Annotated in this window: 54 protein-coding genes (1 of these 54 running past the window's edge); 4 read left to right on the plus strand and 50 right to left on the minus strand. The window is 39.0% G+C overall.

Annotation, left to right across the window (positions count from 1 at the left end):
• Positions 1 to 566: 566 nt before the first annotated feature.
• A complete protein-coding gene (locus tag EO112_RS02275) occupies positions 567 to 1,307 on the minus strand; it encodes an NADPH-dependent oxidoreductase (protein ID WP_126940691.1) in 741 nt (246 codons plus the stop codon).
• A gap of 140 nt (positions 1,308 to 1,447) precedes the next feature.
• Between EO112_RS02275 and EO112_RS02280 the strand changes: the two genes are divergently transcribed.
• Entirely contained in the window at positions 1,448 to 2,179 is a 732-nt protein-coding gene (locus EO112_RS02280; RefSeq protein ID WP_126940692.1) for an SIMPL domain-containing protein, read from the plus strand.
• Positions 2,180 to 2,373: 194 nt separating this feature from the next.
• Here EO112_RS02280 and EO112_RS08260 read toward each other — a convergent pair whose 3' ends face one another.
• From EO112_RS08260 to EO112_RS02390, 23 genes are all read right to left on the minus strand, one after another.
• Positions 2,374 to 2,532: a hypothetical protein gene (locus tag EO112_RS08260; protein ID WP_009353813.1), complete on the minus strand. Its 159-nt coding sequence runs from the start codon at positions 2,530 to 2,532 to the stop codon at positions 2,374 to 2,376.
• A 196-nt stretch (positions 2,533 to 2,728) separates the two neighbouring features.
• Complete coding sequence (gene thrS, locus EO112_RS02285; RefSeq protein WP_127162748.1) at positions 2,729 to 4,639, minus strand: threonine--tRNA ligase; 1,911 nt, start codon at positions 4,637 to 4,639, stop codon at positions 2,729 to 2,731.
• A gap of 465 nt (positions 4,640 to 5,104) precedes the next feature.
• A complete protein-coding gene (locus EO112_RS02290; protein ID WP_009353815.1) occupies positions 5,105 to 5,740 on the minus strand; it encodes a sigma-70 family RNA polymerase sigma factor in 636 nt (211 codons plus the stop codon).
• 13 nt (positions 5,741 to 5,753) lie between these two features.
• Positions 5,754 to 10,028, minus strand: a complete 4,275-nt coding sequence (locus tag EO112_RS02295; protein ID WP_127162750.1) for a translocation/assembly module TamB domain-containing protein — start codon at positions 10,026 to 10,028, stop codon at positions 5,754 to 5,756.
• A 25-nt stretch (positions 10,029 to 10,053) separates the two neighbouring features.
• Positions 10,054 to 11,469: a TolC family protein gene (locus EO112_RS02300; RefSeq protein ID WP_127010155.1), complete on the minus strand. Its 1,416-nt coding sequence runs from the start codon at positions 11,467 to 11,469 to the stop codon at positions 10,054 to 10,056.
• Positions 11,470 to 11,478: 9 nt separating this feature from the next.
• Positions 11,479 to 12,783 carry an MlaD family protein gene (locus tag EO112_RS02305; protein ID WP_127135551.1) on the minus strand — a complete coding sequence of 435 codons (1,305 nt, stop codon included), beginning with the start codon at positions 12,781 to 12,783 and terminating at the stop codon, positions 11,479 to 11,481.
• Positions 12,780 to 13,544: an ABC transporter ATP-binding protein gene (locus EO112_RS02310; RefSeq protein WP_009353808.1), complete on the minus strand. Its 765-nt coding sequence runs from the start codon at positions 13,542 to 13,544 to the stop codon at positions 12,780 to 12,782. Before EO112_RS02310 ends, EO112_RS02305 begins: the two co-directional genes overlap by 4 nt.
• Before the next feature lie 8 nt (positions 13,545 to 13,552).
• Positions 13,553 to 14,314 carry an ABC transporter permease gene (locus EO112_RS02315; protein WP_009353821.1) on the minus strand — a complete coding sequence of 254 codons (762 nt, stop codon included), beginning with the start codon at positions 14,312 to 14,314 and terminating at the stop codon, positions 13,553 to 13,555.
• Positions 14,315 to 14,446: 132 nt separating this feature from the next.
• Positions 14,447 to 16,336 (minus strand): SpoIVB peptidase S55 domain-containing protein, encoded by a 1,890-nt coding sequence (locus tag EO112_RS02320; RefSeq protein ID WP_009353807.1) that lies wholly within the window; start codon positions 16,334 to 16,336, stop codon positions 14,447 to 14,449.
• A 32-nt stretch (positions 16,337 to 16,368) separates the two neighbouring features.
• Positions 16,369 to 16,659, minus strand: a complete 291-nt coding sequence (locus tag EO112_RS02325; RefSeq protein WP_009353801.1) for a biotin/lipoyl-containing protein — start codon at positions 16,657 to 16,659, stop codon at positions 16,369 to 16,371.
• Positions 16,660 to 16,818: 159 nt separating this feature from the next.
• Positions 16,819 to 17,991, minus strand: a complete 1,173-nt coding sequence (locus EO112_RS02330) for a rod shape-determining protein (RefSeq protein WP_127010157.1) — start codon at positions 17,989 to 17,991, stop codon at positions 16,819 to 16,821.
• Positions 17,963 to 19,219 (minus strand): UDP-N-acetylglucosamine 1-carboxyvinyltransferase, encoded by a 1,257-nt coding sequence (gene murA, locus EO112_RS02335; RefSeq protein WP_062401434.1) that lies wholly within the window; start codon positions 19,217 to 19,219, stop codon positions 17,963 to 17,965. Before murA ends, EO112_RS02330 begins: the two co-directional genes overlap by 29 nt.
• Positions 19,220 to 19,393: 174 nt before the next feature.
• Positions 19,394 to 20,356 carry a class II fructose-bisphosphatase gene (gene glpX / locus EO112_RS02340; RefSeq protein WP_062401433.1) on the minus strand — a complete coding sequence of 321 codons (963 nt, stop codon included), beginning with the start codon at positions 20,354 to 20,356 and terminating at the stop codon, positions 19,394 to 19,396.
• A 23-nt stretch (positions 20,357 to 20,379) separates the two neighbouring features.
• A complete protein-coding gene (gene fsa / locus EO112_RS02345; RefSeq protein ID WP_127162752.1) occupies positions 20,380 to 21,024 on the minus strand; it encodes a fructose-6-phosphate aldolase in 645 nt (214 codons plus the stop codon).
• A 13-nt stretch (positions 21,025 to 21,037) separates the two neighbouring features.
• Positions 21,038 to 22,315, minus strand: coding sequence for a serine--tRNA ligase (gene serS, locus EO112_RS02350; protein ID WP_009353820.1), 1,278 nt, complete (start codon positions 22,313 to 22,315; stop codon positions 21,038 to 21,040).
• Between the two features lie 217 nt (positions 22,316 to 22,532).
• On the minus strand, positions 22,533 to 24,053 hold the full coding sequence (gene lysS / locus EO112_RS02355) for a lysine--tRNA ligase (protein ID WP_009353797.1): 1,521 nt from the start codon (positions 24,051 to 24,053) through the stop codon (positions 22,533 to 22,535).
• A gap of 27 nt (positions 24,054 to 24,080) precedes the next feature.
• Positions 24,081 to 24,554, minus strand: coding sequence for a transcription elongation factor GreA (gene greA / locus EO112_RS02360; RefSeq protein ID WP_009353798.1), 474 nt, complete (start codon positions 24,552 to 24,554; stop codon positions 24,081 to 24,083).
• Positions 24,555 to 24,726: 172 nt separating this feature from the next.
• Entirely contained in the window at positions 24,727 to 25,902 is a 1,176-nt protein-coding gene (locus EO112_RS02365; RefSeq protein ID WP_009353818.1) for an iron-containing alcohol dehydrogenase, read from the minus strand.
• 31 nt (positions 25,903 to 25,933) lie between these two features.
• Positions 25,934 to 26,956 carry an aldose epimerase family protein gene (locus EO112_RS02370; RefSeq protein WP_164723935.1) on the minus strand — a complete coding sequence of 341 codons (1,023 nt, stop codon included), beginning with the start codon at positions 26,954 to 26,956 and terminating at the stop codon, positions 25,934 to 25,936.
• A gap of 8 nt (positions 26,957 to 26,964) precedes the next feature.
• Positions 26,965 to 27,927: a GTP 3',8-cyclase MoaA gene (locus tag EO112_RS02375; RefSeq protein ID WP_126940703.1), complete on the minus strand. Its 963-nt coding sequence runs from the start codon at positions 27,925 to 27,927 to the stop codon at positions 26,965 to 26,967.
• Positions 27,920 to 28,372, minus strand: coding sequence for an MOSC domain-containing protein (locus EO112_RS02380; RefSeq protein ID WP_038144922.1), 453 nt, complete (start codon positions 28,370 to 28,372; stop codon positions 27,920 to 27,922). The genes EO112_RS02375 and EO112_RS02380 overlap by 8 nt, the downstream gene beginning before the upstream one ends.
• A gap of 156 nt (positions 28,373 to 28,528) precedes the next feature.
• A complete protein-coding gene (locus EO112_RS02385; RefSeq protein WP_127162757.1) occupies positions 28,529 to 29,848 on the minus strand; it encodes a nucleobase:cation symporter-2 family protein in 1,320 nt (439 codons plus the stop codon).
• 124 nt (positions 29,849 to 29,972) lie between these two features.
• The gene (locus tag EO112_RS02390) at positions 29,973 to 30,563 is read right to left on the minus strand and encodes a hypothetical protein (protein WP_009354067.1); all 591 of its coding nucleotides are present in this window, start codon (positions 30,561 to 30,563) and stop codon (positions 29,973 to 29,975) included.
• A 200-nt stretch (positions 30,564 to 30,763) separates the two neighbouring features.
• Here EO112_RS02390 and EO112_RS02395 point away from each other — a divergent pair, with 200 nt between their 5' ends.
• A complete protein-coding gene (locus tag EO112_RS02395; RefSeq protein WP_127162759.1) occupies positions 30,764 to 31,396 on the plus strand; it encodes a superoxide dismutase in 633 nt (210 codons plus the stop codon).
• A 47-nt stretch (positions 31,397 to 31,443) separates the two neighbouring features.
• Here the strand turns inward: EO112_RS02395 and EO112_RS02400 are convergent, their stop codons facing one another.
• Positions 31,444 to 32,163: a class I SAM-dependent methyltransferase gene (locus EO112_RS02400; protein ID WP_240629328.1), complete on the minus strand. Its 720-nt coding sequence runs from the start codon at positions 32,161 to 32,163 to the stop codon at positions 31,444 to 31,446.
• Positions 32,164 to 32,341: 178 nt separating this feature from the next.
• On the opposite strand from EO112_RS02400, the gene sstT reads away from it, so the two are divergent.
• Positions 32,342 to 33,562, plus strand: a complete 1,221-nt coding sequence (gene sstT, locus EO112_RS02405) for a serine/threonine transporter SstT (RefSeq protein WP_127062062.1) — start codon at positions 32,342 to 32,344, stop codon at positions 33,560 to 33,562.
• 195 nt (positions 33,563 to 33,757) lie between these two features.
• On the opposite strand, the gene EO112_RS02410 is transcribed toward sstT, so the two are convergent.
• The 15 genes from EO112_RS02410 to EO112_RS02480 all read right to left on the minus strand — a co-directional run bounded on the left by EO112_RS02410 (position 33,758) and on the right by EO112_RS02480 (position 48,081).
• The gene (locus EO112_RS02410; RefSeq protein ID WP_240629329.1) at positions 33,758 to 34,921 is read right to left on the minus strand and encodes a cation diffusion facilitator family transporter; all 1,164 of its coding nucleotides are present in this window, start codon (positions 34,919 to 34,921) and stop codon (positions 33,758 to 33,760) included.
• Positions 34,922 to 35,320: 399 nt separating this feature from the next.
• Positions 35,321 to 36,838: an NAD(P)/FAD-dependent oxidoreductase gene (locus EO112_RS02415; protein ID WP_127162761.1), complete on the minus strand. Its 1,518-nt coding sequence runs from the start codon at positions 36,836 to 36,838 to the stop codon at positions 35,321 to 35,323.
• Between the two features lie 89 nt (positions 36,839 to 36,927).
• Positions 36,928 to 38,247: an amidohydrolase gene (locus EO112_RS02420; RefSeq protein WP_062401415.1), complete on the minus strand. Its 1,320-nt coding sequence runs from the start codon at positions 38,245 to 38,247 to the stop codon at positions 36,928 to 36,930.
• Positions 38,248 to 38,409: 162 nt separating this feature from the next.
• Positions 38,410 to 38,871 (minus strand): hypothetical protein, encoded by a 462-nt coding sequence (locus tag EO112_RS02425; protein ID WP_038144458.1) that lies wholly within the window; start codon positions 38,869 to 38,871, stop codon positions 38,410 to 38,412.
• Between the two features lies 1 nt (position 38,872).
• Positions 38,873 to 39,667 (minus strand): DUF3100 domain-containing protein, encoded by a 795-nt coding sequence (locus EO112_RS02430; protein ID WP_009353070.1) that lies wholly within the window; start codon positions 39,665 to 39,667, stop codon positions 38,873 to 38,875.
• A 191-nt stretch (positions 39,668 to 39,858) separates the two neighbouring features.
• Positions 39,859 to 40,275, minus strand: a complete 417-nt coding sequence (locus EO112_RS02435) for a flavodoxin domain-containing protein (protein WP_009353092.1) — start codon at positions 40,273 to 40,275, stop codon at positions 39,859 to 39,861.
• Between the two features lie 11 nt (positions 40,276 to 40,286).
• The gene (locus EO112_RS02440; RefSeq protein ID WP_127162763.1) at positions 40,287 to 40,853 is read right to left on the minus strand and encodes a DUF3793 family protein; all 567 of its coding nucleotides are present in this window, start codon (positions 40,851 to 40,853) and stop codon (positions 40,287 to 40,289) included.
• A gap of 258 nt (positions 40,854 to 41,111) precedes the next feature.
• On the minus strand, positions 41,112 to 41,717 hold the full coding sequence (locus EO112_RS02445) for a hypothetical protein (RefSeq protein WP_127162765.1): 606 nt from the start codon (positions 41,715 to 41,717) through the stop codon (positions 41,112 to 41,114).
• A 9-nt stretch (positions 41,718 to 41,726) separates the two neighbouring features.
• Positions 41,727 to 43,430, minus strand: coding sequence for a glutamine--tRNA ligase/YqeY domain fusion protein (locus EO112_RS02450; RefSeq protein ID WP_127162767.1), 1,704 nt, complete (start codon positions 43,428 to 43,430; stop codon positions 41,727 to 41,729).
• Positions 43,431 to 43,566: 136 nt separating this feature from the next.
• Positions 43,567 to 44,553 (minus strand): D-glycerate dehydrogenase, encoded by a 987-nt coding sequence (locus tag EO112_RS02455; protein ID WP_127162769.1) that lies wholly within the window; start codon positions 44,551 to 44,553, stop codon positions 43,567 to 43,569.
• A 276-nt stretch (positions 44,554 to 44,829) separates the two neighbouring features.
• Positions 44,830 to 45,189 (minus strand): helix-turn-helix domain-containing protein, encoded by a 360-nt coding sequence (locus tag EO112_RS02460; protein WP_009353094.1) that lies wholly within the window; start codon positions 45,187 to 45,189, stop codon positions 44,830 to 44,832.
• 263 nt (positions 45,190 to 45,452) lie between these two features.
• Positions 45,453 to 45,917, minus strand: a complete 465-nt coding sequence (locus tag EO112_RS02465; protein ID WP_009353098.1) for a hypothetical protein — start codon at positions 45,915 to 45,917, stop codon at positions 45,453 to 45,455.
• A 66-nt stretch (positions 45,918 to 45,983) separates the two neighbouring features.
• Complete coding sequence (locus EO112_RS02470) at positions 45,984 to 46,511, minus strand: hypothetical protein (protein ID WP_009353096.1); 528 nt, start codon at positions 46,509 to 46,511, stop codon at positions 45,984 to 45,986.
• A gap of 83 nt (positions 46,512 to 46,594) precedes the next feature.
• Positions 46,595 to 47,179, minus strand: coding sequence for a xanthine phosphoribosyltransferase (locus EO112_RS02475; RefSeq protein ID WP_009353068.1), 585 nt, complete (start codon positions 47,177 to 47,179; stop codon positions 46,595 to 46,597).
• Between the two features lie 11 nt (positions 47,180 to 47,190).
• Positions 47,191 to 48,081, minus strand: coding sequence for a LysR family transcriptional regulator (locus tag EO112_RS02480; RefSeq protein WP_126940714.1), 891 nt, complete (start codon positions 48,079 to 48,081; stop codon positions 47,191 to 47,193).
• 246 nt (positions 48,082 to 48,327) lie between these two features.
• Here EO112_RS02480 and EO112_RS02485 point away from each other — a divergent pair, with 246 nt between their 5' ends.
• Complete coding sequence (locus EO112_RS02485) at positions 48,328 to 49,560, plus strand: FprA family A-type flavoprotein (RefSeq protein WP_127162771.1); 1,233 nt, start codon at positions 48,328 to 48,330, stop codon at positions 49,558 to 49,560.
• A gap of 298 nt (positions 49,561 to 49,858) precedes the next feature.
• On the opposite strand, the gene EO112_RS02490 is transcribed toward EO112_RS02485, so the two are convergent.
• The 10 genes from EO112_RS02490 to EO112_RS02535 form a co-directional block, all read right to left on the minus strand.
• Entirely contained in the window at positions 49,859 to 50,353 is a 495-nt protein-coding gene (locus tag EO112_RS02490; protein ID WP_126940716.1) for a hypothetical protein, read from the minus strand.
• A 20-nt stretch (positions 50,354 to 50,373) separates the two neighbouring features.
• Positions 50,374 to 51,381 (minus strand): flotillin-like protein FloA, encoded by a 1,008-nt coding sequence (gene floA / locus EO112_RS02495; RefSeq protein ID WP_009353112.1) that lies wholly within the window; start codon positions 51,379 to 51,381, stop codon positions 50,374 to 50,376.
• An 8-nt stretch (positions 51,382 to 51,389) separates the two neighbouring features.
• Positions 51,390 to 51,854, minus strand: coding sequence for an NfeD family protein (locus tag EO112_RS02500; RefSeq protein ID WP_127162773.1), 465 nt, complete (start codon positions 51,852 to 51,854; stop codon positions 51,390 to 51,392).
• Positions 51,855 to 52,014: 160 nt separating this feature from the next.
• On the minus strand, positions 52,015 to 52,575 hold the full coding sequence (locus EO112_RS02505; RefSeq protein WP_009353067.1) for a Fe-S-containing hydro-lyase: 561 nt from the start codon (positions 52,573 to 52,575) through the stop codon (positions 52,015 to 52,017).
• 14 nt (positions 52,576 to 52,589) lie between these two features.
• A complete protein-coding gene (locus tag EO112_RS02510) occupies positions 52,590 to 53,432 on the minus strand; it encodes a fumarate hydratase (protein WP_009353063.1) in 843 nt (280 codons plus the stop codon).
• Between the two features lie 467 nt (positions 53,433 to 53,899).
• The gene (locus tag EO112_RS02515) at positions 53,900 to 54,277 is read right to left on the minus strand and encodes a hydrogenase expression/formation C-terminal domain-containing protein (RefSeq protein ID WP_062401403.1); all 378 of its coding nucleotides are present in this window, start codon (positions 54,275 to 54,277) and stop codon (positions 53,900 to 53,902) included.
• A 44-nt stretch (positions 54,278 to 54,321) separates the two neighbouring features.
• Positions 54,322 to 54,831 (minus strand): HyaD/HybD family hydrogenase maturation endopeptidase, encoded by a 510-nt coding sequence (locus EO112_RS02520; protein ID WP_127162775.1) that lies wholly within the window; start codon positions 54,829 to 54,831, stop codon positions 54,322 to 54,324.
• The gene (gene cybH, locus EO112_RS02525) at positions 54,812 to 55,528 is read right to left on the minus strand and encodes a Ni/Fe-hydrogenase, b-type cytochrome subunit (RefSeq protein WP_062401398.1); all 717 of its coding nucleotides are present in this window, start codon (positions 55,526 to 55,528) and stop codon (positions 54,812 to 54,814) included. The genes EO112_RS02520 and cybH overlap by 20 nt, the downstream gene beginning before the upstream one ends.
• 13 nt (positions 55,529 to 55,541) lie before the next feature.
• Positions 55,542 to 57,443, minus strand: a complete 1,902-nt coding sequence (locus EO112_RS02530; protein WP_126940717.1) for a nickel-dependent hydrogenase large subunit — start codon at positions 57,441 to 57,443, stop codon at positions 55,542 to 55,544.
• A protein-coding gene (locus tag EO112_RS02535) for a hydrogenase small subunit (RefSeq protein WP_126940718.1) crosses the window boundary here: on the minus strand, positions 57,443 to 57,671 show its final stretch. It continues 914 nt past the right edge of the window; 229 of the gene's 1,143 nt are visible here — the last part of the coding sequence; the start codon falls outside the window, past its right edge — the gene reads right to left on this strand; its stop codon occupies positions 57,443 to 57,445. The genes EO112_RS02530 and EO112_RS02535 overlap by 1 nt, the downstream gene beginning before the upstream one ends.

Here is a 57,671-nt window from a genome sequence, read left to right on the forward strand (position 1 = left end):
ACAGTTATTTTTAATCTTTTTAATTTTCTTAGTTACTAAGCTGTAAGAAAATTAAAAGTGCTTGTGTCTCAAGCACTAAAAGTATTATATGCTATTTACCAATAATTTGCAACCCTACTTTTTACTATTTTTCATATATGTTTTCTATAGAATTCACCCTATATAATCTAGCCCTACTTAAAACAACTAAATTAAGTATATCTAAGCTAAAGCATAATGTACACCCCCTGCTTCTAATTATAATCGGATTTATAACACCATGTGCCAGCAATACTTATATTTCTTCTGAGTAACGTAGTTATACATAGAATAGTTTGTGGAGTTTCTTACTACCTAAATTCCTCAATCATCATAAGAGCACAGCACCCCACCCTAGAACGCAGTTATGCGTAGAACGCAGTTATGCGTAGAACGCCTTGTGGCGATTATATTGACTAAATCACACAAATACAAGAAGAGCACGGTGTGCCCCCGAACAAACATTATGCAATACCGTTTGAGAGGGGGCATACCGCGCTCTGCCCTTTATCGTATTCAGTTAATAATCGCCACAAGGCAGAATAGCATTACAAGTGAAACCCTTGGGTTTTTGCAATTTCTACCAAAGCACTGCGCTTCTCATCCTTCATTTGTAATCGCCCCACTACTTGGTCTGTAAATTTAGGCAAGGGATAATTAGGACTACGAAGATCATAGTATTGATTCATTTCTTCATCATAATCTTCTAATAGCTCATGATAATTATCAAACGTACTATATTCATCATCAAATACATTTGCTTCTCTTGGCATGCGTGGTTTCAATGCTGGTTTTTGGTCTGCCATACCCAGTCCAAGTCCTACTACAGGGAATGTTAATTCAGGTAGGTTCAAAATTTCAATCATTTTTTCTGCATCATTTAAGATACTTCCCAAATATACTGTACCATATCCTGCCAGTTCTGCTGCCGTCACCATATTTTGTGCCGCTAAACAGGCATCTGTCCACCCTTGGAAGAATCGATCTGCATCATTTGCTGTATCAAGATCCAGTCCTTTTTCTTTCATAATTTGTGCATTTCGATATGCATCCACCACAAATACAAACAATTCAGGCATACCTTTCACATACTCTTGTTTGCATACCGCTGCAATGGCTTCTTTAATTTCTGGCTTTACAATACGGATGATACTGAATGTTTGCATCCCCATGCTTGTAGCAGTCCGTTTCGCTACATCTAACAAAATACTCAAATGTTGCGGAGATACTCGCATCGGTTTATATTGTCGAATACTTTTATGATCTAACATAATATCAATAGGGTTCATAGTTTTACTCCTAACCTTCATCATACTTTCACATAGTTTATGTAGTATAATAACAAATACTAGATGTACTGTATATATACCATTGTAGGGTACTTATTTTTTCTTTGTCAACAGGTACATCATATAGAAAGGACGATTTTATGAAACATTCATTGCTTTTGAAAGCTTTCACTATCGGCGCACTGATGACATCTGCCACAGTGGGCACTATGGCTGCAGATATGACTGCAAATATGTCCGCTGGAGAAATATCCGTCACAGGCCAAGCTGTTCGCCAAGTGGCACCATCCTATGCATTACTTAACCTTGGGGTATCTAGCAAAAATACGTCTGTTCAATCTGCAAAATCTCAAAATGATGCGATTATGTCTAAACTTATCTCATCCCTACAACATTTAGGCGTATCTAGAAATAATATCCAAACATCTAACATTACTATCAACCCTAATTACGATTACATTGATGGGAACTCAAAATTAAATGGCTATAATGTAAACAACACTGTTGTTGTAAGGGTGTATGACACATCCTCTATTGGAAAAGCCATCGACGCAGCTATTGCTAGTGGCGCTTCTGATATCAATTCCCTTACCTTCCAAACCGATGTATCCCAAGAGATAGAAGATCAATTATCTGCATCTGCTATTAGTGATGCACGCCACCAAGCGGAAGTGATTGCAAAATCTCTTGGCCGTGAACTAGGTCCTGTTAAATCCGCAAGCTTAGGAACTACACGCACACAAACTATGGAGGTAAACCCTAGATATGCTATGCTTGCAGTAAAATCTATGGATTTATCTAGCTCTACACCTATAGAGAAGGGAGATATGTCCGCCAACAAAACAGCAAATGTAGTATTCTATCTGCAATAGGATCTATATCTCTTGATACAACTATCTGATTGCCAAAATATATGCATTCACATACACATCTAATGATGCATGTTATACATACTACTTACTATATAAATATCACCCCTACGAGAAACGTCATCCGATGTATGGCGTTTCTTCTTTTTTCAAAAAAAGCCGTAGCGAACACAATCCTCAGTCGCTACGGCTTTTTCTTATTTTTTCTTAGGCACAACTTTAAAGCTATCATGCATTTGCTTTTTCATATCATCTGATAATGGACACGGCCATTCATTGATATCATTATGCTTCTTTAATTTTTTTAAATCCTCAGGACTTAATTTTTGCTTTTCTGCATCGTCAAATGTAATCATGATTCCATCACCTCTACTCGGAATACTAGAAAAGGAAAGACCAATTTCTTTCTAATTGTATTATATGATGAAAAGCACCTTCTTGTGAAGATGCTTTTCATATGTATACACAATACTTATATCATCAAAAATCCACTAGGATCCATGTATCAGATTCACGCAAAGTGCCTCCATACTATCCTGTTTATTTTAGTGATTATGCACGATCTTTAATTTCTTGTTGGATATTTGCCAAGAATTCTTCCCAAGGAATCGCCCCTTGTTCACCAACACCACGTTTACGAACAGCTACTTTTCCTTCTTCCACTTCTTTGTCACCTACCACAAGCATGTAGGATACTTTTTCCATTTGTGCTTGACGGATTTTGTAACCGATCTTTTCGCTGCGATCATCTAGTTCCACACGCACATAGGCATCTTTAAATGCTTTGCGTAATTTTTCAGCATATTCGACATGTTTTTCACTGATTGGAAGGATTTTCACTTGTACTGGTGCCATCCAAGTTGGGAACGCCCCTGCAAAGTGTTCAATCAAGATACCAATGAAACGTTCCATAGAACCAAAGCATGCACGGTGAATCATGATTGGACGATGTTTTTGACCATCTTCTGCGATATATTCCAAGTTAAAACGTTCTGGCAAGTTCATATCCAATTGGATAGTACCACATTGCCATGTACGGCCGATAGAATCGCGAATATGGAAATCTAGTTTAGGGCCATAGAACGCACCATCACCTTCGTTGATACGATATGGAATACCTTTTGCTTCAATCGCTTCACGCAATGCTTCTGTCGCTAATTCCCAAATGGCATCGTCGCCAATAGCGCCTTCTGGTTTTGTACTTAACTCTACATGATAGGACAAGCCAAATTGAGAGTAGATACGGCCGAATAAGTCGATAACGCTCATTAACTCTTCTTTAATTTGAGATGGAGTCATGAATACATGGGCATCATCTTGTGTAAAGCTACGTACACGGAATAAACCATGTAAAGCACCGCTCAATTCGTGACGATGTACCAAACCAAGTTCTGCCATACGAATTGGCAAATCACGATAGGAATGCATATCGTTTGCATACACCAAGATACCGCCTGGGCAGTTCATTGGTTTAATTGCATATTCTGCTCCATCGATTTGTGTTGTGTACATATTTTCACGGTAATGGAACCAGTGACCAGATGTTTCCCACAAATGTTGGCTTAAGATAATTGGGGTACGAACTTCTTCATAATCATAGTCATGATGTACTTCACGCCAGAAATCTTCTAAGGCATTGCGTACTGCCATACCTTTTGGCAAGAAGAATGGGAATCCTGGTCCTTCTTCTTTGATAACGAATAAGCCAAGCTCTTTGCCTAATTTACGATGATCACGACGAGCTGCTTCTTCTAATAAGTGTAAGTATTCCTCTAGTTCTTCTTTCTTTTCAAAAGCAGTACCATAAATACGTTGCAACATTTTATTTTTTTCATCGCCACGCCAGTATGCACCTGCAATACTTTGTAATTTGAAAGCCTTTACTTTACCAGTGCTTGCTAAGTGTGGACCTGCGCAAAGGTCAGTGAACTCACCTTGTTTGTACGCAGAAATCACTGCATCAGCAGGCAAATCATTGATTAACTCTACTTTATAATTTTCATGTTTAGCTGCGAAGAAATCTAGTGCCTCTTGGCGTTCCATCAATACTTTTTCGATAGGTAAGTTTTCTTTTACAATACGGCTCATTTCCGCTTCGATTTTCGGTAAATCTTCTGGCACTAATTTATGTTCCATATCGATGTCATAGTAGAAACCGTTCTCGATAGCTGGTCCAATGGCCAATTGCGCATCAGGCCACAAACGTTTTACTGCTTGCGCCATCACATGAGATGCAGTATGACGGAATGCATGTTTACCACCATCTTCTGCAAATGTTAAAAAGCTTACCTTAGAACCTTCCACCAATACTTCACGAAGGTCTGCTAATTCTCCATTTACATCAGCGGCTAGTACTTTTTTTGCTAAGCTGTTTGATAGTTGTTTTACTGCTTCACCCAATGTAGTTCCAGCTGCAAAAGCTTTAGAACTTCCATCAGGTAAAATGATATTTACTTCACTCATAGGTTACCTCCCTAGGTCTAATACTACTATGCCATTGGGGATGGCAATACTTTTTACCAACAAAAAAAGACCTTCTCCCACACAAGGGACGAAGATCTTCGCGGTTCCACCCTAGTTAGTCCCTATTGATAGGACTCACTCTTACGGACGATAACGGGTCCACACGGATTTGATTACAAGCTAAGCCTTCACCAAACCAGTTTGAAGGTGGTAACGTCTAAGTCTACACTAGATACTCACAGCCAAGGTATCTTTCTCTGAAAGTATAGATGGTTAGGGTCATGTCCTTCGCATCACTGTTCTATATGTATAATACAAATATAGTAACTCCAAACTATATATCTGTCAAGCGATTTTTTTCGATGTAATTAATTCTCTATAAAAAAGTACTACTCTCTGCACCCTGTCCAAGAACTGGCCATTGAGTAGTACTATGTATATGCTCTTAAGACTTGAACAATAGAATCAACTTTTATCCCATGTCTCTTTAGCCGTTTCTAACAAACCTTTGAGCCGGGCTAATCCTTTTCTTCGCAATCGATGAATATAACTATGACTGCACTCCATTGTGTCTGCAATAGATGCTACACTGTGATCTTTGTAATATACTTCTTCCACTACATGTTGCTCCGCTAAAGGCAACTGTTTCATGGCAGAGGTTACCATATCCCCATACATGCGTTCCTCGCAAACAATTTCTGTAGAAGGTCCCTCTGCAGGCAGTTGTTCCCACCAAGTTTCTCCATCTTCTGATTCAGTTTGTAACACAATGCCTTCCTTACCTTCTTTGCGAAGATAGTCTAATATGCGTCCACGAATACGATGCACTGCATAGAGGGAAAAAGCTACTCCTTTTTGGGAGTCATAGCGCTCTACTGCCTCAATTAGGCCAATCGTTCCCTCTTGAATGCAATCCATCATATCTATCTTAGAGGATTGATATACATTGGCTTCTTTCAATACTAATGGTTGGTAATGCTCTATGATCGTCATACGAGCCTGCATATCTTCATGTTCTTCATAGGATTTCCAAAGCTGTTGTTCTTCTTCCCATGACAATAATTCAATTTTATCCACACTGGCAATATAATCATTAAGCATACCTTCACCTCCTTTAGAATCGATAGCGCCACTGCGCCCCTAAATAGCGTTTATTTTCATTATTAAACCACCCTGTAGCACTGACATTACGATTGATATCATACTGAAAACCATATGATACATGATCGTTTTTTAGCCCTCTAGTTAAGGTAACCATCAAATCTGGCACTACATATTTACCTATAGTCACATTAAAGTTATTTTTCTCTTGGAAATCACGAGAATCTTTTCCATCCAAAGAGCCTGTAGTAATATTCACCAAATCTAAGCCCAATGTATCTTGCAATACATCTTCAATATACCCAAAAGCCAAGGACTGTAAACTAGAGGTAAGCAATGCATTCGCATCATCTGATGTAACACCACTGGCATTACCTACATTACGTCCAAAGGTCAACAAAGAAATAATTTGACGTTCCGATAAATTAGGTTCCGAAGTCAGCTTTAATCTCATCTGTGTAGCAGGTCCTTCTGCTTGCAAGGATACACGATAGTTCTTTACATTCGCCATACTTCGTACATTCAGCTCAGGAATCACACTACCTGTGACAAACTTGGCTTGTCCTTCAGTAATTTTAAAGCGATTTTTCAAATATTTTACATGCCCTTTATTCACAGATAACTTGCCACTTGCCTTTGGTTCTCCTAAGGTACCTTCAAATTTTACCTGCCCTTGTAAGTACATATCATAAAGCAATGGATTATATAATCTCACATTGTTTTTAGCATTGATAGTTACATCTAGTCCCAATGGAATCGATGTCTCTGAACTACTAAAGGATAAAGGTATAGATCCTACCACATCATGAAGGTTGATGACACCTACTAAGGTTGGCAAATCATTTCTATTGATCATATACAATTCGCCTTCCAATGGGCCGGTATAAAATTCATGACCAATTTCTATACCTTTCATTTGTAATGCACCATCATAAGAAGTAATTCGAGAACCTGTCCATCCTATATTTCCAGATACGCCAGCATTACCTTTCCCCATGGTAGTACTTCCTGTAATATCAACATGATTACCATGGAATAATAGCTGTCCCTTTAACTGCGTCAATGGTTTCTTTAAGGATTTGAGCTGCATAGATCCGTTCGCTAATTCTATCGTACCATCAGCTAATACATTCGCAGAGTTTCCTGTTACATGAACAATACCACGAATAGCCCCTTCTCCAGACTGTACCTCTTTAAACATCAATGGAAGTACTGACAAGTTTGCTTCATTCATATCCACATAAACATCAAATTGCTTACTCGCATCATCAGACACATATTCATTGGTTACCAATGCACTTAAAGGTAATTTACCACGCACTTTAATAGAAGAATCCGCTTTCTTAATCATCCCTTGTTGAATCGATACCACTTGGTCTTCCATATTGCCTAAGATGCTTAACTGATCCAAGCTTATACCATTGATGACGGCTTGTTCTATTTCACTAGAAAACTCTACCTTTGGAGATTTCGTAGGGCCCTGTACATTAATAATAAAGTTCCAGTTCCCTTGTCCATTGATATCTGATGTTACTAAAGGCAAGATAGTTCCAACAGGCACTTTTGATGCTACTAACTGAATATCTGTAATCCCATCTAAATCAGCTTTACCTTTACCAGCAATAAGCCCTTCTTTAATAGGTAAATTAAACGTACGGATATCAATGGTACGTCCACCATAGCCCACATCCAGTGTAGCAGTTCCCACTACTTCATCACGAATAGTTGTATTTTCGAGAGAACCTTTTACATCTAACCTTGGGCTGTCACTAGTACCTCCTAAATCAATGGTCGCCTGCAACTTGCCATTTACATCTGGTACATTTGCATTACTTAATGCTAATAACTGTTGCAATTCTCCATCTCGGACACGAACATAACCAAATAAGCGTTTCGATTCATCCAGTTGAACTCCACCTTTTACTTCATATCGACTAGTGCCGCTGCCCGTGAAAGTCAGTCCTTGTAGATGTACCACTTTCGGCGTAATGTACACAGCACCCGATATATCATGCAATGTAGAATCCTTCACCTGCATAACATCTGACTGTACCACTCCCTCAAAGATAGGTGCATCCACAGTTCCACCTAGATGTCCTTCTGCGCCTACATAGCCAACCATGTTGAGACCCGCATCCCGAATAAAGGGTTCAATTGGCACCGCATCACCTACAAAGTTAATATCTAACTGTTTGTTTTGTATATCCCCATCTACTACAATAGAGGAACCATAGGTAGTAATATCTAACCTTGGTAAATGTAAGTGCCCATCCTTATATGCATAAGATCCTTCAATAGATTCAAACAGTTTTCCATATATAGAACCATCCCAGGCTTTCACATATCCATTTACTTTAGGACGCTGTAAGGTACCTTCTATATGTACATCTGTGTGAATCCATCCTGTCATAGGAATATCTGTAAAGTTTGGCAATATATCTTCAATACGTACATCCTTCGCAGAGCCTTTGATATCCACATCTTGGTCTCCATCTAAATTGATAGTTCCTCGCACATCATAGATACTTTTTTTATATTCTAAATCACCGTCAAGGATATGCAGTTTTTTATCCTCTATATTTGCTTTCACAAACATACGGTCAAACTGTGTTACCCCATAAGAAAGTGCATCTCCCGCAATAGTAACAGTCCCTGTAGGGTTCTCTAGAGATCCTTGCAAGTTTGCTTCCATGGATACAGTGCCTCCCAAAGGTTTAGGTGACCATCCATTAAATTGTTCTAGTCCGATATGAGTACCGTATAGGCTAAGTCCAAACGTTCCATTTCCTAAGCGACCACTACCGGTGAATGTCCCCCTACTCCACTTACCATTCATATAAGGTACTACTAGTTGTGTACCATCCCAAGATACACTAGCATCCAAAGTATCCACTAAGATAGATTGATACCCAATTTGACGTCCCCTTACAGATCCCACTACGTTTGAAATAGCACCTCCCTGTCCTTCCACAGTCAAATCACCGCTGACAGATCCCTGCACAGAGGATTGTCCTCCAAGAGGCAGCCCATATAAAGACACATTTTGTAAGTTTAGCTGTGCCAAGAAATCTTTTGTATCTATATGATACGAGCCAGTACCATTCACGGTTCCACCTTGCATATTCAGTTCCGCATCCCTCACATGGATGACTTGATCACCATAAGAAAGGTGCCCTTTTCCACGGTTTACTGTCATCCCTTCATAGGTGATATCTCGTACCTCTACATCTGCACTGGCTTTTACATTAGACACGGGACCTGTTACCAGTGCATCTGCTGTAATATATCCTGTCATTGGCAGTTGAGAAGCAAGATTCCATTCTTTCAATCCTACCGACAATTGCAAGGTAGGGTCTTCATCAAAAATATGATGTATGGTGCCATTCACACGAAGATACTCGTCATTCATATTCGTTTCTATTCCGTCTAAGAATAGAACATCTCCATGGATTTGAAGGCTTCCTTTCCCAGATGTCAATCGATGATCTTGGATGGTCGTCCCTACGTTTTGGAAGGAAAGTCCTCCTTCACCATACCAGAAGCCACCACGTTGTGTTACTGTCAACGCAACATCTGTCAGATCACCCGTCATAGAGCTTACTGCACTTGGCAGAGAAATGCGACTTACTATAGGAGCTATATCTAAATGTGGGGTTTCCACATAAAATGATCGATCACCGCTGCCATCCAGCGCCCATTGTATCTTGGAGTGAATTTGATCCTTTCCAATATGAGCATCAACGACTCCCTCCAGCATATGACCACCATCACCCAAGACAGTACCATTCACATCTGATAGCAATAAAGGCGTTGCCTGTGGCAAAAATAGTGAAATCGTTCCATTTTCTACACGTAGCAATCCACTAAATTGACTAGGTTCTTCTGAGTCCCGTTCTTTTACCAACTGCAGTATATTCCATTGTCCAGTTTCATCTTGTACTACATTCACATGAGGTGAGGAGACAGTAATCGTTCCCACCAAAGCATCTGGTGATATCTGTCCAAAAGGATATTGCAATACCTTTAACCATTGTATAGACACGGTCAAAGCGTCCGCAGTAAGTACAGATTGCCCCTTAGCATCTTCTACACTGAGATCTTTCATTTGAACAGAACCATCCCAACCAATGTGAAATGATGAATAGGAAACAGTTCCATTCAGTGCTGTATGTAATTGTTCTTGCACATAAGGTCCTACATAAGTTTCACTCAATGGTTGTAAGCCGAATCCAACGCCTGCTACACATCCACTTAGTACAATACCTAGTAGCCAGTGTTTCCCCTTCATAATTTACCTCATATTAGTAAGATGACTATCCCTGATTTACGATATTTACCCCAGTACCCACAGCAGAGTCAACCGGAATACCCATCGCTTTTTCTAAAGTAGCAATACTTAAATTGTAGTTATATAGTGCATCTACATAATTATTACGTGCCGTTGCTAAGGAAGTTTCTGCGTCTAATACATCCACATTTGTACCCACTCCAGAACGGTAACGCAATGTTTTAATGCGGAAATCTTCCTGTCCTGCTTCTACTGCAGCATGAGTACTTTTAATTTTTTGTTCTGCTGCTTTTAAATTTAAGTACGCCTCTTGCACTTGTAACTCTACCGTATCAATCGTTTGTGCATAGGCTTCTTTCGCTTTTTCTAACTTTGCTTTAGCAGCACTTACATTAGCTTTTGATTGGCCCCCATCCCATACATTCCAAGATAAGGTAGCGCCTACGGACCAGTCTTTGCTATCGTTACCAGCCCAATGTGCACCATTCATGCGTCGGCTAGCATTGGCTTTCACCACTGGAATATCAGAAGCATCTGCAAGGCCTACATTTTCTTCGGCTGCTTTCACTGCCATTGCCGCTTGTACAATGGCACCACGATGTGCTACTCCATAAGATTTTGCAGATTCCAATGAAATACCATATGGTGCATAGCTTAATTCTTTGTCTGCTGTTACGATTGGTGTAGATACAGGCAATCCTACATGATTATTGAACTTTGCCTCTGCTAAATTAGCAGCGTTTTTCGCTTCTACTAAAGCAGTTTTTGCATTCGCTAATCGTGTATTCGTAGCCAGTACATCAGATTTAGATACAATACCTACTTGATATTGTAAGTTAGCATTTTTTAAATGTTCTTCGTAATCACGGACTGTTTGTTCTGCTACATTTACCTTATTACGAGACATGATAAGGGACAAATAATTAGTTGCTGCCGTTAATTTAGCTGTTTGTGCGGCTTCCGTTAATGCTGCGCCACTGCCATCACGACTATATTTAGCTGCTTCAATTTGTGCATCCAAAGCACGATTAAATACAGATACTCCCACACCTAATTGATGCGAAAAGGCATTTCCAGTTTTACTAACACCGTTCACTTCATTTCCTGTATGGTTAGCGCTATAATTATACGTCACTACTGGATTCCTACCGCTAGTCGCAACTCCTACTTGTGCTATTGCCGCTTCATAATCCCATTGAGATTGATGTAAGGTTCTATTATTTTGCAATGCTAATGCAATGGATTGTGGCAATGTAATAGACACAGATTGACTGTTTGTCTGTGCTTGGTTTTTATATGCCTTTGTCATCATTGCTGCTTGCGCAGTTGCTTTTTCTTGAAAATGTACTAATTTTACTGTATCTGTTTGCGGTGCCGCTGCTCCTACTGTACATGCATAGGCTGCTAACATCGCTGCTACTGTCATTATTTTTGTATTCATTGGGTCCTCCTAAAATGTCTTTCTTAGCCCAAAATAATTCACACGGTTATGGTCATGTCCATACCAAGTCCATTGACCGACCGCATAGGTATCTTTCCATAATTGAATATCGGAACGAATCCGATAAGAACTATGTCTCAAGTCAAACAAAGCTGCTGATAAAGAAAAGGGTGTACCAAAATCAATATCAGCTCCGACGCCTAATTTTCCATCAAACAAACCTCCTCGTAACTGTACTTTATCTAGGACTTGCTTTCCATACGTCACATCTAAATTCGATCCATTTCCTACATTAGATAGTCCTAAGGTATATACTGAATCTTTCGTCATAAGGCGCACATCGGCATCAGTACGAACTTTTTTATCTTCTGGATTATACAGTACCTCTGCTCCTATTTGCGTCTTAAAATCCGACTTTTTTCCATCCGAACCTGCTTTCACATCTCCTCCTGTGAGACGATTTAGCTTCGTAGATAACTGTGCCGTATTATGTAAGGTTTCCTTAATATCTGCCGCACTTTTAGGGTCTGTTACAACGCCTTCCATAGCGCCTGCCATTTTTGAAATACTATCTGTAGTAGTTTTCAAATTATTCACAATTTGACGCATTTCTGTTCCTGCTTGACCATCTGCATTAAATTGTTTCATATTCGTATCCATTTGATTTGTCAAGGATTCCATATTTCGTGTAATGCCTACCATATTCGCTGTTAAAGCTGAAATATTGTCACTATTATTCGCTAACATAGCATTCATTTGAGCCGTCAAATTTGCTGTATTTTGAGCAATTAACTCTGTCGATTGTAAGGCATTGCGTAAAGCGCTTTGTGTTTTTTCATCACCAATGATGCCATTCATGGATTGCAATGTAGTGGTGGCCGCTTCCATCAATTTCGTAGCTTGCGCCATGGTTTTATCGATTTCACTTTTTCCATCCCCTGTAATGAAAGCACCATCATCTAAATACAAAGTACTACGGCCTGGCGTAATTTGGATGAATTTATCCCCTAAAATACCATCACTTTCCATGGTAAAAGCAGAGTCTGTCGGAATTTTTACATCCTTGTCGATGTCCATAGCCACCGTAATCCCTTTGTCAGTGACTTGCATAGATTTGACTTTCCCTACTTTCACCCCTGAAAAGCGCACAGTATTGCCTTCTTTCAACCCCGTTACAGATTGAAAATTCCCAGCAATATGCATAGTAGGAGCTGCAAATATATCAAATCGTCCTAAAAATACAATACACACAGCAAATAGGACTACCCCCACTACGGTAAATAGACCTACCTTCGCCTCTGTTGTCCACTTCATGGTATATCTCCTTCTTCTTGTATCTCTGTTTTCACAGATTTACGACCCTCTATAAATTGTTGTACCTTCGGATTCTTAGAATGTCTAAACTCTTCTGTTGGTGATACTTCAATAAACTTTCCTTTATCTAGTAAGGCAATGCGGTCTGCCACAAAAAAGGCTGAGTTCATATCGTGAGTGACCACGATAGAACTACATTGCAAATGAGATTGCATGCTCCGTATTAAACGACTAATGGTGCCCGATGTAATCGGATCCAATCCTGATGTCGGTTCATCATATAGAATGATTTTAGGATCTAAAGCAATAGCACGAGCCAAGCTAATCCGTTTTTTCATCCCCCCTGATAGTTCACTAGGCATGTACTGTTCAGTCTTTGGCAATCCTACCATACGTAGCTTTCTAGCTACAGTACGTTGAATCTCCTCTTCGCTCATCGTCGTATGTTGGCGTAGTCCAAAGGCTACATTCTCTCCTACACTCATAGAATCAAATAACGCAGAGTATTGAAAGACCATCCCCATAGTTTGTCGCAACCGATCGAATTCATTCTCATCGATTTTCGTAATATCTACATCATCTACTAAAATAGTACCACTGGTAGGCCGTAAAAGACCGATAATCAATTTAAGCAAAGTACTTTTGCCCGCTCCAGAGCCTCCTAAAATAGCTAGAGTTTCTCCATCATGGATAGTTAAATCTACATGGTCTAAAATAATTCTATTCTCATAGGCTAGGACCACGTTTTGTAATTCAATCATAGGTCCTCCTAGAATAATAAGACTGATAAAAAGTAATTTAATATAAAGACTAAAATGATACTGGTTACTACAGAGCTAGTAGTAGCATAGCCAACAGCAGTTGCCCCCATATCTGTGTACATGCCTTTATAAGATCCAACTAGGGCAATAACCGCTCCGAACACACAAGATTTAATGAGTCCGTACGTCAAATCAGATAGGATCGCAAAAATTTGAATGGAGTCTAAATAGGTAGAACCGGCTAGTCCTTTCACTATGGTAGCTACCAAGTATCCCCCACCTGTACCGATAAGAACACCATAAAATGTCAAGATTGGCACCATAATCATACATGCTACAACACGAGGTACTACAAGATACCCAATGGGGTTAACCGCCATGACCTTTAAGGCATCGATTTGCTCTGTTACTTTCATAGTTCCTAACTCTGCCGTAATAGCTGCACCCACACGACCTGCTAATACAACGCCAACTAAAACTGGGCCTAATTCGCGCCCCATAGCAATGGCCATAATACCACCCACAGTTCCCTGTGCACCATAGTGTATCAATACATCTGCCATTTGCAATGTCATCACAGCGCCTGCAAAAAACATAGTTAATGATAAAATCGGCAAGGAATACACCCCTAAGTGTGCCATTTGTTCGATTGTGAGTTTCCAATTTATTTTTGGTAATTGTCCTATGGTTCTCCATAGTAACAACATGGCCTCACCTATCTGGGATAGGAAAAAGATCATTTGCTTACCAATCCATGTTAACCAAATCATAGTTCCTCCTGAGTATTTGTATCAATCTTCAGTATATCACAAAACTCTTTGAATGTGCAGTAGTACCATCGGAGTTTTCAAAATAAAAGCAGGAAATGATGCTATATCACTTCCTGCTCTCTTCGGATAAGACTATTTATTTTTCTTTTGGTCTGACTCTTCTGCTTTTACTTTCTCTTTTAAATTTGAAAGTTTTTCTTTGATCCGCTGTTTACGCAAATGGTCTCGATCTTTTTTATCTACCACTTGTACCGTAAACTGTCCATCACCTAAGACAACATAATCTACTACCACTCGTGATGCTTCATTGTTTTCTTTTTCGTCATCATCAGAGGCTTTCAAACCTTTTTTATGTTTGCCTCCATTTGGCAACTCATCATCGTCCACATCTTCCTCGTCTGCTTCTAGGCGTTGCTTTTTCGCCTTGTCCCCAGACTCTTCCACCATACTGATATCATCGGCTAAAAACTCTGCTACAATTTGGTTATTCTGATCATCTTCACTGAGATCTTTGAAATATTCATCAAAGTTTTTATGCACTTTCAATCGCTCTACAATTTCATCTGTCAAATTATATTTTTGTTTTTCAAACAAGTATGGCAATGGAATCACGCCACCACCACGCACTTCAAGTGTATAGGTTCCTAGCTTTTGATCTTCTGGCACTTTAAAGATAATTTCTCGTTGAATCTTTCCTTCGCGGTAGGCTTGTAAATTGGCAGTAATCACAATGTTGTCCCCAGGAGATACAATGACTTGGTCTGCACTAGCATCGATGATCGTAGCTGTACGTTTTGCTTCTTCCACTTGTACATCTACTTGAATATCACGGATTTCATAGTCTTTGAAAGCATTATTCATTAAACTTTCTACAATATCGAATAATTCATCGATAGATTTTTCAGATACTGAGCTACTGGAGTACACCATATTCCGTCGTTCTAAGGTAGGTAATTTAGGATCTACAGGTGTAATCTTAATATTGATCTTAGCTGTACCACCACCTACACGGTCTAGCGTTTTGTTCAGCAGGCTATATACGGAGGTCGCCACCAAGGTCGGCGTTAGTTTAGAAGATTCCACAACCGTGACCGCCGCATTTCGCTCTACCCCACGATCTAAATCACGAAGTTGCATACGCACAGGAACACCTTTTCCAAATACCCCAACGGTACCAGCAATACCTGCCCCGCGATCTTCTGTGATAACACCTACTTCTCGCCCTAAGGACCCCAATTTAAAACCAGAATCTATACTTTTTACTACTGTAAAAATACTGGAGTTATTCATGAAATAACCTGTAGAGCCACGTTTATCAAATGGGTGTCCAAAGGCAACTACTTTATCCTTATCTACATAGGTAACAGTCCCCACGGCGCCCATCTTCAAATCACCTTTTACCAGTAACGCCGCAATAGAGCCACCAGGCACCATTGGTTTCACAATATCATCCGTGCTGTCACTAGCCGTAGCATATCCTTTATAACCAAAGTCCTTAAATTTTGTTCCCAAATATGCTAAGGATGTTTCATCATAACCATCTGCCATCAATGGTGTGCCCAACGGAATCAATTGTGTATCTTTCCATGGATTCGGTAAATCTTTTTGGTATTTCTCATCCCACAGTTTCACCATTTGATCGATAGGTGTTACCATGCCCAAAGTACCGTCTGTAAATCCCCAGCCATAGGCAACAGCACCTACCAATTTTCCATCAATGTATACGGGGCTACCACTCATACCATGAACAATCCCCCCCGATGCATCAATGATGGGACCTGATACTTTCACTAAAATCAAATCCCCCGATGGGCCACGTTGTTTCATAACGCCTAGGACTTCCACTTTGAAAGAATCAATTTTATCCCCTTGTACTACTGTATCCGCATGACCTACCATGCCACGGTGTAAATCCTCTACTTTCATAAATTCTATTGCATGAGCACTTGTAAAAGTAGCCCCACACAATAAGAGCGCCAGCACACCCTTAGTGTACCGACGCCAAAAACGATGTAATTGCATCTATATCGCCTCTTCTTATTGATTATTAATAATTAGTTATTGATCACTGTTATAATTTGACCTCGTTCCACTGTAGCACCTGGCTCCACAGAGACTGTTTGTACCACACCGTTCACAGTGGCACGGGATGCTACCATAGGTCCCCCTAATGTTTGTACTGTTAGCAATGGGTCCCCTTCTTTGACAGAAGTTCCTACACTAACCACAGATACGACTTCACCAGATAACACAGTTTCATGATTTACTGGTGCAGCCTCTGCCGTAGATGTCACTAAAAATGCTGCTAACAATGCCCCCAAACTATATAGAAAAACTTTTTTCATATATATACACCTCCTACAATTTTCTTCCATGTACAGTATATCATATTTTCAAGAGTCAGAACAATCAATTCCTAGTAAAATAGTCTATCTTTTCATACACTATCTTACTTCCCTTATCATAAACTTTGTATATGAAAAAATCATGAAGTCAAGTACCACTTATCGTAGTTCTTCCAAGGTATCGCGCAATTGATTCAACTCTGATAGCGCTTTTCCTGTGCCCAAGATAACAGAATACCTAGGATGTTCCACTACATAAGCAGGACGACCCGTTTTTTCTGTAATCATTCGGTCTAAACCACGAAGCTGAGAGCCTCCACCAGTCAAAATAATACCATGGTGATTAATTTGCGCCAATAATTCTGGAGGTGTTTTTTCTAAAATACCAATAATCCCTTCAATAATATCTTGCACAGGTCTATCCAAAGCAAACTTCATATCTTTTGAGGTAATTTCCACAGCACGCGGTAATCCTGTCACACTGTGCCGACCTCTAACGATAGCACGTTCCTCTCCAGATCTTGGATCTACGGTACCCACTTCAATTTTTAGATCTTCTGCTGTCAAGGGACCTATAAGAAGCTTTTTCTTCCGCTTCATGTATTGTAGTAACGCTTCATCAAAGGTATCGCTACCGATGCGTAAACTCTCACTGACTACCACGCCAGAATCACAAATGACAGCAATATCTGTGGTACCACCGCCTATATCGACCACCATGGCTCCCACTTGTTCAGCCTTATCTAAGCCAGTTCCAATAGCCGCTGCTAGGGGTTCTTCCATAAGCACTATTTTACGAGCCCCTGCTTGTAAGAGCACTTCTAAAACAGCCCGCTTTTCCACGGGTGTAATACTGGAGGGAACACAAGCAATCATACGGGATCGAATTAGCCCAGATACAGGCATGACACGACGAATAAAGTAACGCAACATATAAGCGGTTGTATCATAATCGGCAATAACGCCCCCTTTTAAGGGCTGAATCACTTCAATGCCCTCTGGCGTCCTACCTAAAATAGCTCGCGCTTCATGACCTACGGCAATCACTTCTCTAGTCTTTGTATCACAAGCCACAAATCCTGGCTCATCTAAAACTATACCTCGGCCTTTGACATACATCACTACATTAGTGGTACCCAAATCGATACCAATATCAGTAGTCCATAAAAGGCTCATTTTTTCAAGAAATGATAGGGAGCGACTTTCTCGCTTAAAGGACGTTTGCTTGGTAGTCGTTCCTATTGGTTTTCTACGTACACGACGTTGTTTCCGTCTATCCTCTCTAGTTTGAGGCTGTTTTGGCTTACTCGTCCACCCGAACAATGTTAGCACCTATTCCTTTTAATTTTGTAACTAAATTATCATAGCCACGATCAATATGAGTCAATTGCCCCACTTTGGTCACCCCAGAAGCAGCTAAGCCTGCGCACACAAGAGCCGCACCACAACGTAAATCAGTCGCTTCTACTTCAGCACCTACCAATTGTTCAACACCGGTTACGATAGCTTTACGATCATCTACCTCAATGGAAGCACCCATTTTTTTCAACTCATCCACATGCATAAAACGATTTTCAAAGACTGTTTCCATCACAGTACTTGTACCTTTGGCAATCGTCGTCATAGCCATAAATTGAGCCTGCATATCTGTAGGGAATCCAGGGTATGGCAAGGTTTTAATAGATGTTGCTTTCAACTGTCCATTACTGATAACACGAATACCATCAATATCTTCTTCTACTGTAACACCAGCTTCTTTTAACTTAGCTACCACAGGCTTTAAATGCTCTGAAAGGGCATTTTCTACATATACGTCGCCACCAGCCATAGCTGCAGCAATTAAATAGGTACCCGCTTCAATGCGGTCTGGAATCACTGTATGCACAGCACCTTTTAATTCTTTGACGCCTTCAATACGAATCACATCCGTACCAGCACCGCGAATATTAGCACCCATACTATTTAAGAATGTAGCTAAATCAACAATTTCTGGTTCTTCTGCAGCATTTTCAATGATTGTTTTGCCTTCTGCAAAGGTTGCTGCCATAATTACATTTTCAGTGGCCCCCACACTTGGGAAGTCTAAATAAATTAAATTACCTTTTAATCCTTCTGGAGCCTTTGCTTCTACAAAACCTTCTCCCATAGTGATAGTCGCACCTAGTGCTTCAAAAGCTTTTAAATGCAAATCGATTGGACGACTACCAATCGCACAACCACCTGGTAAGGCAATACGAGCTTCTCCTTTGCGCGCCAATAAAGGTCCCATCACTAAAAAGGAAGCACGCATACGACGCACTAGATCATAAGGCGCCTCAGTAGCAGAAATTGTAGACGCATCAAAGGTAATATTTTCTCCATCTTTTGTTACTTTCACACCAAGGGATGCAATCACATCACAAATAGTATGAACATCTTCCAAATCTGGAATTTCAAGCAGGGTGCTTGGAGTAGACGCCAATAAAGTCGCTGCAATAATTGGTAGTACCGCATTTTTTGCACTACTTACTCGAATACGACCTTCTAAAGGTGTACCTCCTTGAATAATAAGCTTTTCCAACTGAATTCCTCCTAATCTTATTTATAGTTATCGTTTAACGGTGATACCCTATCACCTTTCAAACATGTTTTGACTGACAAACATTCATACTCTAGTATACTAAATCTTTCCTCTATACGCAAGAAAAAGACCGCCTTTAGACGGTCCTTTCTATAACAGTTATGTGTATTCTATTTATTTTACTTTCATAGATAATTTTTTATCCAATCGATGGATAGTATCTACAAAACGAACGGTTCCCGTTTTATAGCGCATCACTACGGAGTGAGTACGAGCACCACCAGGGAAATATTTAATAGAAGATAATACATTGCCTTCTGTAATGGCTGTGGCAGAGAAGATAACATCATCACCACTTACTAAATCATCGATGGTCAATACTTTGTTAAGGTCAGTAATACCCATTTCATGACAACGACGAATTTCTTCATCTGTAGCTGGTTTTAAACGAGCTTGCATATCCCCACCTGTACATTTTAAAGCAGCCGCTGCCAATACCCCTTCTGGAGCTCCGCCAGTACCTACAACCATATGAATACCAGAGCCTTCTAAACCACATTCCATAGCTGGATTTACATCACCATCTGTAATCAAACGAATACGAGCTCCGACAGCACGACATTCATCCATCAACCCTTGGTGACGTTCACGATCCAACATAACAACTGTTAAATCATCGATAGCACGTTCCATTTTTGCAGCTACACGGCGCAAGTTTTCAGTCATGGATTCATTCAAGTCGATCACACCTTTGGCGCGTGGTCCTACACACAATTTTTCCATATACATATCTGGAGCATGCAATAAACCGCCTTTTGGTGCAATGGCCAATACAGCAATGGCACCATTTTGACCTTTTGCAATTAGATTCGTGCCTTCAATAGGGTCTACGGCGATATCTACTTCTTCTCCGCCTGCCCCAACACGTTCACCAATATATAACATTGGTGCTTCATCAATTTCACCTTCTCCAATCACAACAGTACCAGAAATTGGCACTGTATCGAAGGTTTGTCGCATGCCATCAACAGCTAATTGATCCGCTGCATCTTTGGCTCCACGACCACATAAACGACCACTTTTTAATGCCGCTGCTTCTGTAACACGAACAAACTCTAAGGCTAATGTGCGATCCATTTTGACCCTCCCACTTGTGTCTACTATTTATTGGCTGCTTCCCAGTCCGCTAGAAAACGTTCTAATCCTGCATCTGTTAATGGATGTTTTAAAGATTGTTGTAACACATTAAACGGTACTGTAGCAATATGTGCACCTGCTTTGGCACATTGTGTCATATGCATAGGCGTACGAACGCTAGCCGCAATGATTTCTGTTGAAATATTATGAATCATAAAAATTTCAGCAATATCTTCGATTAATTGGATTCCGTCCATAGAAATATCATCTACTCGACCAACGAAAGGGCTTACATAGGTAGCACCTGCACGGGCTGCCAACAAAGCTTGGTTAGCGGAGAAAATTAATGTTACATTCGTTTTAATTCCCTCTTTAGAAAGCACAGCTACTGCTTTTAACCCCTCTGCTGTCATTGGCACTTTAATCACTACATTGTCACCCAACTTAATTAATTCACGGGCTTCTTTCACCATTTCTGGTGCTGTCGTAGCAATAACTTCTGCGCTCACTGGTCCCTCTACAAGATCAGCAATTTGTTGAATCACTTCGTGTAAGTCACGTTTTTCTTTCACGATTAAGGATGGATTTGTTGTTACCCCTGCAATAAAGCCCATTTCATAGGCTGCTTTAATGTCATCAAAATTAGCTGTATCAATGAAGAATTTCATAGCGGACTCCTTTCTAAGCCTCTGGATGAATATGAGTTAAACCACCCATATATGGTTGAAGCGCTGTCGGAATACGTACAGATCCATCTGCTTCTTGATTGTTTTCCAAAATCGCAGCCACTGTACGACCTACAGCCAAACCAGATCCATTTAATGTATGTACAAATTCTGGTTTACCTTTTTGTTCACGACGGAATTTAATATTACCACGACGTGCTTGGAAATCCGTCATGTTGGAGCAAGAAGAAATTTCACGATATACGCCTTGGCTCGGCATCCAAACTTCGATATCGTACGTTTTAGCAGAACCGAATCCCATATCACCTGTGCACAATGTAATAACACGATGTGGTAATTCTAACACTTGCAAAATACTTTCTGCTTGCGCTGTTAACGTTTCTAATTCTGCAAAAGATTCTTCTGGTTTTGCAAATTTCACTAATTCTACTTTATTAAATTGATGCTGGCGGATTAAGCCACGTGTATCACGGCCAGCAGACCCTGCTTCGGCACGGAAACAAGCTGTAAATGCTGTATAATATTTAGGCAATTCATCAGCTGACAAAATTTCATTGGCATGATAGTTTGTCAATGTAACTTCTGCGGTCGGAATGAGGAAGTAATTTTCCCCTTCCACTTTATACATATCTTCAGCAAATTTTGGCAACTGACCTGTATTCGTCAAAGTTTCACGAGTGACAATGTAAGGCGTCATCATCTCTGTGAAGCCAGCACTACCATGCATATCTAACATAAAGTTAATCAATGCACGTTCTAATCGTGCACCAATCCCTTTGTAAATAGTGAAACGAGCACCACTTTCTTTAGCAGCTCTTTCAAAATCTAAAATTCCTAAGGATTCTCCTAGGTCCCAATGCGCTTTTACGTCAAAGTCAAAAGAGCGAGGCGTACCCCAACGGCGTTGTTCGATATTTTCGTTTTCATCAGCCCCTACTGGTACAGAAGCATCACACATATTAGGTAACATCAAAGCCACTTGTTGTAATTCTGTTTCCACGTCACGCAATTTAGTATCCAATGCACCGATTTCATCACCTACACGTTGCATTTCTGCAATTTTATCATCTGCATTTTCTTTATTGCGTTTTAATTGGCTGATTTCTGCCGTTACTGCATTACGCACTGCTTTCAATTGTTCTACTTCTTGGATGATAGCGCGTCTTTCATCGTAGAACTTCACAAAGCTAGCTAGGTCGCCTGTTGTATGACGACGATCTAAGTTTTCTTGTACCGTTTCAATATTCTCACGGACAAATTTTAAATCCAACATAATCATGACCTCATAGAATTCATTTAAGTACTTAATTAATCTACCTTTAATATTAGCACATTTGCTATTACTTTTCTACCTTAATAGGCATTTACTTGGGCAATTTCCCCTTACCCTTTCTCCATCTCTGAAAGGATAACAAAACAGCGACCAAACTCATTTCTGTTTAGTCGCTGTCCATCTACGCACCTCACAACATCCTGTGCGTATACATATATTATTCTTCTGCTGTTTCTTCCTCTTCTACTTTCACCGCTTCTGGTTTCATGAGAGGGAATAACAATACATCACGAATGGATGCAGAGTCCGTTAAGAACATGACTAGACGGTCGATACCGATACCCAAACCTGCAGTTGGCGGCAAACCGTATTCCAAAGCTGTGACAAAGTCTTCATCCATACGATGGGCTTCATCATCACCCGCTTCACGTTCTTTTAATTGATTTTCAAAACGTTGTTTTTGATCGATTGGGTCATTTAACTCGGAATAGCCATTTGCCAATTCACGACCATAAATAAAGATTTCAAAACGTTCTGTAGTCAATGGTTTCTCACGATTTTGTTTTGCTAGTGGGGAAATTTCAACTGGATGTCCATATACTACAGTTGGTTGCATCAAGTTTTCTTCTACATATTCTTCAAAACACAAATTCATGATTTTACCAATACCATCGGCTTCACCATATTCTACATTTAAGCGATCTGCAATTGCACGTGCTTCACTCAAGGTTTCAATAGCATCAAAGTCTTCCCCAGTGTATTGTTTAATACCTTCTTGCATAGTGATGCGATTCCATGGTGGAGTCAAATCAATATCCATGCCTTGGTAGTTAATTTTTGTTGTACCAAGTACTTCTTGTGCACAGTAGGAAACAACCCCTTCTGTCAATGCAATAGCATCTTCAAAGTTACCATAGGCCTGGTAGGATTCCATCATAGTAAATTCTGGATTATGACGAATAGATACGCCTTCATTACGGAAAGAACGGTTAATTTCATATACGCGCTCTAAACCGCCAACGATCAAACGTTTTAAGTATAATTCAGGGGAAATACGCATATAGATATCAATGTCTAAGGCATTATGATGCGTAATGAATGGGCGTGCTGCCGCACCGCCCGGAATAGCATGCATCATAGGAGTTTCTACTTCCATGAATTGCTTGCTGTTTAAATACTCTCTAATTTTCGCTACGATTTTCGTACGTTTTACAAATGTATCACGAACGCTTGGATTTACAATTAAATCCACATAGCGTTGGCGATAGCGAAGTTCTGTATCTTTCAAACCATGCCATTTTTCTGGTAATGGACGAAGGGATTTAGACAATAAAGTCAATTTATTGACTTTCACTGTAATTTCGCCTTTTTGTGTTTTAAACACATGGCCCTCGATACCTACAATATCGCCCATATCAAGCATTTTTACATATTTGTAATCTTCTTCTCCCATAACATCTTTACGGAAGTATACTTGAATATCGCCAGATAAATCACGCAAATTAGCGAAGGCTGTTTTACCATGAGAACGAATTGTCATCAATCGGCCAGCAATCACAACTGGTTGACCATCAAAATCACGGAATTCATCCTTAATTTGGAGTGCCTTATGTTGAACAACAAATCGTTGTCCAAATGGATAGATATTATCCTCTTCATATTGCGCCAACTTTTCGCGGCGTACCAACATTTGATCGTTTAAATCCAATTGTTCTGGCACATGTTTTTCTTCGCTCATGAGGGGCCTCCTTATACTTCTTTACCCTTATTGAATGCTTAATATTTTGAAACTCACCATACCATCTGGTGTATTCACTTCTACTTTGTCACCTTTCACTTTTCCTAAAATCGCCACGCCTACCGGGGATTCATTAGAAATACGATTGTTGAAAGGATCTGCTTCAGAAGAACCTACAATAGTGTAGTCTAATTCTTCATTAAACTCTTCATCTAACAAAGTTACTTTACTACCTACTGTCACTGTATCGCCTTTTACATTTTCATCAATGATTTTAGCAGTATTAATTTTATTTTCTAATTCAATAATGTGACCTTCGATGAAAGCTTGTTCATTTTTCGCATCATCATATTCAGAGTTCTCTGAAATATCACCGTAGGAAATAGCAATTTTAATACGCTCTGCCACTTCGATTCGACGTACAGATTTATAATAATTTAATTCTTCTTCCAGCTTCTTCAACCCTTCGGCTGTAAGTAAGGTTTCTTTTACCTCTGCCATGTATGTCTCTCCATTTCTATTCCTCATATACAGAAAACAGTGCCACATGACACTGCCTCCCTTATGAAAAAGTTACTTAAATTTCTTATTAACAATAGCTATAATTATACTGACTTCTCTTGTAAATGTCAATGTGAAAGCCTATACTTGTACGACACACATGGAGTTTACCCTATTTTTTATAAACACTTTCATAGATAGCTAACGCATCCTTAGGTGTAAGATTACTATATGCTGTAGGATAACGAACACAACTATCCGCAATATCCGGTAAAGATTCTTTTGGAATCCCTACTTCTTCCAAAGTAGATGGCGCGCCTATTTCTTTGAAATATGCTTCTAAGGCTTCGATACCAGCTAATGCATAGTCTGTATCACTCATAGTGCCTTGTTCAATGCCCCACACTTCCTTAGCAAAACGCATCAACCGCGCTGTAGCATTGGGCAAAATCCAACGCAAATACGCTGGATGCATAATCGCCAGACCTGCGCCATGAGGAATATCATAAAAAGCTGACAGGGCGTGCTCTAAAGCATGCGTCATCCAGTCTTGATCTTTGCCTAATCCTAAGGAACGATTCAAGGCTAAGGTAGCACCCCACATAATGTTAGAACGAGCTTCATAATCTTCTAAATGTTCCATGGATTTCCTGCCATTGCGCACGATATTTTTAAAAATTCCCTCAATGGCAGAATCTGTCACATTATCATCATCAGGTGTAGATACATATTGTTCCAATAAATGGGACAACATATCTACGATGCCATAGGCAACTTGCTTTCGCGGTAACGTGTAGGTATAGGTAGGGTCTAACATAGAAAATTGTGGAAACAAAGCCGGTCCATAACCGCTTAATTTTTTCTGTGTTTCCCAATCTGTAATAACACCACCATTATTCATTTCACTGCCAGTAGCGGCCATAGTTAATACTACACCAAATGGCAATGCCTCCATCACAGGCTGATGGTCTAAAAAGAAAGTTTGCCAAAAGTCAACCGTATCTGGTAAGGTAGCACCACCTGCAATAAATTTCGTGCAATCAATAACAGAACCACCGCCGACGGCTAGAATAAAATCAATATTATGTTCTTTGCATAAAGCAATACCTTCACGCACTTTCGTAGTTCGTGGATTTGACATAATCCCACTTAACTCAAACACTTCCTTACCTGCTTGTTGTAAGGCTTCTTTTACCGTATGATAAATACCATTCTTTTTAATACTACCTCCACCATAAGTAAGTAGCACTCGTGTTCCGTAGTGACTTAATTCAGCTGCTAGTGATTCCTTCACACAGTCTTTGCCAAACACTATTTTGGTTGGGTTATGGTAAATAAATGATTTCATTCGACCCTTGTCTCCTTACTATTAAATACGCCTATCGATGATAGAATGAATAGGCAATTGTTCTTTCATAGACTGTATCTGCTTTAGTCTTGCTTTCACCATTCATATTGATATCATTCGGCACAAATTGTGGCTCAATGGCAATGCCTGCATGACTGCCATAATGACGTTCTCGGCCATCTTCGTCCAACCAATTTCCTGTATATACCTGAAAGTGTGGCGCATCTGTATGGAATACCGCTGTCACATCCTTACCTTGTAACACCGCAAAAGGCACAACAGAATCTACTGTTTTACTTCCCTCTACTGGAGCCGTTACAAAATCATGGTCATATCCCTTATATTGACTTAGGGCATCAGCATAATAGTCCAATGCCTTTTGTAGATCCATACCATTTCTAAAATCAAATGGTGTTCCATCCACTGATGCTGGTTCCAATTGCGGGATTTGATGGTCTCCAAATGGCATATACTGATGGGCTCCTAATTCTAATACATGGTTCGATAAGTCACCTTCTCCATGCAGATTAAAGTATACATGATTCGTTAAGTTCACAAAGGAATCTTCAGAGGTTGTGTACACATACGTGACTACTAACGTCTGCTCTACCAATCTGAATACCGCTTCTACATAGAAATCACCTGGAAATCCATCTTCTTCAGAAGTAATAGAATGAGAGAGATGTACCACTGTATCAGAACAATTTTCCTCCACTGCATCCCATAGACGATGCCCAATATTTCCTTTCCCACTATGCAATAAGTTGGGTCCATTGTTAGCTGTTAATTGATGAACTGTACCATTCCACGTATAGGCTGCATTGGCAATACGATTCGCCACACGGCCTACGGTAGCACCCAGTTGTCCATGCTTTGTTTCATAGTCTTGTGCAGAATCATAACCCAATGCTAAATGGCGCTGCAACACTTTATCATAGACAGCGACAATGGTGGCACCATAATTACTGATTTGTACTCGTAGTACTTCATTTTCTATTGTATATACATGAGCCTCTTGGCCTGTTTGTAAGTGTCCAAAAGATTCTACTTTCATCATAACTCCTAACCTCCGATACGCCACATAGGACGTTCCACTTTTTCAATGGAATTTCCATCATGACTCGCGTATCGACCTTGTAATGCCTCTTCAATGCAATGCAATATAGTTTGTGGTGTACCGCCATTTTGTATAAGTCCACGCAAGTCTAAATCTTCATCACGCAACAAACATAAGCGTAGCGATCCATCTGCAGTGAAACGAATCCGATTGCAAGAAGAACAATATTGATTGGACAAAGGAAAAATAAAGCCAATTCGTTGTCCATCTGGCAATTGGAAGTATTGAGCTGGTCCAAATCCCAATCGGTCTGTGACTGGAGTTAACTCAGATCCCACAATGCGTTCAATCTGCTCCTTCCACTCTCCAAAGGTTGGCACATGACTTTGTTTCCCTTGGAATGGCATATATTCAATAAATCGCCAGACCACATCCCACTCTTTTCCATAATGCAACAAGGTTTCCACTTCTTTGTCAGAAAATGGCGCTTGCACTACAGTATTAATCTTTATGTTTTGAAAGCCTGCAGTTTTTGCAGCTTCTATACCACGAAGCACACCAGCTAATTGTCCATTGCGACCTACAGCTTTGGCAAAACCCTCTTCTTCCACAGAGTCTAAACTAATATTTAATCGCTGTACCCCTGCTGTAAATAAACGTTTCGCCTGAGTTTCTAATAGACTACCATTGGTAGTCATAGAAATATCGGAAAACCATTGGCTCTCTTGTATACGCTCTAACAACTCATATAAATGTGGATACAATAATGGTTCTCCCCCAGTTAAGCGCAAAGCTTTGATGCCTCCTAAGTGCAATGCCTCTAACAAAGGCAACCAAAAGCTTGGCGGCAACACAGGCGCCATAGCTTCTGTAATCTCCTGAGGCCGACAATAGGCACAACAAAAATTACACGCTTCCGTTAAGGAGATACGTGCATACTCAATGACACGCCCTTGGCTATCACGCATTGACTGGCTCCTCAACAATACGTACTGCATCACCTACTTGAATCTTTCCGCCTTCTAGCACACGGCCAAATATCCCTTGCGTAGGCATAATGCAACTTCCTACTTGTTGCATAATTTCACAACCTTGATGACACTCTTTGCCGATTTGTGTAACCTCTACGATAGTCTTACCTAAGGCTAATTTAGTACCCACTGGCAATTGAAATAAAGTCAAGCCTTCTACAGTAATATTTTCTGCAAAATCACCAGGGTTCACATCAGCACCGCTTTTACGCATTAATTCGATACTTTCAATACCAAGCAAGCTCAATTGACGATGCCATGGGCCTGCATGAGCATCTCCTTCAATACCATGATTTACTACTAACTCCGCTTCAGGGATGTTTGTTTTCTTTTGTCCTTTTGCTCTGCTAATTGAAATAGCAATAATTTTTGCGTCCATTATATCTCCTTAGATTATTATATTTAAAATTACCTATATAGTTTCTATTATATCACGTTTGTATAGTAAATCTATAACAAAAAGCACGCCCTTCCAGAAAGCAATCCATATGTTTGCATTTCTAAAGACGTACTCTTTATTTTATATTCTTTAAACTAATTATTTTTTTATATCCCTCTGACCTAAACCATTAAAAACCATATTTAATACGACCGCTAGAATACTGCCAAAGGTAATACCACTTTCAAAAATAATCTTCGCAGCTGGTGGAAAGTTATGATAAAACTGTGGAGCTCCAATAGGAATCATAGCCACACCAATACTCAATGCTACAATCATCAAATTATGATTATTTTCGTAATCTACCTTTCCCAAAGAGCGAATGCCGCTAGCAATAATCATGCCAAACATGGCAATCCCTGCACCTCCAAGCACTGGGCTAGGAATGGATGCCACTACGGCTGCTAATTTAGGAAACAGTCCTAAGACCATCAAAATCATACCAGATGTAGCTACTACGAAACGGCTTTTCACATTAGTCACTGCAATTAATCCAATATTTTGAGCAAAAGCTGTATAAGGAAAACTATTTAAAAAACCACCTATGCATGTAGATAATCCATCCGCTTGTAAACAAGAACTTAATGTTTTCTTATCCACTTTTTTATCTACAATTTCACCTATGGCAATGGCATCTCCTGTAGTCTCTACCATACATACAGACATAACTACAAGCATAGCGATAATGGAGCTTACATCGAAGGTAGGCATACCGAATGCAAGTGGTGTCACTAAGCCTAACCAATCTGCCTGAGTCACCTCAATAAAATTCACTTCTCCTAAGGCATACGCAATCATAGTACCACCTAATAAGCCAATAAGAACTGACAAATTACTTAAAAATCCTGTAGTAAAACGATTTACTAAGACTACAATGAGCAATGTTAATCCTGCAAACCATAAATTTGTGGAACTTGCGTAATTAGGATCTGCTGGAGATACGCCGGCAATCCACATAATCGCTACAGGCATCAAACTAATGCCGATAATCGTAACGATGGTCCCCGTTACCACTGTAGGAAATAATCGAATGAGTCTACTAAAATAAGGAGCGATGAAAAAAGTAAATATCCCCGCCACTATAATAGCTCCATACACAGCTGGTAAGCCATGTTCTGTTCCTATAATAATCATTGGTGCTACAGAGGCAAAGGTAACTCCTTGAATCATCGGAATTCGCGCACCCACTGGTCCTATCCCTATGGTTTGAATCAACGTAGCAATACCACAAGCAAATAGGTCAGCATTTATGAGGCGAATCAAATCTGGAGTAGATAAACCTAAGGCATTCGCCAGAATGATAGGAACGGCTACAGCCCCTGCATACATAGCCAATACATGTTGTAAACCATAGGAAAACAACTTAGGTAGGGGTAAGATTTCATCAACAGGATGCACCTGTTTAGCACTTTCACTCATGCCATTTCTCCATTCTTCAATACATTTTATTAAGAAGTTATGCTAATTATAATACTTTTATATTAAATCATAACTTATATAATTTGTCAAAAAGATAGCCTACTCATCAAGAGTAGGCTATATCTTATTTAGCTTTATATCCTTTTACAGTTGGATTATGGTCTTTCATAGCTTGTTCTAAGCCGAAAATAACCATCTCATTCATATATGTGCGCAATTCATCATTTTGTACTTTTTCAGCGTGACGTGCTAATATGCCTAAAAACTCAGCTTTATAAGTTTCCACTTGATCACCAGCTACAAAGCGATGTCCATTTAAATAGTTTTGATAATCCATATATAGGCTATTCAATACTGTTGTGCCATAGCTATCTTGTTTCCAGCGATGGCTATCGATATAAAAGTTTTTACGTACATTCATATAATAAAGAGCATTCTTTACATCCAACTGGCCAGCAGAAACAACTTGGTTTGTTTGTAATTCAAATAATTGTTTACTATGTGCTTGTCCATAGTTTGCAAATGTATTGACTACTTGTTTTACTTCCCAATTTGGACTTTGTACAGAAACACCAGATTGCATATCAGCTATCACAGCTACCCCTTCTTGTGCTGGCAACATCAATGGGTCTTGTGCTGCATACGCAGTTTGCCCCAATGCAATAACACCTAATATGGCAGCTCCTGCTATCCAACGTTTACTTTGTTTTTTCATATAAAAGCTCCTTTCAGTATTTCATTCTATATCCCTATTATACAGATTGTACCTCTTTTATTCAATGAGCAATTGTATATTCATTTAGTCTATTATATTCTATCCATCAAAGTATATGTCTTGACTTTTATCAATCCATCAAGTACCATAAGAGTAACTATGATAATATCTATCATTATCGTTTTACTGTGGAGGTGACCATGAAGTATTTTGAATTAGAAGCACTGCCTTACCCTGACCATGCCTTAGAACCGATTATCAGCAGAGAAACACTCACATTTTTGTATACCCAGGTATACAGCCATGCCATATCTTCACTTAATGAACTAGTTGAAGAGTGTCCTGACCTTCGCTTTGGTCATATTGACTGTCTGTTAGGAGGCCTAAGCCATGTACCACAAGAAATTCGACAAGACATTCAGTGTTATGGTGGAGCCTATAAGAATCTAACCTTATTTTTGCACACGTTGACAAGCCCTAATACAAGTACCATCAACGGACCAATCAAAGATGCTATCAACCGCTCTTTTGGGTCCTTGGAAACATTCCAACAGCAGTTTACGAAGGAGGCTCACGCCCATGTTGGTAATGGTTGGACTTGGCTTGTGATCAACCCAGACAATACCCTTTCTATTACTTCCACAAAAGAACAAAACAATCCAATTATGGATATGCAAACTGCCATTTTAGGTATCAATATGTGGGATTACATGTATTCCTCATCTAACCGTCAAACCTATATTGATACCTTCTTCACCATTGTGAATTGGAAGATCGTGAACCACATCTACGAAGAAACATTAAAAAGTCCAAATCGCTTTGGCCACGAATAAAACAAATAAAAAGCTGTCATCACCTCGTTGTGTATGACAGCTTTTTTCTATTCTTCTGGTACGGTGCCCACATGGACTGCTACAATGCCACCTGTAAGTTCAAAATACTTAGCATCTTGTAGTCCCACATCTTTAAAAATTTGAAGAACACCTTCTTGCCCCACATAACGGCGCAATGATTCTGGCAGCCATGCATAGGATGATTGATCTCGGCTCAATTTCCCCAACACAGGCAGAATCTTTTCAAAGTATATATAATAGGCTTGTTTAAACCCAAACATAGTAGGCTTTGCCAATTCCAAAGTCACTACTTTGCCTCCCGGTTTAACAACACGTTTCATTTCACGAATCGTTTGTTCAATGCTTGGCACATTGCGCAAAGCAAAACCAGATACAGCACCATCAAAGGTATTGCTATCATAAGGTAAATCCATTGCATCCCCTTGGGTCAAGGTCACTCGATCTGTATATCCTTCTTTCTCTAATCGATTTTGCCCCACCGCTAACATTTCAGGACTAAAATCAAGTCCTTCCACATGTAAAGACGGAATTTCTTGTAATGCTGTTTTTGTTAACATACAAGTACCACAAGCAATATCTGCTAGTTGCATACCTTCCGTTAATTCTAATTGTGCTATAGCAAATCTACGCCACCGTGCATCTTGGTTAAAACTCAATAATGTATTCATCACATCATAATGCTTCGCAATATGAGAGAATACATCTTGCACGTAAGCTTTTTTATCTTCATGTGTTTTAAATTCCACAATATACCTCCAGTTATTTATACTGCTATTCATTATACACGAATGGATGAGGATATTCCATAATTTGTGATTTTTTTCTCTTGCCAAAAGTATATATTCCGTTTATAATGTCTTTATGTCTTTTATGAGTAGATATTTGTACTCGATTTTAAGTATTTATAAGTATAAGGAGTTTTCTATGAGGGCATTATTTCAATTCATCAATAGATTTAGCCTCATCCAGCAAATCTGCGTAGGTCTCTTAATCGGCACTGGTATTGCCGTATGGTCTCCAGAAAATGCTGTGAAGTTATCTTTATTAGGTACCATCTTCGTAGGTGCATTAAAAGGTGTAGCACCTATATTAGTATTTTTCTTAGTCATCGCAGCAGTCAGTCGTCATCGTTCCGGTCAAAAAACTGGCATGCGTTCCATCATCGTATTGTACTTAATCGGCACATTTGCATCTGCAGCTATCGCCGTAGCAGGTAGTTTCTTATTCCCTACGACTTTGCTATTAACAGCGTCTCCAGCTGATACAGCACCTCCTAGTGGCATTACTGCAGTACTTTCTACTTTATTAACTAATATTGTTGAAAATCCTGTGAAAGCCATTTTAAGTGGTAACTATATTGGCATTCTTGGTTGGGCTTTATTATTTGGTTTTGCTCTTCGTCATGCAGCAAATGAAACGAAAGATGTGATGGCTTCCATCTCTGATGCGATTACATTGGCTGTACAATGGATTATTAAATTTGCTCCTCTTGGTATCATGGGCTTGGTAGCTCAATCTATCGGTGAAAATGGATTAGGCGCTTTACTGACTTACGGTAAATTGCTATTAGTCCTATTAGGATGTATGTTTGCAGTAGCACTCATCATCAATCCATTGATCGTAGCTATCGTCATGAAACGCAATCCATATCCATTGGTATTCCGCTGCCTTCGTGAATCTGGTGTGACAGCCTTCTTCACTCGTAGTTCCGCTGCGAACATTCCAGTTAACATGGATTTAGCAAAACGTTTAGGCATTACACCTGATACCTATTCCATTTCCATTCCATTAGGCGCTACTATCAACATGGGCGGTGCAGCTATTACCATCACTGTTATGGCATTGGCAGCTGTATCTACATTGGGTATTCAAGTAGATCTAGCGACAGCAATCTTACTTAGCATTATCGCTACCATCTCCGCTTGCGGTGCCTCCGGTGTAGCTGGTGGTTCACTCTTATTGATTCCATTAGCTTGTTCCCTATTCGGTATTTCCAATGATGTAGCTATGCAAGTGGTTGGTGTTGGATTCATCATCGGCGTGATTCAAGACTCCACCGAAACAGCATTAAACTCTTCTACAGATATCTTATTTACAGCAGCTGTAGATTATGCGCGTCATGGCTACCCAACGGACAAAGTATAAACGTATACTTCACACATACTGTTTGAAAGGTCTATTTGTTCTTTGGTATGGGATGCCCAATAGAATTTATAATTACATATGGCTTATGAAAGTAAGCCCTAACAAGGCTAATAAGGACTGGTACAATCTGTACCAGTCCTTTCTTATTTCTGTCATCACTTATATTATAAAGCAAACTGAATAATATGCTTCCTCTTATACCCCAGTGTATCCGTGTACTACATTCGGTTTCACTACGAATGTTGGCAGTACCGCTTCTACTAATAGGCTTAATTTTTGTGAAAGTTCCTCTTTCGTATATTTCACATCATGCGGTACTTGTACGTCAAAACTAATCTTTCTATGTTCCATATCAATTCGAATATCGTATAAAGAAAAACTGTCATCATAGGCTTGAATCACTGCCACTAAACGTTGTTGCAAAGCTAGGGTTTGCTCATTGACAACGATTGGATCCATATGAATGGTCAATTTTAACTGTAATTCTTTCAAAGCTTGTCGTTCTACACGATCAATCATATTATGGATGGTCATCGCATCTTGTTTCGCATCTACTTCTACGTGGATAGAAGCATACTCGTGGCCTGGACCATAATCATGAATCATTAAATCATGAGTTCCTAAAATACCAGCCTTAGATTCTACAAAATTAATAATCTCTTGTACACGTTCTGCAGTAGGTTCAAATCCTAATAAACGATCTGTCGCTTCTTTCAGCACTTCAAAACCAGCTTTGGCAATGATAAGTGCCACAATTAAGCCTAAATACCCATCAACGCTCAATTGGAATATACCGCCCAACAATAAGCCAATAGCAATCGCTGCCGTCGCCCATACATCGGATAAAGCTTCTTTCCCATTGGCACGCAAGATAGGAGAATCAATACGATTACCAATGGAACGCAAAAAGAAGGATAACCAAATCTTCAAAGCCATAGCCCCTAACATAACAGCCAGTGCGGATATGGAAAACTCTACTACCTCGGGATTCATAATGTGCTCCACCGCTTCAATACCTAATTGAGCAGCTACTACAAAAAGCAAAATAGAAAAACCAATGGATAATAGATATTCCATTCGACCATGTCCATATGGATGCTCTGCATCTGCTTTACGGCCAGATAATTTAAAACTCAAAAAGGATACTAAGGATCCCCCTGCATCAGCCACATTATGGATAGCATCACTAATCATGGCAATGGAGCCGATAAGAAAACCAATGATTAATTCCCCTAAACAAACTAACACATTTACCACAATACCGGTGATACTCGCCATAATCCCATATTGTTGGCGTACATTAGTATCTTTGACTTCATCTTTATTTTTTACAAATAAACGGATTAATACTTCTGTCATACTACACCTCTTTTATCTATTTAACATATACTCACAATTCTACCCCATTCTAATCTGCTATATCACAGAGGTAGCTTTTTATTCTCATTTACTTTCTCATTATATACTATTATTTAACTATTATCAACTATAATTTTAATTGAGAATCTTTGATTTCAAAATAGTTATAACCTATGTCATATACTCATACAATAAGGTAGGGTAGATTTCTTTATACTATCTTAGACCTCTATCGTTACTATCATTTCATATCATAACTTGTATGAGTCTATACATATTAAACATATTTTGCTTATAGGTACTGCACAATATATCAATTATCATCATATATTAGCATAAAAAAACTGTAGTGATAGTATCCCCATCACTACAGTTTTTACTATATATCTTTTTAATAGATTACCATTTATGTTCGTAGAACACTTGCGTCCACATAGACACTTCTGACAATGTTGGGTGTGGAGCCATAGCCTCGCCAATGGAGATAACAGATTGTGGATCCAAGTACCTTGTCAAACCTTGTGCACGTAGTTCTTTCGTTGTATTAGAACCGATTTCTTCATGAACAGGAACTAATTTCACTTCACCACTATTCATTAAATGTACATATGGTTGGAACAAGATCGATGCTTGTGGTCCCACGATATGAGCCCCTAATAGACGATTCGTAGCTTTGTCTACTACTACCTTAATAAATCCATCATGCACATCGCCTTTATCGATACCAAGGGCCATACCTTTTGCGGAGTTAGAATAGTGGTTAATACCAACTCCCACATCATAACCATCCTCTTTGGCTTCTGCTTCAGTCATACCGACACGACCTACTTCTGGATACGTGAACGTCACCATAGGAATCAAATCATAGCGTGCCCAACGATAGTCTGTTGGAGATGTAGCACGATATAAATTATGAGAGATAATATCCCCTTCATAGTTGGCACGATGACGGAAGGCTGCATTACCATTCACATCACCTAATGCATACACACCTTCTACAGATGTTTCTAAAAATTCATTAGTTTTAATCCAGCCACCTGGTAATTGCTCAATATGAGTATTTTCTAGGTGCAAATCTTCTACAGACGGAGCAATCCCAGTAGCCACCAAAATTTCATCTACACGGATTTCAGATACTTCACCTGTAGTACGGTTTTTCACAGTGATTACTTTATCACCATTATCCACACGTACATTATCACATACAGTATCTGTTAATACGTTCACTCCAATGGCTTTCATTTCTTCTAAAATATGAGCAGAAATAGCTTCATCTTCTTTTGGCAATAAACGCACATTGCGCTGGATTAACGTCACTTCCGTACCTGCTGCGGCAAACACACCAGCAAATTCTGTACCAATAGGACCACCACCAAATACAGCTAGTCGTTTATATGGTACTTTTGGATATTCACTGCCAAAGAATTTTTCACTTGTAATATAACCTGCTTCTTCTAAGCCATCTACATGATTTACTTTAGAATGACCGCCTGTACCAATGATAATAGTAGGTGCTGTAATTTCTTCTGTTTTTGTACCATCTTGCAATGTTACATATAATACTTTATCACTTACAAATGTAGCTGCTCCATGGTATACATCAGCGTTATCAAAGCTTTCATAGAACTCTTTAACCCCTTTGCTTTTATTGATAGCTTTCCAAACCCGTTCACTCACTACATCCCAGTTAAGAGTCGGTGTGGCAGTTTCTACACCAATTTTTTTCCAACCATGGCTTTCATGTACCACATCCGCTGCAGTAACCATTACTTTTGTTGGAATACAGCCACGTGTTAAACAAGTGCCACCAAAGCCTGTTTTTTCAATAACAGCTACACGTTTGCCTGCTTTTAATGCTGCATCAGCTACTAAGCTAGCACCACCAGTACCAATTACGATTACATCATATTGTTTCATTTACGTCATCCTTTCTAAACCAATGGATAATCTTTATTCTTTGTATATAGTATATCATACATCGACTATTTTAGATATGAGAATTTTTACTATTTTCCACTGGCAATAGAATCTAACAATTCAATATACGTTTCTTTTGTTAAAGGAGCTTCAAAGTTTTCTAAAATTTCTTCCGCAACCTGTGCCTCATCATATAATAAATCAACAATAGTCATGGCTAAGGCTTGAGCCGTTTTAATATAGGCTACATCTGGTACGGTAATATTATATTCCGCACTATGGAGCACCCCTTCAATACATCCCACCCAAGGGTGGATAACAGGCATTAAATGGGATACATCGCCCATGTCAGTACTTGCTGTCATATGCACCCGTTGACGTACATTGTCTGTACCAAATAGCGGTTCTGAGTTAGACCGCAATAAACTGTTCATATCTGGATTATCACGCATCGGTAAATAGCCCGGTAGATCATGAATCACACAAGTAGCCCCCACTGCATCTCCGCCAGCTTTCAAGGCACGATTGACACGTTGATTCCCATCCACAATAGCTTGTACATTAGAAGCACGCACATAGCTTTCAACTTGCACATAATCTGGTACACAGTTGACCAAGGTTCCCCCTTGATTAATGATAGGATGGAACCGGAAATAATCGCTCTCTTTGAAAGTCTCACGAATAGCATGTACTCCCATCACCCCCATCAAAGCTGCATTTAATGCGTTAATCCCTTCATGAGGAGATGCCGCTGCATGGGCAATTTTACCATGGTATTCAATCAGTTTTGCCACAAATCCATTGGAGGTACTACCTAAGTTCATTTCTCCCGTAGGTGTGTCCGCTGTTTCCACATGCATTTGCATAGCCATATGGATATCATCAAAAGCTCCTTCATAAATCAGCTGTTGTTTACCACCTAAGTATTTAATCGTTCCTTTTTCACGCAATGTATTGCGATAATCCACTTCAATCATCTCTTCTGCTGGGACTGCAAATAAAACTACATCCCCACCAAGAGCTTCCATAACGCCTTCCGCTTGTAAGCCCATGGCTACTGCAAATAAATTGGCAATTTGCACATTATGTCCACAACAATGGGCTGCCCCTGTCATAGGATCTGCCTTTGGATGACGGTGACATACGATGGCATCCAATTCACCGATCATGGCGACAGTTTTTTTAGATTTACCACCATGCAAACGACCTTTCACACCTGTAATAGCATGACCAATCGTAAAAGGAATCCCTAGCTCTGTAAACATATCTTGTACTTTTTGAGATGTTTTATGCTCTTTATAACCCAATTCTGGTTCATCCATAATGGCGCTAGCTAATGCACGCAATCGACCTTGACCTACCACAATGGCATCACATACACGTTGTTTTACTTCTTCTTTCGTTAACATAATCGGTCTCCTTTTACATTGTATGAAAACACCTTTTACTAAAAGGTATCTATGTATAACTCTTGAACTCTATTGTACCACGAAATCAAAAAGAGAGTTGATAGGAAATCATCAACTCTCTTTCATTAGGTTCAACTATAACCTATATGGTTATATTCAAATTTAAATCACACCTTGCATATGTAATACAAAATGAGCTACTGCAGCAGCACAAATAAAGGTACCTGCCGTTACCGCTAAGGCTACTGGAATAATTCTCCAAGATAGACGACGGAATGCTCCTAAGTCTTTTCCCAAGGAGAGACCTGCATAGGCTAATACTGGTGTGGTTGTAGCCAAGAATGTTACTTCTTTTGTTTGTGCAATAATCCATGCTTGCCCTGGCATGATTGGCAAGGATGCAATGACCCCTACTAAAGATACCCAGAAGACCATAGGGAATCGATTAGCTAATGGCAAATAGGAAATAATCGCACCAATAATTGCTAACCCAGCAATCACAAAGACTCCTACAAGACTTGGTCCCAATAGATGCTTGCCATCAATGATATTACCCAGAGCAGTCATAATAGCTGCAATGCATATAACAATGACAAATTGTGTAATTTTTTCACTCATAGTCATCTTATTGTCCCTCCTCTGCCAAATCTTGTTCACGTGTACGACCTGTAAAGAAATTATATGTTTTTTCCATCACAGGTAAAGACACGAAAATACCAAAGTAAACTCCTAGTACAGTAGTCAGCAAATTCGCTGCCCCTGCTAAAGCTGCAATTTGAGCTTCATATTCTGGATATACTGCAATGATAGGGGCAGTAGAAGCAGCCATCATACTAGCACTACCTACACCCGCACCCATAGCCAAGGCCAGTGGATGGAACCAACCCATTTGAGCAAAAAATCCTGCTAGTACAGACGCCCACATAGCACCAATCAATACGCCACAAATATACATGCCCATAACGCCACGGCCTTCAGGAGAGCTAAAGCCAAATTTATCAATAATAATCGCTACATTAGGTTCCCGGTCTACAGAGTAACAAGCACCCACCGCTTCACGGCGCATTCCTACTAATAATGCCACTGGCAAGCCGAATAAAATAGTACCAAAGAAATGGCCTAACTCTTGTAACATAAGAGCCAACCCAGCAGTAGAAAGAATTTCTAAATTAGGACCAATCCCTAAGCCTACTTTAACCATTAAGAGCATCACTGCAATCCCAAGATAATCCGCTGATTTTTCCATGGTTTCTACTGTTAAAATTTTGAATGATGGAATGGATACAAACAAACCCATAATCAACGCATAGAGAAGCGGTAAGAATACCACAGCTCCAAATCGTTGGATTCCGATCATTTCTGCAATGATGGTAATCACAAGAGCCAATGCATGTAATTTCCAGTTTTGTAATACTTGCATACAATACCTCCTATACTAATAACTATAACTATTTCTTTATTATAGTAAAGTTTAACGTGCACGGTCAATGTGTGAGTGATTCCGAATTAGCAATAGGGTTGCAAAAATAAAATAAGAGGTGAATAGCTGTACTATCCACCTCTTATGATTAAGAGCTAGTATATTGAGTTATCATATGCCGTATAGTTGGCTTATGCATTTACTAATGCTTTTCCTAATGCTTCACATTGTTCTTTACCAGAATCATCAGGTTCGCCCATCACTGGTAATTTATCAACTACAACGCCATTAGCGCCTTCTACACGACCAGCCCAGTCATCTAACCAAGAGCCACCCCAACCATAGGAGCCAAACAATACTACTTTTTTACCTGCCAATTTAGGTTCTAATGCTTCATAGAATGGTGCAAATTCACCGTCTTCCAATTCTTCAGCACCCATGTCAGCGCAACCTAATGCTAATTTTTCATAATTAGCAGCTTCATCAGCAGTGATTTCAGAAACGGATTTTACTACCACTTCTTGACCAGCATCAGCGATGCCTTTACCTACAGCTTCTGCCATTGCAGCTGTGTTACCTGTTCCAGACCAATAAATTACAGCGATCATAATGTTACCTCCTAGCATGCCGTTACGGCAACCAAAGACTCTAAAGATTTTCCTTTATTCAACTGTGCATGACAATAGTCACGACACATTCGAAAACAATGAAATGCGTGCATAGCTGACGCTTGATTTCCATACACCTTCCAGTCGCCACAGACTTTATAGCCTGCTCCGCGGAATTGGATAAACGCTTTTACATCTTCTAATGGATATCCTAAAAACACACCGATTTCATGAGGAAATACGTCGCTCATTTCAATACGATCACGCAAATGTAATAACCAATCTGCCAAAGTTTCATAGGATTCATATCCATAATTTTGTAAAAATGCTAGCACCTCAGGTTGTCGCAAATAGTCCTCAAGCATACGTTCACGAAATACGAGTAATAATTTTCGTTTATTACAATGGCACAATTCATAAAAGAATAGACCTTTTTGATTAAATTTATCATTATACTCATGTGTTTTTTCTACCAGCTTAGCCCCTAAATGCTGAGGTAAAGCAACAAGATTTGCCACTTTAATACCTCGAATCGCGGGCGCACAATGGTAACCGATAATCTGCTCGATGGATTCCATTTGTTGTACCTGCCTTTTTACTTATTTTGGGGAGAACACTTGCTCTCACAGCAAATAGATAATCCGGATATATATCATCTCGAAAGATGAATCAAAATAATGAAAATTATTTCTATTATTATAATACAAATAATCCTACCATATGTCAATAAGCATGAGAAGTTTTTTCATTTAAAACAAAAAAGTTGCACTCTTTGAAAGATAGGTATTTCATACTACTCATAGTCAATACTATTCTTCAAAGTTTGCAACTTTTCTTTATAATAAATACTGTAATTGTTTTCTCAGTGCTGTATCTTGCACATTTGTCATGACATATTTTACTCGTGGGGCTCCTGTACTATCTGACAAGAATGTAATTTGCAGATACATAGGATATTCCACTTGCTTAAACCATGTATTTACAATGATTTCACCTGCATATACATGTTTTCTTATTTCTCGAAATGGGACAATCACTTGGAATAATTCAGGGTGTTCTTTCACATATGAATCATAGTCCTGAATCATAGCGACTGTATATTTAAACCCTACAGGAGCTGATGTAGGATTCCAACCACCTTGCTTAGGACCAAATCCATATAGCAAGATGCCTTCACCATAACGGGCATAGTAATAATTGTTATTTTGTTTATCCATCAGCATGTAGGACTCACTTGTATCAATACCAATTTGTCGTAGTCCCTCTTCCAATGACTGTGGCATTCCACTAGAAATAATACTAGTACTGCTCCCTGCTTGCACAAGCATAGTAGTCGGCCATCTATCCGATACCGTATTAGATGCTTCCACACCAATCTTACTGCCAACTAGCATACATACAAGCGTACATAGCCATACAAAATATGTTATTTTTCTATTCATTATATCCGCCTAACCTTGTTTCTTTTGCATTTTCGCCCAGGTATCACGCATACCTACAGTTCGATTCATCACAATATGGTCTGGCGTGCTATCCTTATCTGTTACAAAATAACCGGTACGCAAGAAATGATAATGATCACCTACTTGTGTATTACGGAATGCTGCTTCACCTTTAGCAGATTTTACTTCTAAGGAGTTTGGATTCAACTGTTGTAAGAAATCCTTATCTGCCGATTCGTCATCTTTTGCAGATAATAAATAATCGTATAAGCGCACTTCCATATCTACCGCTGTAGAGGCTTCTACCCAATGTAAGATACCTTTTACTTTCTTTTGACAGCCTGTTCCAGATTTTGTAGTTGGATCATAGGTACAATGGATTTCAGTGATATTGCCATTGTCATCCTTTACTACAGATTGACATTCAATGATGTAGGCACCTTTTAAGCGTACTTCTTTGCCAGGTGCTAAACGGAAGAATTTTTTCACTGGCTCTTCCATAAAATCACCACGCTCAATGTACACTTCTCGACCAAATGTCACTTCACGTGTGCCCATTGCTTCATTTTCTGTATTGTTCTCGATCACTAATGTCTCCGTTTGCCCTTCTGGATAATTTGTGATGACAACTTTTACTGGGTCTAGTACTGCCATATACCGTGGCGCTTTTAATTTCAAATCTTCACGGATACAGAACTCTAATAGACCTACTTCTACCATGCTATCTGCTTTGGCTACACCAATACGTTCACAGAAATCCCGAATGGACTCTGGGGTATAACCACGACGACGTAAACCAGAAATCGTTGGCATACGAGGATCACCCCAACCACTTACAAGATTTAACTCAACTAATTGACGCAATTTACGTTTACTCATGACCATATTCGTCACATTTAAGCGAGCAAATTCAATCTGTTTTGGTTTTTCTGTATCTTCCCAATCTTCCAACACCCAATTATAGAGTGGTCGATGCACTTCAAATTCTAAGGTACATACAGAATGGGTAATACGTTCAATCGCATCAGATACTGGATGGGCATAGTCATACATAGGGTAAATATTCCATTCAGAACCTGTACGATGATGTTCAGCATGTAAAATACGATACAATACAGGATCTCGCATTACGATATTAGGGTCTGCCATATCAATTTTGGCACGTAATACTTTTTCTCCATCCTTATATTTGCCCGCTTTCATTTCTTCAAAAAGACGTAAGTTTTCTTCTACGCTACGGTCACGATAAGGACTATTCGTGCCAGGAGTTGTAAAATCACCACGAGTAGCACGGATTTCTTCTGGTGTTTGATCATCTACATAGGCTTTACCTTTTTTGATCAATACTTGGGCATATTCATATAATTTACCAAAATAGTCAGATGCATAATGTACATCCCCATGCCATTCAAAGCCTAACCATTTTACATCTTCTTCAATGGATTCTACATATTCCACATCTTCTTTCACAGGATTTGTATCATCAAAACGCAAGTTTGTTAAGCCATGATACGATTTGCCAAGACCAAAGTTAAGACAAATAGATTTTGCATGTCCAATATGCAAATACCCATTTGGCTCAGGTGGGAATCGCGTATGAACACGTTTTCCATAGGTATTTTCTTCATTGTCTGTATTAATAATCGCTTCAATAAAATTAACAGTTTGAGGCGTTGTTTCTTCTGTACTCATCATCGTCTCTTTCGATTCCATGTGATTCTTCCTCTCTTAGATTGATTATACACAAGTGCACGTTCTGCACATTCTCTTTATTATACCACAGGAACAGCTATGTTTCACCGTTTTCTTATGAATGAAACCAGCAATTTTCATATCAGTTCTCTACCATTTATTTCTCGATGGATTGGTAATTAACGCTTTCATTGACACAGGTCAACAATGGTTTACCATGTACACCAGCAATCAGATTATTAGCTGTCAGCATAGCCATCTCTTTACGAGTGCGATCAGTGAAAGACCCAATATGAGGTACCACTAAGCATTTACCAGTTTTAAGTAATGGATGGTCTGCCCCAATTGGTTCTGGATCTACCACATCTAAAGCCGCGTAATCGATTTGACCCGTTTCTAACGCGTGCACTAATGCATCTGTATCCACAATCTTTCCACGTCCCACATTGACAAATAAAGCCGTCTCCTTCATCATTTCAAAAGCTTCTGCATCAATTAAATGATGTGTTTCCTCTGTCAATGGAGCCATTACTAAAATAATATCACTAGTAGTGAGCAACTTGCCCAGTGATACATAGGTTGTCATGAGTAAACTATCGTCATTGCGACGATTACGGTTATGATACTGTACAGTCATCCCAAAAGCACGAGCTCTACGAGATACGGACACACCAATTTTACCCATACCTATAATGCCTAATGTCATACGGCTTAAGTCTTTACCTTTAATATTTGAAGGACGTTCAACCCATTTACCCTCCTTAACGAACTGAGCATTTTCATAAATTCTACGACTGGCAGCTGCCATCAATGTAAATGCTAACTCAGCTGTGGTTTCTGTTAATACATCAGATGTATTGCCATAAGGTATATGACGTGCTGTTAACGCATCGATATCAATATTATCATAGCCCACAGAAGCCTGTGCAATTACCTTTAAATTTGGCGCATCTTTAACTAGTTCTTCATCCACAGTAAAATGATTAATACTCCATAATCCATCTGCATCACGAAGCCATTCTTTTAGCAGCTCTTTTGGCATTTTTTCTTTTTCTGTCCACTGACGCACTGTCACATGTTCACTTAAATAAGCGACTACATCTTTACGCACTAAACCCGGTACTACTACTATTGGTTTATTCATTTGTTACCTCACTTTCATGTATCCTATGTATCTACCCTATAAGTATTATGTTATATTATCCACTCTTGACTATTGCTAGTCATCGTTATAAATACCTCTTTTGTAAATTATATCATATCTCCTTTGGACAATAAAAAAGACAGTCCTATTTTCATAGAACTGTGCTTTTTATTTGTAGATACGGTAACTTGCACTCTCAAACGTACCCGAGAGCTTCTACGCTTTCTATACGATGATATGCTATTCCACAAACGTTCCTAGAATAACATGTTTATCCTACCAATTGGATTTTCCTTCATTGAACATTTCAAATGCATGTGCAATTTGGCGTCTCAATTTTAATCGTTGTGAATCACTTAATACATATTCTACACCATTATGTGCGATGCGCCCATTTTTTACAATGCTACTCAAATCGTAAAGAATTTCTCTAGCCATGCTTGCATTGCCTGCTAATTCATCAATTGTTACATCATAATAATTAGCCAATCGCTTTAAGGTTTCCAAATCAGGCTCTCGATATCCTGTTTCGTAATTTGACAGGGCAGCATTACTAATACCAATATCCCGAGCCACATCTAATTGACTCCGCCCAATCCGTTTACGGGCATGTCTTAAATTTTCACCTAATGCCATTGTATCACCCCTTATACTACGTGAATCTATAGTATAAATAACCTATCTCTATTATAGCATGAGATACAATAGATATGCTATAGAAAACCACTATCCCACATCTCACGAATTGTGTATCTCTCTATGTTTTTTAGCATTTTTGAATTGTATTACACGAATTGAATTGTTTATCCCAACTGCGCATGCGTATTTTTGATTATATTTTAATCAAAATTGATAGATTCCATTCTATTTTAATCGTTTTTACTCATAAATTATTTATATTATTCGTGTGCATGTTCTGGTGGCGGTAATTGTTCAACTCGGAATACCTCACCTATAGTTTGAATTTTTCCAGGAATGTATTCAACAATCTGTGTCATCAATACATATAACAATCGTGGATCAAAATTAGAATTTGCGCTTTGATTAATACAATCTAAATATACACTATCATCATCTTCTTCAATATAATATTTGAAGCTTTTATATGTACTGTTCTCACGATTGATAAAAGTCAGAATATCTTGACGATTTTCCTTAGTAACAACACCTGCCCCCATCAATAATCGAATTGTAGCATAAATTGTATCATCCAACAATAGAAATACTGGAATATCTCCTAATTCTGTTTGTACATAGGATCTAAATACAACCGTATGATCTTCATCGCCAACTTCACGCTTTTCAAAGCATGTCAATTGTTCATCAATGAGAAATTTTTCAAATAATCTCGCCTTTTCATTCATAGGTATCACCTCGTTAAAAAAAGGCATTGCTTGTCACAATGCCCATATAATTTTATTCTATCAGTCTTAATCCTTTTTAGATTTTGTAGTTTTCCGCGGTTTACTTTCTTTTTTAGTAGCCGTTTCTTCTACTGCAGTATTTTCTACTTTAACACTTTCTACTGCTGCAATAATACGAGTTAAGTCTTTTTGTGTATGTGGATACAAGACCTCAAAAATAGTATATGCTACTAACTCTGGCTCAAAATTATCTCCACTCATTAAGCTTACATCTAAAAGAATTGCTTCGTAGCCATCTTCTTCCATTAGATAGTGTTTGAAACATTTAAATTCACTATTCAATTGATTTAGCACTTCCACTGTAGCTTTTCGTTGTTCTGGAGTGAAGCGACCACCTGCAATTTCTAAACGCACAAAACCAAATGGCGTATCATCCAATACTACAAACAATGGGAACACAATATCATTATACTCAATACTCGCATCGAATATCGCTGTATTATATTGATCATTTTCAATCTCACGAAGAGTAAAAAGATTTGTTAATTCATTTTGTTCAATAAACTGTTGAAATAATTCTGCTTTTTTGTTCACTGTCTTAACTCCATTCCAAATACGTTTAAAATTAAAACTCATTACCATAATGATAACACACAATGAGATATGATTTCAATGGATTAACAAGATTCATCTTCTTTATAAATACAACGATCATTTTCAAAGCGTGCAATTCGCACTAATGAATGTACTTCATACCCTGCTTTTTCTAAACGCTCACGACCTGGTTGGAATGATTTTTCAATGACAATAGCAATTCCTTCTACCGTATCTCCTGCGCTTTCTACAAGCTTAGCTAATCCCATAGCCGCTTCACCGCTAGCTAAAAAATCATCAATAATTAATACTTTCTCTCCTGCAGGTAAGAATTTTTTGGAGATTGTTACATCATAGTTCTCTTCTTTTGTATAAGAATATACCACAGAGTGATATACATCATCTGTCATCAAAATGGATTTTTTCTTGCGCGCAAATACTAAAGGAACATCTAATTCAATGGCAACTTGTAATGCGATTGCAATACCAGAGGCTTCAATCGTAACAATACGTTCAATACCTCGTCCTTCAAATTGTTTCGCAATTTCTTTACCGATTTGAACAAACAATTTAGGATCAATTTGATGATTTAAAAATCCATCTACTTTTAACACTCGATTGTTTAATACAATACCTTCTGCATCAATACGCTGTTTTAATAATTCCACGATGATCCTCCTTATTGTTTTCTGTCTTTCAATATATTAATAAATTGTGAAACACCTTCTGTTAATGCATCCATTCTTGATCGTACTAATACAATACGACGCTCTGGAATATGTAAGTTTGTTTTTAATTCGATTAAAGAACCTTTTTTTATTTTTTCTCTAGCCACTAATTCTGGCACTAAAGAAATCCCTAAGTTAATTTCAACCAAATCCATAAGTACATCCAAGCTACCTAGCTCAAAAGCTGGGCTCGTACATCGATTATAGGTAACCGTATCAAAAAAAGTACGACTGCTCGCCCCCATCGTAAGCAATAATAATGGCTCTGCCATAATTTCATCAATGGACCAAACCTTCGACTCATCTTTGTATATAGTGCCTCCTACAAATATATCTTGCATAGGCTCTAAATCTAGGATTTCTAAAAGATTATTATCATAGAGTCCATCATAGGCATGAACCACAGCGATTTGAGCCTCTCCCGATTCAAGCATTCCTACGCATTCACGGGATGGTCGATTCGTAACACGTAAACTAATATCTAGCTGTTTTTCTTGCCAACTTTTGAAAGTAGGTAACAAAAAATACTTACTCAATGTATCTGTAGCTGCTAAGTGTAAACTCTTATAATCCCTAGATACACGTTCTTGTAGTTTTACAATCCCATTGTCTAAAATGGAAAATGCTTCTACAGCTGTTTCAAAGAGTTCACGACCTGCTTTTGTAAAAGCTACTGATTTTGTTGTCCTTTCAAATAGAGGAATTCCTAAATCTTTTTCTAATTGCTTAATACTCTGGCTAATGGCCGATTGTGAGACACCATTCGCTTTCGCTGCCTTGGAAAAAGATAAGTGCAATCCTACTCCCACAAAGGCACGCAGTAATTCTGCAGACACAGACATAAATAACCTCAAATTTTCTATGAAAGTAATTCACTTCCACTATTACTTTACTATTATATATACTTATAAGTTTACCTATATTCATTACTATTGTCAAACTGCAAAAATACAAATAGAATTTTATCTATCTATTTGTAATAAAACTATATAAAATGGTTGCGTTCTAGCTTATAAACTAGTAATATATATTTGATAAGAAAATCTGGGGCATAACAATCCCCCCGTATGTATGAAAGGAATTTAACTATGCATTGCGCACAAAAATTGACTGATCATATTTATTGGATTGGTAGCAACGATTGGAGTACAGAACGTTTTGAAAACTTGTTTCCAATTCCAAATGGGGTAAGCTACAATTCCTATTTTATTGACGACGAAAAAACTTGTATTGTTGACTCTGTAGATGATAGCATTCGTCAAGAATTCTTTGACAATGTAGAACATTTGTTAAATGGTCGTGAGTTAGATTATTTAATCGTAAATCACATGGAACCTGATCATTGTGCTACATTAGTAGAATTGCTAGACCGTTACCCAAATGTGAAAATGGTCGGCAATAAAACTACCTTCCGATTCTTTGAGCAGTTCTATGGTCGTCCAGCTCCTGACAACTACTACGAAGTAAAAGAAGGCGACACCATCGATCTTGGTCATCATAAGCTTCACAGCTACACCATGCCAATGGTTCACTGGCCAGAAGTAACCTGTACTTACGAATCAACAACAGGCACTTTATTCTCTGCTGATGCGTTTGGTACATTTGGCACCATCAACGGCAATATCTTCGCTGATCAATTAGATTTTGATCGTGTATACGAAGATGAAGCTCGTCGTTATTACACAAATATCGTAGGCAAATATGGTGCACAAGTACAAAATGCATTGAAAAAAACATCTTCCTTGAATGTAAATATCATTGCACCTCTTCATGGACCAATTTGGAGAACTCCTGATAGCATTTCTTATATCATCAGTAAATACATGCATTGGAGCACTTACAATGCAGAGAAAAAAGGCGTTGTCATTGCTTTCGGTTCCATGTATGGTAACACTGCTGAAATGGCTCAGCAATTAGCGAAGTTGCTATCTTTACGCGGTGTAACAGATATCCGTATTTATGATGTATCTAAAACTAATCCATCTTACATCATTTCTGATGCATGGAAATATAGCCACTTAGTATGTATGGCACCAACTTACAACTTAGGCTTATACTTGACTATGGAAAACTTATTACATGAGTTACATGCATTAAACTTTCATAACCATAAAGTTTCTATCGTAGGTAACCATTCCTGGGCATCCGGCGCGATGAAACGCATGGTTGATTACTTTACAAATGAATTTAAAAACATGGAAATTGTTGGTACTCCACTAGATATTAAAGGCGCATTACACAATGAACAATTACCATTGTTTGAAGAATTAGCAGATTCCATCGTTGCTTCCTTAGCAGAAACAGATATTAAAACTTTATAATCAATACAAGCGACTCTACTGTGTAGAGTCGCTTTTTATGTATACATCTAAACAATTAATAATACTATTGATGAATCTAGTTTTAGTATAACCCAATATTTAGTATAGAGTGTAACTGTAAATTCCTTGTAACATATACAAAATGAGCTATCATGAAGGGACATTCCCAACTTGATAGCTCATTTTTACAGGTAATATATGCATTACTATATCTGATAGCAAATAAATCTACACAGAGGATGTATAAGTACAATCACATCATTATATCTGGGTATTACCTATCGATTCTACTAACATACTATCGACGATAACGACCTAACATACGCGCCCCTTTTGGTGCTTCTAAAATCATTGACCACACCATTCCATGTCTAGCTGCCAATCGTAAGGCTTCCTTCTTAGACGTACCAGAATAAATAGGTCTGTCTTTCCTTACCTCGTTAACAGATATGTTTGCAGATTTCCTTCGTTTATCCTCTATTCGTTCATGGACTGTAGCACGCATTTCCTCTGCGTCATATCTCGGTGAGTCTACTGGCTTCTCATATCTATCTACATTCACTGGATTGCTTGTATTCACAGTCCCTTCGGAGGTGTTTCCCACCATTACATCAGGATCCATATTCACAGATTCCTTCGGGTCCCGTGAAAGTGTAATACCATAATACTCTTCCATTTCCTCCCAAGTCATATCCTTAGTCGGAACTGGTTTTTGTGACGATTCCTCGTTAGATGTTCCTTTTTTAAATATAAAGGACCCTAAAATAATCAGAATGAGTATCCCTATTTCCATAATCGGATACCTCCTCTACCTTATTCATGTGTACCTTTACCATCGATGGTAGACGCATAATCACCTTCAGAAATGCTTTCACGCATTTTAGTGTCCGCCATAATATTGTTCATCGAATAGTAATCCATAACACCCAAATTACCCTCACGTAACGCTTGAGATAATGCTTTTGGTACTTCCGCTTGAGCTTCTACTACCTTTGCTTGCATTTCTTGGGTATGGGCACGCATTTCTTGTTCTTGTGCCACCGCCATAGCTCGACGTTTTTCTGCTTGAGCTTGGGCAATTTTTTTGTCCGCTTCCGCTTGATCTGTCATCAATTGGGCGCCAATATTACGTCCTACATCTACGTCGGCAATATCAATGGATAAGATTTCAAAAGCTGTCCCTGCATCTAAGCCTTTATTCAATACAGTACGAGAAATATGGTCTGGATTTTCCAACACGTCTGTATGCTCTTCAGAAGAACCTACGGTAGTAACAATACCTTCCCCAACACGGGCAATAATCGTTGCTTCTCCAGCGCCACCAACTAAACGATCAATATTAGCACGCACTGTCACACGAGCACGAACTTTTAGTTCAATACCATTTTTAGCTACTGCAGAAATAATCGGCGTTTCAATCACTTTTGGATTGACCGACATTTGTACCGCTTCTAATACGTCACGACCTGCTAAATCAATGGCTGCAGATCGTTCAAATGTTAACTCCATAGTAGCACGTTCTGCTGCAATCAATGCATCAACCACACGGTCTACATCACCACCCGCTAAATAATGGGCCTCTAATTGATCTACCGTCACATCTAAGCCAGCTTTATTGGCTTTCACCAAAGGAAGTACGATTTGAGATGGAGATACTCGACGAAGACGCATACCAATCAAAGTCATAATGCTGACGTTCACGCCTGCTGCTAGAGCAGATACCCATAGCCCTAATGGGACGAAATGTAAAAATAAAGAAATGCCGATAATTAGAATAATCGGAAAAATGATAAATCCTACCGTTCCAATAATTGTTTCCATATGTCCTCCTATCTATTTGTAGTTCTCACTACGATACGACCACCAGTAACAGAAATAATTTCCACTTCTGTGCCTGGTTCATAAAATTCACCATCAGTGACTACATCGAGGAATGTTCCTTCCACAACGATGGTCCCTGCTGGTCGCAACACCGTTTTTGTATATCCAATCTTGCCTAACCAACAATTTGGGTCTGGATGTGTAGCATATCCTTTTTCCTTAGTAGATGTTAGGTGCAATGTCAATCGTTCTCCTAAAGCTGTCTTAGGAAATACAGAGATAATCCACCACAACAATAGTACGCCCACTACTGAAAGCGAGGTGACAGTAACTATTGCCATAGGTCCTCCTCCCATCCAATCATAGATACCCCATAGGAATAGCAACAAGCCTGTTAAGCCAAAGATGCCAAATCCTGGTATCATCATTTCGATGAGGAGCAAAATAATACCACTTACTATAAGTCCTATCATAGCGTCTCCTTTCTCTTTACTATCTCTTTATCTGTATTATATCACAATCTCTTTATATTAAAGATGAAAAAGCTAGATTTTGTTATCTCTATTCTCCTCTTTAACCTATATATAATAAAATAAGAGGCCTTCTAAAGAAAGCCTCTTAATTGTTTAGTGATTAAACGTCTTCGCGGTATGGAGCTTGACCGATTTCGTAGAAATCGTTTCCTTCGCTATCGATAACAACGATTGCAGGGAAATCTTCTACTGTTAATTCTGCCAAAGCTTCTGGACCTAAGTCAGCATAAGCGATAACATCATATTTTTTAATGGATTTAGCAATTAAAGCTGCTGCACCACCAACGGCTGCAAAGTAAGTTACGCCGTTTTTCTTCATAGATTCGATAACTTCTGGTTTACGGGAACCTTTACCGATCATGCCTTTGATACCTTGATCAAGCATTGTTGGTGTGTAAGCATCCATACGACCAGATGTTGTAGGACCAGCGGAACCGATTGGATCTCCTGGTTTAGCTGGGCTTGGTCCTAAATAGTAAACGATTTTGTCATGCCAATCGATTGGTAATTCTTCGCCACGTGCTAATGCTTCAGTCATTACTTTATGAGCAGCGTCACGAGCACTGTAGATTTTACCAGAAATAAGAACCATATCACCAGCTTTTAATTTACGGGATTGTTCTTCTGTTAAAGGTGTTTGAATACGAATTTGTTCTGCCATGGTTATTCCCCCTCTTAAACTTCACCGTGAGCATGACGGCTAGCGTGGCAGCAGATAGTTACTGCTACAGGAAGACCAGCGATATGTGTTGCTGCCCACTCGATATTAACGGAAACTGCTGTTGTAGAACCACCTAATTGAGGTCCGATACCAGTTTTGTTAACCATTGCATTGATTTCTTCTTCCAATTTTGCATATTCAGGATGTGCATTACGTTCTTCTACAGAGCGAAGAAGAGCTTTTTTGGAAAGGAATGCTGCGTAGTCCATAGTACCACCGATACCAATACCTAGTACCATTGGAGGGCATGGATTAGGGCCAGCTTTTTTAACGATTTCAAGAACTGCTTTTTTTACGCCTTCAACGCCATCAGCAGGAACCAACATTTTTACGCCAGATTTGTTTTCAGAGCCAAAGCCTTTTAACTCTACATTAATGTCAACTTTGTCGCCTGGAACAATTTTAGTGTAAATAACTGCTGGAGTATTATTTTTAGTGTTTACACGGTTGAACAAAGGTTCAGCTACTACGGATTTACGAAGATATCCGTCCACATAACCTTTTGCTACACCAGCTTGAATAGCTTCTTCAAGATCTCCACCTTCGAAGTGTACATCTTGACCAACTTCTAAGAATACGATTGTAAGACCAGTATCTTGGCAGATTGGACGATCTTCAGCATCAGCGATTTCCGCATTTTTGATGATTTGATCCAATACGCCTTTACCTACTGGAGATTTCTCACTCTCATAGCCTTTTTTCAATGCATTATACATATCTTTTGGAAGATGATATGCTGCATTCATACATAATTCTGCTACCTTTTCTGTTACTTTCTCAACGTGAATGTTACGCAAAGTAATCCCTCCTCAACTTAAAACAGAGACCTTTCTCTTGTGTATTATTGTATCACCATTACCTTATCTTTTTCAATTCTTTAAGAATAGGTACTATAACTGTTTATTATGATAGAATTTATTATCATTTAATGGTAAATGCATATAGTTCTCTATTTCTAAGGTATTCTTAAATCCCATGGTTCATTCCTTATATGGACAAATATCCACCCTTTATAAACCATTTAAAATACACATATATTTAATCTTCTCAATACATTATTTCCTACTAAAAACTACTATGTTTACACACAAAATATACCTCTATAAACTGAAAAACTCTCTCATTAAATCATAATAAGAGAGTTTTATTTATGCTATTTTATATATTTTCTTATGGAAATAGTGCTACCTATGATTTATTGATATAGCAAATATAGGTTATTTCCAGCCATATATGTAACATTTATTATAGACAATCATACCCACTATAGGTCAGCTGCTTCTATCCACTCTTGTAAATCGGCTTCTCCTCCGATGATATCTTCATCATAAGCGCCTGCTAACTCTGGGTAGCGACATACTTCAATCGTATAGAGTATCGCTTCATCTCGACCATTACGGAAGGTACCAATCCATACACCACGAATCGTAGACTCATACCATTCTACTGGTTGATCTGTATCTTTTAGGTGTATCGTTACATCGCCACGCCCCAATGTTTCCAACACTTCCACTTGCTCTTCCATAGTGAGACCTGTATTTTCCACATAAATCGTATAGGTTTCTCCTGTTTGACGCAAGTGCTGCATAGCATTTTTCAATTCTTGAAACACCGCTTTTACACGGCCAAATTCATTTTGCATAGAATCTCCTTATCAAATTATTACAGTTTATAGTATGTAGCAGTCTATTCTTCTTTTCCACTCACAGGACTAGCTGTTACATGCCAATTAGATAAAACCCTCAGCACTCGCTCTTTCACTTCTGCTACCGCAGCTTGTGTGGAATCACTCAAGATAAGACCTAATTCTAAACTTTCAGGTTCTACACCGATGACAACGGCATCTTCTAAAGGATCTTCTTGTAATGCACGAATACGTAAAATATCTTGCATCCCCACTTCATGCACAGAAATAGCTTCAGTAAAATAACTATTCATTTCCTCATGAGGAAACTCATATACTGTGCCTGGCACATCACCACCATTGATGGCATCCACTAATAATAGTTTTGTCATACCCCGCATATACGTAAGCAATTCCATGCCCATGGTGCCTCCATCTAGAATGGTAATAGGAGGATTAAATACATAATCCTCCTGTAATTGGTTCACCACATGGACACCGAATCCCTCATCAGTAAGCAAAATATTGCCTACCCCTAATAATACAATGGGATTACTTTTTATTTGGTCCATATAAGTCCTCTATATCTTCTGGATCTGTAGGATAAAATTTCATACCTGAAACCATACTAGATACTTCTCCAGATTCTTCCATAACATCTTCACGGAATGCCAAATATACGTGAATAATTGTAAATAACAAGAATCCCCAAGCAATATAATGATGAATCATATGCACTTGATATTCCGTAAATAATAAGTTCACTGGATTAAAAATTTGTGCCACCCATGTATCAGGATACACTTGGGCATACATAGCAAGTCCTGTAGAAATTTCTAAGAACATCATTACATAGACGCCCACATAACTAGTACGCGCTAAAGAATTACGCAAGAAACGATGCTCCCGTTGTTGTGGCAACATCATGTAATGCTTCATGGTATCCCATATACCAACCCAATAACTTTTTTTATGAAATCTTGGGAATAAGCGATCCCCTCGATAGCGAATGCCTCCGTAAATACGGAATACAAAAGATGCAATTAAGATAAAGGCTGCAATGAAGTGAATCTTACGAATCATTTCCATAGAGAACCAACCGCCTACAGCAATAGTCGGTTCCACACTACCTGGTGTAGCTTGGAATCCTGGATTCCCGATATACAAGCCAGTCCAGAATAGAGCCGTTACACAGAGCACCATAGTCCAATGGAAAATACGAAGCCATAAACTAAATACGCGATAGGGCTTTTTATTTAACGGTAACATAGATAGCCTCCTCCTATTTACATAGGGCATCTGTATTGACAGACACTATTTTTTCACCCTTTTTATTGTACAAGTGCGTCGCACATGCTAAGCAAGGGTCAAAGGAATGAATCCCTTTTAAAATTTCCAATGGTTTATCTGCAATTTTAACTTTTGTATCCATCATATTTGCTTCATATGCACCATGTTCGCCAGCAATCGTTTTAGGGCATGCATTCCAAGTCGTTGGTACGATACATTGATAATTGTCTACACGACCATCTTTGATGACACACCAATGACCTAAGCCACCACGAGGTGCATCTAATACACCTACACCTTTTGCCTCTTTTGGCCAAGTATTAGGATCGAATTTACGCGTGTCCGCCACTACAGTATCACCGGTTTTGATATTTTCAATCAAGCGATTGTAGAAATGTTGGCTCAAATTCGCTGCCACTTGTGCATCTAAACCACGAGCTGCGGTACGGCCCACTGTGGAACACATCCACACATGCGCTGGTACGCCTAGCACTTTGGATACAGCATCAATTTGGTCCACCATCATTTTCTCAGCCCAAGTTGGGTCTTTGATGATGCCTTGTTTTACTTTTACATAGACAACGATATATTTTGCCAATGGGCCCACTTCGCAGGCTTTTCCTTTGAATGTAGGAGATTTAATCCAAGAATATTTTTTCTCTTCATCCAAGAATTCCCATTTTTTATTTGTTCCCGTTTTAGGACCTGTGAAAGCAGGTTTTGTCACACCTTCTGTTGGATGCAAGGATGTTTCACCATTTGGATATTCAAACCAAGAATGATTGATTTCTTCTGACAAGAAGTCAGGGTTCATCAAATCTTCCCCTTCTAGTGCTGTAAATGTTGCTTTTTCCCAGCCAAGCTCAAAGTTTTCTACTACACCGTTTGCACGCACCAGCGCTTTTTTGAAATAATCTCCGTTGCTGATGCCAGTGAATGTATCATCTGGATAGCCACCATAAGCTAACACGCGTTTTTTCGCCAATCCGCCGCCGTCTACCATGCCAGCTTTTACATATAGATGGCCGATAGCTAGTAAATCTGGTAAATAGAAATAGTTCACCAAATCTTTTGCCAAGGAAATAGATTCATCTACACTTGCCAAACGAGCCGCATTGACAGGTGCATTCATATCATCCATGGAAATAGAGCAAGGCATACCACCTACAATGTAATGAGGATGTGGGTTTTTGCCACCGAAAATAACATGTGGTGTCACAATATCACGTTGACGATCCAAGATTGTCAAATAGTGGGAAATGGCCATCAAATGCACTTCTGGAGGCAATAATTGATAGTCTGGGTGATCCCACCATTGGGCGGAGAAAATACCTAATTGACCACTTTCTACAATTTTTTTCACTTTTGTTTGGATCGCTGCATAATACGTAGCATTTCCTTTAGGGAACTCCTTAGGGTATGCAGATGTGCCAGATTCCAAATCTTTTGGTTGTAATCCACTCACATTGTATGTGTCTAAGACTTGTTGTTGCAATTCTGCTGTTTTCTTAGGATCTGCTTTCAATGCCTCTACTGGACTTACCCAGTCAAGGGCATGCAAGTGATAGAAATGCACAATATGGTCATGCACATCTAAACAACTATGCATCATATTACGAATATAATTGGCATTTTTAGGAATTTGAATCCCCAATGCATCTTCTACAGCACGAAGAGCTGCTAAGGCATGCGTAGAGGTACATACTCCACATATGCGTTGCACGAAGGCCCATACATCTCGAGGGTCACGATTTTTAGCTACTAATTCAATCCCACGCCAAGCCGTACCACTAGATAGGGCATCTTGTACTTGGCCTGTTCCTTCATCAACACTAACTTCTACACGCAAGTGACCTTCAATACGGGTCACTGGATCTACTACAACTCGTTTCATTATTGGTCACTACCTTTCTCGTCAGATTCTTTTTGTTTCGCTTCTTGTTCTGCTAAATATTTCTTCTCTTCTTGAATAGAATCATATTTATGTTTTGCCAAGGTAATACCACCATGAGCCACTACAGCACCAAAAGCACCAAATCCTGCCACTGTTCCTAATGTATCCACATCGGTGATGGTGTTTGGGGTATGAATATGAGGCAATCGTTGGTAAAAGTTATCATTG

This window comes from Veillonella sp. VA141 (assembly GCF_003992175.1).
Taxonomy (GTDB): domain Bacteria; phylum Bacillota; class Negativicutes; order Veillonellales; family Veillonellaceae; genus F0422.

What these genes read in the sequence shown, in the direction of transcription:
- EO112_RS02320 (WP_009353807.1), bottom strand. Translation starts at nt 16,336, where the DNA reads ATGCAATTACATCGTTTTTGGCGTCGGTACACTAAGGGTGTGCTGGCG.
- greA (WP_009353798.1), bottom strand. Translation starts at nt 24,554, where the DNA reads ATGGCAGAGGTAAAAGAAACCTTACTTACAGCCGAAGGGTTGAAGAAG.
- glpX (WP_062401433.1), bottom strand. Translation starts at nt 20,356, where the DNA reads ATGGATCGCACATTAGCCTTAGAGTTTGTTCGTGTTACAGAAGCAGCG.
- EO112_RS02410 (WP_240629329.1), bottom strand. Translation starts at nt 34,921, where the DNA reads ATGACAGAAGTATTAATCCGTTTATTTGTAAAAAATAAAGATGAAGTC.
- EO112_RS02295 (WP_127162750.1), bottom strand. Translation starts at nt 10,028, where the DNA reads ATGAAGGGGAAACACTGGCTACTAGGTATTGTACTAAGTGGATGTGTA.
- EO112_RS02290 (WP_009353815.1), bottom strand. Translation starts at nt 5,740, where the DNA reads ATGCTTAATGATTATATTGCCAGTGTGGATAAAATTGAATTATTGTCA.
- EO112_RS02370 (WP_164723935.1), bottom strand. Translation starts at nt 26,956, where the DNA reads ATGAAAGTAGAATCTTTTGGACACTTACAAACAGGCCAAGAGGCTCAT.
- lysS (WP_009353797.1), bottom strand. Translation starts at nt 24,053, where the DNA reads ATGAGCGAAGAAAAACATGTGCCAGAACAATTGGATTTAAACGATCAA.
- EO112_RS02450 (WP_127162767.1), bottom strand. Translation starts at nt 43,430, where the DNA reads ATGGAATCGAAAGAGACGATGATGAGTACAGAAGAAACAACGCCTCAA.
- EO112_RS02425 (WP_038144458.1), bottom strand. Translation starts at nt 38,871, where the DNA reads ATGACTATGAGTGAAAAAATTACACAATTTGTCATTGTTATATGCATT.
- EO112_RS02455 (WP_127162769.1), bottom strand. Translation starts at nt 44,553, where the DNA reads ATGAATAAACCAATAGTAGTAGTACCGGGTTTAGTGCGTAAAGATGTA.
- EO112_RS02520 (WP_127162775.1), bottom strand. Translation starts at nt 54,831, where the DNA reads ATGGACCAAATAAAAAGTAATCCCATTGTATTATTAGGGGTAGGCAAT.
- EO112_RS02315 (WP_009353821.1), bottom strand. Translation starts at nt 14,314, where the DNA reads ATGATTTGGTTAACATGGATTGGTAAGCAAATGATCTTTTTCCTATCC.
- EO112_RS02440 (WP_127162763.1), bottom strand. Translation starts at nt 40,853, where the DNA reads ATGGAATCCATCGAGCAGATTATCGGTTACCATTGTGCGCCCGCGATT.
- EO112_RS02275 (WP_126940691.1), bottom strand. Translation starts at nt 1,307, where the DNA reads ATGAACCCTATTGATATTATGTTAGATCATAAAAGTATTCGACAATAT.
- cybH (WP_062401398.1), bottom strand. Translation starts at nt 55,528, where the DNA reads ATGTTACCGTTAAATAAAAAGCCCTATCGCGTATTTAGTTTATGGCTT.
- EO112_RS02395 (WP_127162759.1), top strand. Translation starts at nt 30,764, where the DNA reads ATGAAGTATTTTGAATTAGAAGCACTGCCTTACCCTGACCATGCCTTA.
- serS (WP_009353820.1), bottom strand. Translation starts at nt 22,315, where the DNA reads ATGTTGGATTTAAAATTTGTCCGTGAGAATATTGAAACGGTACAAGAA.
- EO112_RS02530 (WP_126940717.1), bottom strand. Translation starts at nt 57,443, where the DNA reads ATGAAACGAGTTGTAGTAGATCCAGTGACCCGTATTGAAGGTCACTTG.
- EO112_RS02490 (WP_126940716.1), bottom strand. Translation starts at nt 50,353, where the DNA reads ATGGAAATAGGGATACTCATTCTGATTATTTTAGGGTCCTTTATATTT.
- EO112_RS02515 (WP_062401403.1), bottom strand. Translation starts at nt 54,277, where the DNA reads ATGCAAAATGAATTTGGCCGTGTAAAAGCGGTGTTTCAAGAATTGAAA.
- EO112_RS02300 (WP_127010155.1), bottom strand. Translation starts at nt 11,469, where the DNA reads ATGAATACAAAAATAATGACAGTAGCAGCGATGTTAGCAGCCTATGCA.
- EO112_RS02415 (WP_127162761.1), bottom strand. Translation starts at nt 36,838, where the DNA reads ATGAAACAATATGATGTAATCGTAATTGGTACTGGTGGTGCTAGCTTA.
- EO112_RS02305 (WP_127135551.1), bottom strand. Translation starts at nt 12,783, where the DNA reads ATGAAGTGGACAACAGAGGCGAAGGTAGGTCTATTTACCGTAGTGGGG.
- floA (WP_009353112.1), bottom strand. Translation starts at nt 51,381, where the DNA reads ATGGAAACAATTATTGGAACGGTAGGATTTATCATTTTTCCGATTATT.
- EO112_RS02500 (WP_127162773.1), bottom strand. Translation starts at nt 51,854, where the DNA reads ATGATAGGACTTATAGTAAGTGGTATTATTTTGCTCCTCATCGAAATG.
- EO112_RS02325 (WP_009353801.1), bottom strand. Translation starts at nt 16,659, where the DNA reads ATGAAAAAAGTTTTTCTATATAGTTTGGGGGCATTGTTAGCAGCATTT.
- EO112_RS02435 (WP_009353092.1), bottom strand. Translation starts at nt 40,275, where the DNA reads ATGATCGCTGTAATTTATTGGTCTGGAACAGGTAACACAGCTGCAATG.
- EO112_RS02375 (WP_126940703.1), bottom strand. Translation starts at nt 27,927, where the DNA reads ATGCGTGATAGCCAAGGGCGTGTCATTGAGTATGCACGTATCTCCTTA.
- EO112_RS02480 (WP_126940714.1), bottom strand. Translation starts at nt 48,081, where the DNA reads ATGTCTGTGTCTGCAGAATTACTGCGTGCCTTTGTGGGAGTAGGATTG.
- EO112_RS02420 (WP_062401415.1), bottom strand. Translation starts at nt 38,247, where the DNA reads ATGTTAACGAAAGAAGAAGTAAAACAACGTGTATGTGATGCCATTGTG.
- EO112_RS02280 (WP_126940692.1), top strand. Translation starts at nt 1,448, where the DNA reads ATGAAACATTCATTGCTTTTGAAAGCTTTCACTATCGGCGCACTGATG.
- EO112_RS02465 (WP_009353098.1), bottom strand. Translation starts at nt 45,917, where the DNA reads ATGAATGAAAAGGCGAGATTATTTGAAAAATTTCTCATTGATGAACAA.
- EO112_RS02365 (WP_009353818.1), bottom strand. Translation starts at nt 25,902, where the DNA reads ATGAAATCATTTATTTACCATAACCCAACCAAAATAGTGTTTGGCAAA.
- EO112_RS02310 (WP_009353808.1), bottom strand. Translation starts at nt 13,544, where the DNA reads ATGATTGAATTACAAAACGTGGTCCTAGCCTATGAGAATAGAATTATT.
- EO112_RS02445 (WP_127162765.1), bottom strand. Translation starts at nt 41,717, where the DNA reads ATGAATAGAAAAATAACATATTTTGTATGGCTATGTACGCTTGTATGT.
- sstT (WP_127062062.1), top strand. Translation starts at nt 32,342, where the DNA reads ATGAGGGCATTATTTCAATTCATCAATAGATTTAGCCTCATCCAGCAA.
- EO112_RS02505 (WP_009353067.1), bottom strand. Translation starts at nt 52,575, where the DNA reads ATGGCAGAACAAATTCGTATTCAAACACCTTTAACAGAAGAACAATCC.
- EO112_RS02390 (WP_009354067.1), bottom strand. Translation starts at nt 30,563, where the DNA reads ATGAAAAAACAAAGTAAACGTTGGATAGCAGGAGCTGCCATATTAGGT.
- EO112_RS02485 (WP_127162771.1), top strand. Translation starts at nt 48,328, where the DNA reads ATGCATTGCGCACAAAAATTGACTGATCATATTTATTGGATTGGTAGC.
- fsa (WP_127162752.1), bottom strand. Translation starts at nt 21,024, where the DNA reads ATGAAATTCTTCATTGATACAGCTAATTTTGATGACATTAAAGCAGCC.
- EO112_RS02385 (WP_127162757.1), bottom strand. Translation starts at nt 29,848, where the DNA reads ATGAGTGAAAGTGCTAAACAGGTGCATCCTGTTGATGAAATCTTACCC.
- EO112_RS02460 (WP_009353094.1), bottom strand. Translation starts at nt 45,189, where the DNA reads ATGGCATTAGGTGAAAATTTAAGACATGCCCGTAAACGGATTGGGCGG.
- EO112_RS08260 (WP_009353813.1), bottom strand. Translation starts at nt 2,532, where the DNA reads ATGATTACATTTGACGATGCAGAAAAGCAAAAATTAAGTCCTGAGGAT.
- thrS (WP_127162748.1), bottom strand. Translation starts at nt 4,639, where the DNA reads ATGAGTGAAGTAAATATCATTTTACCTGATGGAAGTTCTAAAGCTTTT.
- EO112_RS02430 (WP_009353070.1), bottom strand. Translation starts at nt 39,667, where the DNA reads ATGCAAGTATTACAAAACTGGAAATTACATGCATTGGCTCTTGTGATT.